At 68.5% G+C, this 54,924-nt stretch carries 52 protein-coding genes; 29 read left to right on the forward strand and 23 right to left on the reverse strand.

Annotated elements, in window-relative coordinates:
* The first annotated feature begins 616 nt into the window (after positions 1–616).
* From J8I35_RS16845 to J8I35_RS16860, 4 genes are read left to right on the forward strand one after another with little or no spacing between them, the layout of a single operon-like run.
* The gene (locus J8I35_RS16845; protein ID WP_209926256.1) at positions 617–1,294 is read left to right on the forward strand and encodes a PAAR domain-containing protein; all 678 of its coding nucleotides are present in this window, start codon (positions 617–619) and stop codon (positions 1,292–1,294) included.
* The gene (locus tag J8I35_RS16850; protein ID WP_124557327.1) at positions 1,291–1,845 is read left to right on the forward strand and encodes a hypothetical protein; all 555 of its coding nucleotides are present in this window, start codon (positions 1,291–1,293) and stop codon (positions 1,843–1,845) included. The genes J8I35_RS16845 and J8I35_RS16850 overlap by 4 nt, the downstream gene beginning before the upstream one ends.
* Positions 1,842–2,495, forward strand: coding sequence for a M35 family metallo-endopeptidase (locus J8I35_RS16855; RefSeq protein WP_209926259.1), 654 nt, complete (start codon positions 1,842–1,844; stop codon positions 2,493–2,495). Before J8I35_RS16850 ends, J8I35_RS16855 begins: the two co-directional genes overlap by 4 nt.
* Before the next feature lie 25 nt (positions 2,496–2,520).
* Positions 2,521–2,961 (forward strand): hypothetical protein, encoded by a 441-nt coding sequence (locus J8I35_RS16860; RefSeq protein WP_209926262.1) that lies wholly within the window; start codon positions 2,521–2,523, stop codon positions 2,959–2,961.
* Between the two features lie 247 nt (positions 2,962–3,208).
* Here the strand turns inward: J8I35_RS16860 and J8I35_RS16865 are convergent, their stop codons facing one another.
* A complete protein-coding gene (locus J8I35_RS16865) occupies positions 3,209–4,585 on the reverse strand; it encodes a nucleobase:cation symporter-2 family protein (RefSeq protein ID WP_050016976.1) in 1,377 nt (458 codons plus the stop codon).
* 439 nt (positions 4,586–5,024) lie between these two features.
* On the opposite strand from J8I35_RS16865, the gene J8I35_RS16870 reads away from it, so the two are divergent.
* From J8I35_RS16870 to J8I35_RS16890, 5 genes are all read left to right on the forward strand, one after another.
* On the forward strand, positions 5,025–6,506 hold the full coding sequence (locus J8I35_RS16870) for an FGGY family carbohydrate kinase (RefSeq protein WP_209926270.1): 1,482 nt from the start codon (positions 5,025–5,027) through the stop codon (positions 6,504–6,506).
* A gap of 215 nt (positions 6,507–6,721) precedes the next feature.
* A complete protein-coding gene (locus J8I35_RS16875; protein ID WP_006483756.1) occupies positions 6,722–7,828 on the forward strand; it encodes an S-(hydroxymethyl)glutathione dehydrogenase/class III alcohol dehydrogenase in 1,107 nt (368 codons plus the stop codon).
* A 16-nt stretch (positions 7,829–7,844) separates the two neighbouring features.
* Positions 7,845–8,693, forward strand: a complete 849-nt coding sequence (fghA, locus tag J8I35_RS16880; RefSeq protein WP_209926272.1) for an S-formylglutathione hydrolase — start codon at positions 7,845–7,847, stop codon at positions 8,691–8,693.
* A 204-nt stretch (positions 8,694–8,897) separates the two neighbouring features.
* Entirely contained in the window at positions 8,898–9,557 is a 660-nt protein-coding gene (locus J8I35_RS16885; protein WP_209926274.1) for a hypothetical protein, read from the forward strand.
* A 16-nt stretch (positions 9,558–9,573) separates the two neighbouring features.
* Complete coding sequence (locus tag J8I35_RS16890; RefSeq protein ID WP_209926275.1) at positions 9,574–9,870, forward strand: hypothetical protein; 297 nt, start codon at positions 9,574–9,576, stop codon at positions 9,868–9,870.
* Positions 9,871–9,894: 24 nt separating this feature from the next.
* Here the strand turns inward: J8I35_RS16890 and J8I35_RS16895 are convergent, their stop codons facing one another.
* Genes J8I35_RS16895 through J8I35_RS16910 form a run of 4 tightly spaced genes read right to left on the reverse strand, consistent with a single transcriptional unit; the run spans position 9,895 to position 13,001 of the window.
* Positions 9,895–10,677: a metal ABC transporter permease gene (locus J8I35_RS16895; protein ID WP_089435841.1), complete on the reverse strand. Its 783-nt coding sequence runs from the start codon at positions 10,675–10,677 to the stop codon at positions 9,895–9,897.
* Positions 10,670–11,560: an ABC transporter ATP-binding protein gene (locus tag J8I35_RS16900; RefSeq protein WP_209926277.1), complete on the reverse strand. Its 891-nt coding sequence runs from the start codon at positions 11,558–11,560 to the stop codon at positions 10,670–10,672. Before J8I35_RS16900 ends, J8I35_RS16895 begins: the two co-directional genes overlap by 8 nt.
* A gap of 21 nt (positions 11,561–11,581) precedes the next feature.
* Positions 11,582–12,493: a metal ABC transporter solute-binding protein gene (locus tag J8I35_RS16905; RefSeq protein WP_209926279.1), complete on the reverse strand. Its 912-nt coding sequence runs from the start codon at positions 12,491–12,493 to the stop codon at positions 11,582–11,584.
* 46 nt (positions 12,494–12,539) lie between these two features.
* Positions 12,540–13,001: a Fur family transcriptional regulator gene (locus J8I35_RS16910; protein ID WP_209926281.1), complete on the reverse strand. Its 462-nt coding sequence runs from the start codon at positions 12,999–13,001 to the stop codon at positions 12,540–12,542.
* A gap of 330 nt (positions 13,002–13,331) precedes the next feature.
* Here J8I35_RS16910 and J8I35_RS16915 point away from each other — a divergent pair, with 330 nt between their 5' ends.
* The 8 genes from J8I35_RS16915 to ugpC all read left to right on the forward strand — a co-directional run bounded on the left by J8I35_RS16915 (position 13,332) and on the right by ugpC (position 21,705).
* Entirely contained in the window at positions 13,332–14,108 is a 777-nt protein-coding gene (locus J8I35_RS16915) for an L-iditol 2-dehydrogenase (RefSeq protein WP_050016989.1), read from the forward strand.
* A 79-nt stretch (positions 14,109–14,187) separates the two neighbouring features.
* Positions 14,188–15,144, forward strand: coding sequence for a sugar kinase (locus J8I35_RS16920; protein ID WP_050016991.1), 957 nt, complete (start codon positions 14,188–14,190; stop codon positions 15,142–15,144).
* The gene (locus J8I35_RS16925) at positions 15,132–16,496 is read left to right on the forward strand and encodes a D-tagatose-bisphosphate aldolase, class II, non-catalytic subunit (protein WP_209926288.1); all 1,365 of its coding nucleotides are present in this window, start codon (positions 15,132–15,134) and stop codon (positions 16,494–16,496) included. The genes J8I35_RS16920 and J8I35_RS16925 overlap by 13 nt, the downstream gene beginning before the upstream one ends.
* A gap of 71 nt (positions 16,497–16,567) precedes the next feature.
* Positions 16,568–17,893 carry a sugar ABC transporter substrate-binding protein gene (locus J8I35_RS16930; protein ID WP_006477974.1) on the forward strand — a complete coding sequence of 442 codons (1,326 nt, stop codon included), beginning with the start codon at positions 16,568–16,570 and terminating at the stop codon, positions 17,891–17,893.
* A gap of 113 nt (positions 17,894–18,006) precedes the next feature.
* Positions 18,007–18,960, forward strand: a complete 954-nt coding sequence (locus J8I35_RS16935; RefSeq protein ID WP_209926289.1) for a sugar ABC transporter permease — start codon at positions 18,007–18,009, stop codon at positions 18,958–18,960.
* Entirely contained in the window at positions 18,957–19,808 is an 852-nt protein-coding gene (locus J8I35_RS16940) for a carbohydrate ABC transporter permease (protein WP_050016995.1), read from the forward strand. The genes J8I35_RS16935 and J8I35_RS16940 overlap by 4 nt, the downstream gene beginning before the upstream one ends.
* Complete coding sequence (locus tag J8I35_RS16945; protein WP_124595545.1) at positions 19,805–20,533, forward strand: HAD family phosphatase; 729 nt, start codon at positions 19,805–19,807, stop codon at positions 20,531–20,533. Before J8I35_RS16940 ends, J8I35_RS16945 begins: the two co-directional genes overlap by 4 nt.
* Positions 20,534–20,595: 62 nt before the next feature.
* Positions 20,596–21,705, forward strand: a complete 1,110-nt coding sequence (gene ugpC, locus J8I35_RS16950) for a sn-glycerol-3-phosphate ABC transporter ATP-binding protein UgpC (protein ID WP_124557316.1) — start codon at positions 20,596–20,598, stop codon at positions 21,703–21,705.
* A gap of 100 nt (positions 21,706–21,805) precedes the next feature.
* On the opposite strand, the gene J8I35_RS16955 is transcribed toward ugpC, so the two are convergent.
* The 4 genes from J8I35_RS16955 to J8I35_RS16970 all read right to left on the reverse strand — a co-directional run bounded on the left by J8I35_RS16955 (position 21,806) and on the right by J8I35_RS16970 (position 26,949).
* The gene (locus J8I35_RS16955; RefSeq protein ID WP_011546075.1) at positions 21,806–22,819 is read right to left on the reverse strand and encodes a sugar-binding transcriptional regulator; all 1,014 of its coding nucleotides are present in this window, start codon (positions 22,817–22,819) and stop codon (positions 21,806–21,808) included.
* 63 nt (positions 22,820–22,882) lie between these two features.
* Positions 22,883–24,364, reverse strand: a complete 1,482-nt coding sequence (gene xylB, locus J8I35_RS16960; RefSeq protein WP_175977455.1) for a xylulokinase — start codon at positions 24,362–24,364, stop codon at positions 22,883–22,885.
* A 105-nt stretch (positions 24,365–24,469) separates the two neighbouring features.
* Complete coding sequence (gene dalD, locus J8I35_RS16965) at positions 24,470–25,864, reverse strand: D-arabinitol 4-dehydrogenase (RefSeq protein ID WP_209926290.1); 1,395 nt, start codon at positions 25,862–25,864, stop codon at positions 24,470–24,472.
* A gap of 173 nt (positions 25,865–26,037) precedes the next feature.
* Positions 26,038–26,949: a LysR family transcriptional regulator gene (locus J8I35_RS16970; protein WP_050017005.1), complete on the reverse strand. Its 912-nt coding sequence runs from the start codon at positions 26,947–26,949 to the stop codon at positions 26,038–26,040.
* A 99-nt stretch (positions 26,950–27,048) separates the two neighbouring features.
* On the opposite strand from J8I35_RS16970, the gene mdlC reads away from it, so the two are divergent.
* From mdlC to J8I35_RS16990, 4 genes are all read left to right on the forward strand, one after another.
* Positions 27,049–28,656 carry a benzoylformate decarboxylase gene (gene mdlC / locus J8I35_RS16975; RefSeq protein ID WP_209926291.1) on the forward strand — a complete coding sequence of 536 codons (1,608 nt, stop codon included), beginning with the start codon at positions 27,049–27,051 and terminating at the stop codon, positions 28,654–28,656.
* A gap of 29 nt (positions 28,657–28,685) precedes the next feature.
* Positions 28,686–30,137, forward strand: coding sequence for an aldehyde dehydrogenase family protein (locus tag J8I35_RS16980; protein ID WP_050017009.1), 1,452 nt, complete (start codon positions 28,686–28,688; stop codon positions 30,135–30,137).
* A 14-nt stretch (positions 30,138–30,151) separates the two neighbouring features.
* Positions 30,152–31,096, forward strand: coding sequence for a 2-dehydropantoate 2-reductase (locus tag J8I35_RS16985; RefSeq protein ID WP_124595539.1), 945 nt, complete (start codon positions 30,152–30,154; stop codon positions 31,094–31,096).
* 263 nt (positions 31,097–31,359) lie between these two features.
* Positions 31,360–32,766 carry an MFS transporter gene (locus tag J8I35_RS16990; protein WP_209926292.1) on the forward strand — a complete coding sequence of 469 codons (1,407 nt, stop codon included), beginning with the start codon at positions 31,360–31,362 and terminating at the stop codon, positions 32,764–32,766.
* Positions 32,767–32,787: 21 nt separating this feature from the next.
* On the opposite strand, the gene kynA is transcribed toward J8I35_RS16990, so the two are convergent.
* The 3 genes from kynA to kynB form a co-directional block, all read right to left on the reverse strand.
* Positions 32,788–33,723 (reverse strand): tryptophan 2,3-dioxygenase, encoded by a 936-nt coding sequence (kynA, locus tag J8I35_RS16995; RefSeq protein ID WP_209926443.1) that lies wholly within the window; start codon positions 33,721–33,723, stop codon positions 32,788–32,790.
* Between the two features lie 90 nt (positions 33,724–33,813).
* Positions 33,814–35,064, reverse strand: a complete 1,251-nt coding sequence (gene kynU, locus J8I35_RS17000; protein ID WP_124557329.1) for a kynureninase — start codon at positions 35,062–35,064, stop codon at positions 33,814–33,816.
* 30 nt (positions 35,065–35,094) lie between these two features.
* Positions 35,095–35,736, reverse strand: coding sequence for an arylformamidase (gene kynB, locus J8I35_RS17005; RefSeq protein WP_050017019.1), 642 nt, complete (start codon positions 35,734–35,736; stop codon positions 35,095–35,097).
* Between the two features lie 129 nt (positions 35,737–35,865).
* On the opposite strand from kynB, the gene J8I35_RS17010 reads away from it, so the two are divergent.
* The gene (locus J8I35_RS17010; protein ID WP_006477992.1) at positions 35,866–36,366 is read left to right on the forward strand and encodes an Lrp/AsnC family transcriptional regulator; all 501 of its coding nucleotides are present in this window, start codon (positions 35,866–35,868) and stop codon (positions 36,364–36,366) included.
* Here the strand turns inward: J8I35_RS17010 and J8I35_RS17015 are convergent.
* The 3 genes from J8I35_RS17015 to J8I35_RS17025 all read right to left on the reverse strand — a co-directional run bounded on the left by J8I35_RS17015 (position 36,353) and on the right by J8I35_RS17025 (position 39,210).
* Positions 36,353–36,862, reverse strand: coding sequence for a flavin reductase family protein (locus J8I35_RS17015; RefSeq protein ID WP_050017021.1), 510 nt, complete (start codon positions 36,860–36,862; stop codon positions 36,353–36,355). The genes J8I35_RS17010 and J8I35_RS17015 overlap by 14 nt on opposite strands.
* Positions 36,863–37,141: 279 nt before the next feature.
* Entirely contained in the window at positions 37,142–37,807 is a 666-nt protein-coding gene (locus tag J8I35_RS17020) for a hypothetical protein (RefSeq protein WP_209926294.1), read from the reverse strand.
* Positions 37,804–39,210: a selenium-binding family protein gene (locus J8I35_RS17025; RefSeq protein WP_209926295.1), complete on the reverse strand. Its 1,407-nt coding sequence runs from the start codon at positions 39,208–39,210 to the stop codon at positions 37,804–37,806. Before J8I35_RS17025 ends, J8I35_RS17020 begins: the two co-directional genes overlap by 4 nt.
* A 591-nt stretch (positions 39,211–39,801) precedes the next feature.
* Here J8I35_RS17025 and msrA point away from each other — a divergent pair.
* Positions 39,802–40,362, forward strand: a complete 561-nt coding sequence (gene msrA / locus J8I35_RS17030; RefSeq protein ID WP_050017027.1) for a peptide-methionine (S)-S-oxide reductase MsrA — start codon at positions 39,802–39,804, stop codon at positions 40,360–40,362.
* Between the two features lie 31 nt (positions 40,363–40,393).
* On the opposite strand, the gene J8I35_RS17035 is transcribed toward msrA, so the two are convergent.
* From J8I35_RS17035 to pdxH, 3 genes are all read right to left on the reverse strand, one after another.
* Positions 40,394–41,695 carry a DUF72 domain-containing protein gene (locus J8I35_RS17035; RefSeq protein ID WP_050017029.1) on the reverse strand — a complete coding sequence of 434 codons (1,302 nt, stop codon included), beginning with the start codon at positions 41,693–41,695 and terminating at the stop codon, positions 40,394–40,396.
* Positions 41,696–41,718: 23 nt separating this feature from the next.
* On the reverse strand, positions 41,719–42,939 hold the full coding sequence (locus tag J8I35_RS17040; protein WP_050017030.1) for a cyclopropane-fatty-acyl-phospholipid synthase family protein: 1,221 nt from the start codon (positions 42,937–42,939) through the stop codon (positions 41,719–41,721).
* 121 nt (positions 42,940–43,060) lie between these two features.
* Positions 43,061–43,705: a pyridoxamine 5'-phosphate oxidase gene (gene pdxH, locus J8I35_RS17045; protein WP_209926297.1), complete on the reverse strand. Its 645-nt coding sequence runs from the start codon at positions 43,703–43,705 to the stop codon at positions 43,061–43,063.
* A gap of 128 nt (positions 43,706–43,833) precedes the next feature.
* Between pdxH and J8I35_RS17050 the strand changes: the two genes are divergently transcribed.
* Positions 43,834–44,691 carry a tRNA threonylcarbamoyladenosine dehydratase gene (locus tag J8I35_RS17050; protein ID WP_050017033.1) on the forward strand — a complete coding sequence of 286 codons (858 nt, stop codon included), beginning with the start codon at positions 43,834–43,836 and terminating at the stop codon, positions 44,689–44,691.
* A 108-nt stretch (positions 44,692–44,799) separates the two neighbouring features.
* On the opposite strand, the gene trxA is transcribed toward J8I35_RS17050, so the two are convergent.
* Together trxA and J8I35_RS17060 are read right to left on the reverse strand one after the other, a co-directional pair.
* Positions 44,800–45,648: a thioredoxin gene (gene trxA / locus J8I35_RS17055; protein ID WP_050017034.1), complete on the reverse strand. Its 849-nt coding sequence runs from the start codon at positions 45,646–45,648 to the stop codon at positions 44,800–44,802.
* A 52-nt stretch (positions 45,649–45,700) separates the two neighbouring features.
* Complete coding sequence (locus tag J8I35_RS17060; RefSeq protein WP_050017036.1) at positions 45,701–46,582, reverse strand: pirin family protein; 882 nt, start codon at positions 46,580–46,582, stop codon at positions 45,701–45,703.
* 217 nt (positions 46,583–46,799) lie between these two features.
* Between J8I35_RS17060 and J8I35_RS17065 the strand changes: the two genes are divergently transcribed.
* Positions 46,800–47,678, forward strand: a complete 879-nt coding sequence (locus J8I35_RS17065) for an EamA family transporter (RefSeq protein ID WP_185625052.1) — start codon at positions 46,800–46,802, stop codon at positions 47,676–47,678.
* Between the two features lie 45 nt (positions 47,679–47,723).
* On the opposite strand, the gene J8I35_RS17070 is transcribed toward J8I35_RS17065, so the two are convergent.
* Both J8I35_RS17070 and tsaE read right to left on the reverse strand, forming a co-directional pair.
* Complete coding sequence (locus tag J8I35_RS17070) at positions 47,724–49,256, reverse strand: N-acetylmuramoyl-L-alanine amidase (protein WP_050017039.1); 1,533 nt, start codon at positions 49,254–49,256, stop codon at positions 47,724–47,726.
* Positions 49,238–49,789 carry a tRNA (adenosine(37)-N6)-threonylcarbamoyltransferase complex ATPase subunit type 1 TsaE gene (gene tsaE, locus J8I35_RS17075; RefSeq protein WP_050017041.1) on the reverse strand — a complete coding sequence of 184 codons (552 nt, stop codon included), beginning with the start codon at positions 49,787–49,789 and terminating at the stop codon, positions 49,238–49,240. The genes J8I35_RS17070 and tsaE overlap by 19 nt, the downstream gene beginning before the upstream one ends.
* A 17-nt stretch (positions 49,790–49,806) precedes the next feature.
* Here tsaE and queG point away from each other — a divergent pair, with 17 nt between their 5' ends.
* From queG to xerD, 3 genes are all read left to right on the forward strand, one after another.
* Positions 49,807–51,042, forward strand: coding sequence for a tRNA epoxyqueuosine(34) reductase QueG (queG, locus tag J8I35_RS17080; protein ID WP_209926299.1), 1,236 nt, complete (start codon positions 49,807–49,809; stop codon positions 51,040–51,042).
* A 64-nt stretch (positions 51,043–51,106) separates the two neighbouring features.
* Positions 51,107–51,577 carry a methylated-DNA--[protein]-cysteine S-methyltransferase gene (locus J8I35_RS17085; protein WP_126363037.1) on the forward strand — a complete coding sequence of 157 codons (471 nt, stop codon included), beginning with the start codon at positions 51,107–51,109 and terminating at the stop codon, positions 51,575–51,577.
* Entirely contained in the window at positions 51,574–52,536 is a 963-nt protein-coding gene (xerD, locus tag J8I35_RS17090) for a site-specific tyrosine recombinase XerD (RefSeq protein ID WP_124595623.1), read from the forward strand. Before J8I35_RS17085 ends, xerD begins: the two co-directional genes overlap by 4 nt.
* A 69-nt stretch (positions 52,537–52,605) precedes the next feature.
* Here xerD and J8I35_RS17095 read toward each other — a convergent pair whose 3' ends face one another.
* On the reverse strand, positions 52,606–54,168 hold the full coding sequence (locus J8I35_RS17095; protein WP_209926301.1) for an AMP-binding protein: 1,563 nt from the start codon (positions 54,166–54,168) through the stop codon (positions 52,606–52,608).
* 234 nt (positions 54,169–54,402) lie between these two features.
* Here J8I35_RS17095 and ybaK point away from each other — a divergent pair, with 234 nt between their 5' ends.
* A complete protein-coding gene (gene ybaK / locus J8I35_RS17100) occupies positions 54,403–54,894 on the forward strand; it encodes a Cys-tRNA(Pro) deacylase (protein WP_209926303.1) in 492 nt (163 codons plus the stop codon).
* The last annotated feature ends 30 nt before the right edge of the window (positions 54,895–54,924 follow it).

A 54,924-nucleotide genomic window follows, 5' to 3' on the forward strand; every position in this document is an offset into this window, starting at 1 on the left:
CTGGTCGATCTGTACCGCGCACTGGGCGGCGGGTGGATCCAGCGTGCAGGCGAAGCGCCGCGCGCGCCGGATGCGCCGGTCGACTACGACAAGGCGGTCGCGCCGGCGCCTGCGTCGGCGACGAACGGGTAACATGCGGTAATCCTGCCTGCGTGTGGTCGCTTCGCGCGCAGGCAGGACGTTGTTAGTCCTGTCGCAAGCCGGCCGTTACGAACGATGCGAAGCGTAACGAAGGAAACGTAAGGCTCGTCCATGATTGTTGGTCCGTAAGTGCGCGGTAACCTCGCGTGGGAATGCTGCGGCGGTCCACGCGGGACACGCGTCTACATCTGCAGCGGGCGCGAAATCCAGGGGCCGGGCGCCGTCGAGCACGACGCGTACGGACTAACCGTGCAGATTCTCGTTTCGCCCAATCGATGATCATCCCTCTCCGGTAGCCTGTCGCCCGGCCGCCAAATCCCCGCTCATTTCGCCCAACTCAGGCTCATTTGCTGTTGGACGGTCTTTGTAACGATTAGTTATACGAAATTCGAACTCGTCTGATTGGTTCTTTTTTCTCGTCCGTGCAAATTGTGCATGCAGCATTTCTCACCCATTGTCGAGAAAGGAAATCCGGATGAAGAGCGAGCAGACTGCACCGACCCGTCTTTTTGCCACCATCGGCGCGCTCACTGAGCGCGGTGGGCGGGTAACCGAGGCTACGAGCGGCCTCACAGTCGCCGGGCTTGTCGTTGCCCGTGTTGGCGATGTCGTCACTTACGAGGATGGCAGCGAGGCCGTCATCGTGGATGGTGCAGGCGAATATGCGATTTGCAGCGACAAGCCGTTTGCGCTGGTGGGTAGCAGGTTGAGCAACGGCGATCGTATCGTCGAAACGCTTCAGCGGTTGTCGGGAATTCACGTACCGGTTGGCGAAACGGCCGGAGGGTTGTTTAACGAGGATTATGCGCCGCCGCCTGCACTGCCGCGATACAGGTTGGCTGTACGAGGAGCCACGACCGCGCGAGGCGGTGCATTGCGCGAAGCTACCGGCACGTGGGACACCGGCGTTGGGCTTGGCAAGGCTGGCGTCGTGGGTGATCAAATTCACTACGCAGACGGTTCGACCGCGCGAATCATAAGCGGTCTTGGGCTGGTGGATAACGGACACTTCCAGTCGCTGGCTTTCGTCGGTAGCGAACTGGATAACGGCGACGTCATTACCGATAGCCCTGAGCGTGATGGTCTGGTATCCGCTAACGCCTTCACCGTGGCGAAGCGTCCAACCGTTGTGCATCGAGGCGAGACCTCATGATTCGTTATTTCCTTGCCAAAGGGGATCAGGGCGGCAGCGCCACGATTACAGAAGGATTGGAGGACGTAACCTGTTCCAATCCACCGCCGCGCGTGCAAATCGCAACGCTGTACATGAAGACGTACTGCACGGCATGCAAGCAGGAAGGGTTTGTCGCCCCGGTGGGTCCACGCTGGCCGGGCACAGGGCCAAACGGCAAGCCGTGGGCGTTGAGTGGTGATATCAACGTCTGCGATTGCAAGCCGCCACCGGTTTTCTATGCCGAGCGCGGCATGAAGATGACCTTTGCCGCAGACGAGGTGGCGCGGTTGACGGGCAAGCATGGCTTAGGCGTCGCCCCGGTAAGAAGAGGCACGGCAGTCCACGATCAGCAGTTCGTTATTCGCAACAAGAAGTCCAGGAAACCTGTTGTGGGCGTGCGGTATTGGATCACAGATTGCCGTGGCGGCGTGCTGGCTTCAGGGATTACCGATGAGCAGGGGCATACCGTGCGAGTGATCACGCCGGAGGCCGAATCGGTAAAGCTCGAGGTCATCGGAGAAACAGAATGAGTGACGGCGATCGTGTGGAGATTGCAGAGGCGATGACGGACACGAAAGAAGGTTCGTTGATCGAGGCATTGATATCGAACGGGCCACCCATCTGCCCAAACATGACTGATGCGGAATTTCGCCGTATGGTTCTAACGTTACGCGATAGAGCCGTACAAATGATTGATGTACGGCTCGTAGACTTGCGCAAGTGGGGGGCGGTCGAACGTCAGCGCGTCGCAACGTGGTTTGGCTCAAGCGATGAAACGATTCGGCAACGTCTGACAGTCGGCCTCGCACGAGTAAGTCGGGTGATGCGCGATCTCAAGCCTGGAAATTTTGTTCGCCAATCAGAGGAGCTTGATCGATATCTTGGTTGTACGCCGAATAACAAGGACCCTGATGGTGCCGTCGCGCATGTTTGCGCCCCGGACACCGCTACACATACTATTTGTATCCACGAGAATTTTTGTGGGATGCGCCCCACATCCAGTGCAAAGGACTCGATGTTGTCGACACTGATTCATGAGTGCACTCACTTCTCCGACACTTTTGGCGCTCAGGATCATCAATATTCCATGCGCAAGTGCTTGGTCTTGGCTCGGACGCGCCCCGATCTCGCAATCGATAATGCGGATAGCATTGCCGGGTATCTTATCTATGAGGATTAGAGGCGGTGTGGCGGCGCGATCCTGGTTGAATCTGATTGGGTCCGACGGAAAATTGATATGGGCATGTATCGCACTCGCATTTTTCTCGGCAGGGACATTCGCCTGCTCCCCAGTCCATACGCTTGATGTTTCGTTTGAAAGAGATTCTGCCAAGGTGTCCGGCGATGAGCTCACAAGGGTGGCCAATTGGGCGATAGACCTTCAACTCAAATATCCCAATCTCGATCGTACGTCTGTCGGTGGCCTTGCCGAAGCTGACGAAAGACAGCCGCACGTGCTGGCTCAACAACGCGCGGAAAGTATCAAGGGGCTTCTAGTCACATTGGGGCTTGGTCGAGCACCTATCGACGTCGACGCCAGGCTTTATAAGTCGCATCATTTGAGCGGTGTGCCGGATAATGGCCGACGAGTAGAAATCGACTTCCTTCCCGGTTGCCCGCATGAATGTCCTTGCCAAGTGAAATGAGGCCTTGGCCGCGAGCCGCCGCGCAGTGCTGCACATTTTGATGGTGTGCAGCAACCCCTTGCGCACCATGCGGTAAGCGCCGGCCGCCACAAGCCGACGCGTGCTTGGTGTCCGTCATCGCACACCGCACTTCGCACGATCGCTCCGTGCGTCCCCGCCTTTCGCCGCCCCCGCAAAGCAAAACGCCACGGCATGCCGTGGCGTTTTTCGTTATCGATTCTCCGCGCGGACGCTCGCCGCGAGGCGATCAGTGATGCACGTCAGCGGGCCGCCCGTCGAAATCGTGCCCCGCGCGCCGAATCTCGCAGCGCGCATCCTTTTCGCCTTTCACGCCGTTGAACACGATGTTCAGGATCACGGCGCTGGCCGACGCCAGCAGGATGCCGCTGTGCAGGATCGGCGCGAGCGCGGGCGGCAGCTTCGAGAAGAAGTGCGGCGACACGACCGGAACGAGGCCCATGCCGACGCTCACGGCGACGATGAACAGGTTGTGCGAGTTGTTCACGAAGTCGACCTTCGACAGCACCTTGATGCCGTTCGCGGCGACCATCCCGAACATCACGATGCCCGCGCCGCCGAGCACGAACGGCGGCACCGACGCGACGACCTGCGCCATCTTCGGGAACAGCCCGAGCAGCACGAGGATCACACCGCCAGTCGCGCACACGAAGCGGCTCTTCACGCCCGTCACGCCGATCAGGCCGACGTTCTGCGAGAACGACGTATGCGGAAACGAGTTGAAGATGCCGCCGATCAGCGTGCCGAGGCCGTCGACGCGCAGGCCGCGCACGAGGCGCTCCTGGTTGACCGGGCGATCGACCATGTCGCCGACCGCGAGGAACATGCCGGTCGATTCGATGAACGTGACGAACATCACCGTGACCATCGTCACGATCGACAGCGGGTCGAAGTGCGGCCAGCCGAAGTGGAACGGCATCACGAAGCCGACCCACGGTGCTAGCGACACGCCTTCCGTGTTCACGCGGCCGATCGCGAACGCGATCACGAAGCCGGCGACGATGCCGAGCAGCACCGAGATGTTCGCGATGAAGCCGCGGCCGAACTTGTTGATCAGCAGGATCAGCGTGAGCACGAGCAACGACAGGCCGAGATAGACGGGGCTGCCGTACTCGGGGTTGCCGACGCCGCCGGCCGCCCAGTTGATGCCGACTTCCATCAGCGACAGCCCGATCACCGCGATCACCGTGCCGACCACCACGGGCGGGAAGAACCGCAACAGCTTGCCGATCGTCGGCGCGAGCACGATGCCGATGATGCCGGCCGCGATGGTCGAACCGAAGATGTCGAGAATGCCGAGGCCCGGGTTCGTGCCGATCGCGATCATCGGACCGACGGCCGCGAACGTGCAGCCCATGATGACCGGCAGGCGGATCCCGAAGATCCACAGGCCGAGCGTCTGGATCAGCGTGGCGATGCCGCACGAAAACAGATCGGCGCTGATCAGGAACGCGATCTGGTCTTTCGGCAGCTTGAGCGCCGCGCCGACGATAAGCGGCACGGCGACGGCGCCGGCGTACATGACGAGGACGTGTTGCAGGCCAAGCGTTACCAGCTTGCCGGTCGGCAGCACCTCATCGCACGGATGGACCGTGTTCGATTGCATCTGTCTCACTCCATGATCTTGTTTTCGGGGTGATACGAAGTTATTCGGAATGAATCCATGCAACAAGAGCACTGGGTTCTATTCCGTTCTTTGCTGGTTCGATATGCCATTTCGGTATGGAACAGGGGGACGATCATCGGGAAACTGCCGCGGGAGTGAGGTGTGCCGGTTTTATAGCGCTTCAAAATAGCGCCGGCCCCCCTGTCAAATATGGGGTGCTTTATGGTGTGTATCGGGCGGGCAGCATAGTGGCAAAAAGCGGTGTTCGGAAATCGTGCCGGGTTAACCCGCGAACGGCCGCTTTTGCGTGCAAGGTGCAGCCCGGTGGAACGCGCCGGCCCGACCCCACGGTCGATGCGTCGACGCGGCGGCAAAAAGCGCGGTGCGCATCGCGATCCCGTTATCATCGACATCCGTTCATTCGAATCCCTCTTAGCTCATGCGCCTGCTCGGAATCGACCTCGGCACCGGCTCCGTCAAACTCGTCACGCTCGATGCCGACGGCGTCGAGCGGGCCGTCGCGAGCGAACCTTACGGGTTGTCGTCGCCGCAGCCCGGCTGGGCGGAAATCGCGCCCGACGCGTGGTGGCAGGCGCTCGTGCGCGCGGCCGCGCGGCTGCCGGGCGACGAGCGTGCGCAGGTCGCGGCGATCGGCTTTTCGGGCCAGATGCATGGCGTCGTGCTGATCGACGCGGCCGGCCAGCCGGTGCGGCCCGCGCTGCTGTGGCCCGACACACGCGCGGTGCGCGAGGCGGACGCGGCCGACTGGCCTGCCGCCGGATGGCCCGTCGCCGGATTACCCGTCGCCGGATTACCCGTCGTCCCGAACCCCGTCGCGCCCGGCATGGCCGGCCCGCTGTTGCGCTGGCTGGCGGCGCACGAACCCGACGCGCTACGCGCCGCGCGCTGGGCCGTGCAGCCGAAGGACTGGCTGCGCATCGCGCTCGGTGGCGACGTGGCGGCCGATCCGAGCGACGCGTGCGCAACGGCGCTCGCGACGCCCGACGGCGCGTGGGACACTGCATTGATCGACACGCTCGGCCTGCCGGCCGACCGCTTCGCGCCGGTTCGCGCGTCCACCGCGCGCTGCGGCATGCTCGGCGCGCAGGCCGCCGCCGCGCTCGGCCTGCCGGCAGGCGTGCCGCTCGCGACGGGCGCGGCCGACACCGCATGCGCGGCGCTCGGCAGCGGGCTGGCCGCGGCAGGCGATGCGTTGCTGACGACCGGCAGCGGCGGGCAGATCGTCGTGCTCGCGGATGCGTTGCCGCCCGCGCGGCGCGGCTTGCATCGCTATCGTGCGGCGACGGGCGGCGGCTATTACACGATGGCGGCGATGCAGAACGTCGGGCTCGCGCTCGAAGCCGTGCGCGGCTGGCTCGGCTACGCGCAATGGGCCGATGCGTATGACGACGCGTTCGCGCAGCCGGCGTCCGAGCGGCTGTGCTTCCTGCCGTACCTGACCGGCGAGCGTTCGCCGTGGATGAACCCCGATGCGCGCGGCGGCTGGCTCGGCCTCGGGCTCGGCGACACGCGCGGCGCGATGATGCGCGCCGCGTTCGAGGGCGTCGCGTTCGCGTTGCGCGCGGGGCTCGATGCGATCCGCGATGCCGATCGCCGTGACGCGGTGACGACGCTGCGTCTCGCGGGCGGCGGCTCGGTCGATCCGCGCTGGCGCCAGTTGCTCGCCGATGCGCTCGGCGCGTCGCTGCACGCGATCGATTGCCCGAACGCCGCGACGCGCGGCGCCGCCTTGCTCGCGGGCGTCGCGATCGGGCATTGGCGTGAAGACGCGTTGCGCGCGCTGGCGCCGGCTGCTGCGCCGGTCGCGGCACCGCACGACGACCGCCTGCTGGCCGTACGCCACGCGCGCTTCGTCGATCTGTATGCCCGCACGGATGCATGGTTCACGACGGGCGTTTAAACTCGACCACTTGTTCTTTTGCGCCAGCGATGACGCATCCTGGCAAGCCGGCGACCGTTTCGCGCACGCGATGCGCGGCGGGAGCGGCCATCATGGCGAGCACGATATTCTTGCGCCGTGCCGCGCGGCACGGCTTCGACCGCCTTGCATGAAACCCGGGCTGGCGCCGCACGCCGGCCCGGGCCGATCTCACCGACACACAGAGGAGTGACACGATGAAAACGAAAGCCGCGATTGCATGGAAGGCCGGTGCGCCGCTGACGATCGAGGAAGTCGATCTCGAAGGGCCGCGCGCCGGCGAAGTGCTGATCGAAGTGAAGGCGACGGGCATCTGCCATACCGACTACTACACGCTGTCGGGCGCCGATCCGGAAGGGATCTTCCCGGCGATCCTCGGCCATGAAGGCGCGGGCGTGGTGGTCGACGTCGGCCCCGGCGTCGGCACCGTGAGAAAGGGCGACCACGTGATTCCGCTCTACACGCCCGAATGCCGCGAGTGCAAGTTCTGCCTGTCGCGCAAGACCAACCTGTGCCAGAAGATCCGCGCGACGCAGGGCAAGGGCCTGATGCCGGACGCGACGTCGCGCTTCTCGCTCGACGGCAAGCCGCTGTTCCACTACATGGGCACGTCGACGTTCTCGAACTACATCGTCGTGCCGGAGATCGCGGTCGCGAAGGTGCGCGAGGACGCGCCGTTCGACAAGATCTGCTACATCGGCTGCGGCGTGACGACGGGCGTCGGCGCGGTCGTGTACTCGGCGAAGGTCGAGGCCGGCGCGAACGTGGTCGTATTCGGCCTCGGCGGGATCGGCCTGAACGTGATCCAGGGCGCGAAGATGGTCGGCGCGGACAAGATCATCGGCGTGGACATCAACCCGAAGCGCGTCGAGCTCGCGAAGAAGTTCGGGATGACGCACTTCATCAACCCGAACGAAGTCGAGAACGTCGTCGACCACATCGTGCAGCTGACCGACGGCGGCGCCGACTATTCGTTCGAATGCGTCGGCAACGTGAAGCTGATGCGCCAGGCGCTCGAATGCACGCACAAGGGCTGGGGCCAGTCGTTCATCATCGGCGTCGCGGCAGCGGGCGAGGAAATCAGCACGCGTCCGTTCCAGCTGGTGACGGGCCGCGAATGGAAGGGCTCGGCGTTCGGCGGCGCGCGCGGGCGCACCGACGTGCCGAAGATCGTCGACTGGTACATGGAAGGCAAGATCAACATCGACGACCTGATCACGCATACGCTGCCGCTCGAGCGGATCAACGAAGGCTTCGACCTGATGAAGGCCGGCGAGTCGATCCGCTCGGTCGTGCTGTACTGACCGGGAGCGCATCGCCATGCTCGAACTCGTTTCCTCGCATGCGTGCCACGGCGGCGAGCAGCGTTTCTACCGTCACGATTCGGCGGCCATCGGCCTGCCGATGAAGTTCTCGGTGTACGTGCCGCCGCAGGCCGCGCAGGGGCGCCTGCCGGCGCTGTTCTATCTCGCGGGGCTCACGTGCACCGACGAGACGTTCGCGATCAAGGCCGGCGCGCAGCAATACGCGGCGCAGCACGGCATCGCGCTCGTGATGCCCGATACGAGCCCGCGCGGCGCGGGCGTGCCGGGCGAGACCGATGCGTGGGACTTCGGCGTTGGCGCGGGTTTCTACGTCGATGCGACCGAAGCGCCGTGGTCCACGCATTACCGGATGGAGTCGTACGTGACGGGTGAGCTGCGCGAACTCGTCACGGCCGAGCTGCCGATCGACGGCGCACGGCTCGGCATCTTCGGGCACTCGATGGGCGGGCACGGTGCGCTGACGCTCGCGTTGCGTCATCCGGGCCTGTATCGGTCGGTGTCGGCGTTCGCGCCGATCGCCGCGCCGACGCGCTGCCCGTGGGGCGAGAAGGCGTTCTCCGGTTATCTCGGCGCCGATCGCGACGCGTGGAAGGCGCACGACGCGAGCGAGCTGGTCGCGCGCGCCGATGCGCCGAAGTTCGCGGAAGGCATTCTCATCGACCAGGGGCTGGCCGATCAATTCCTCGCGAACCAGCTGAACCCCGACGTGTTCGAGGCCGCGTGCGCGAAGGCCGGCCAGCCGCTGACGCTGCGCCGCCATCCGGGCTACGACCACGGTTACTACTTCATCTCGACGTTCATCGCCGATCACGTCGCGCATCATGCGCGTGTGCTTGCGAGGTGAGCAGCCTCTGACGCCACGTCGTTGCGCTTCAGCGGGCGACGTGGCTGTCATCCTTCGTTACGCTTCCAACGGGGGGCGGCCGCCCGAAAAAATCACACGCTGCCGCAAATTCGTACTCGTTCTATAGGATATCAAATCGATTCGCCGAATAATGATCGACGATTTAATCGTGGTGAAGTTTATTCGAGCGAGGCTTTGACCTGAATGGATGACATGGTTTGCGAGGTGTCAAACAACTCCCCTAGCTGGGGGCTAATTAATCTGTTTGCGTGGAAACTCGTGCCCGAGCGATGGAATGGCGGCATCAAATACATCCAGGCGTTCAAGGATGCATGGGTCATGCACAACAAGTCGCATATCCGGGCAGCAGCGGGGCGAAACTTTCTGCCGCCGGAAATGCTCGCGGGCGTATGTTGGATCGAGGTGGGCGGGGACCCAGAATTCATCGATCGCATGGCATTCGAAGTGCGCACGTTCGACTGGAGCGGTCCGCTATTCGTCGACAAGCATCTGACGCTTACGCGCCATCCGGCAATGACGTCGTTCGGTCCGGTCAGCATGCAGCTTCGCACGGCAGCGCAAACGCTGGGAATGGACCCTTCGGCAATGTCGGCGTCGCAATTCCGGAGTTTGGCGCACTGCCTTCAACGCGATGTCTTCAATATCGACGTCGTTGCACGACATCTCCGCCAATTGGCGTTGCGCGATGGATTCCAGTATCCGTTTTCGATGGATCAGATTCGCATCATCGGCGCCCGCTACAATCGAGGAAGCGGATTATCTCTCGATCAGATCAAGCAAAATACCAGTTACGGTAATTTCATCGCTACGCATTGGTCGCGTTTCACCCGGCTCGTGCAGTAATATTCAGGGCGCGAATATGACTCGTCTCTTCCGCTTTGCCATTCACGTCGCATGCGTAATCGGCTTGCTCGTCGTTGTCGCGATCGCCGGAAACAAGTACGCATGGATGCACGAAGTCGACCCATCCGTCACGATCGGAGCGATTCGGGACGAAGCGGGCGACCGGGCGCTTGTCGCCTATGTACTGCTGATCGCCGTCGCGGCTGCTCAGGTTGTGCTGCTCGCGAGATCCGCAGCCGCAGGTGCCAAACCGTGGATCGGGCTGTTGATGCTCGCGGCAACGGGCATATGTGCGTGGCACGCCATCACATGACGCCGTCTGTCGACATGTCCGTCGTCATGCCCTGCGCAGCAGGCTCGCCCCATATACGAGCGCCGACAGCGCCGTAATCCAGAAACTCGTCGGCCAGTCGGTGTGATACGCGAGCACGATGCCGGCCCACGCTTCGAATAGCGCGAACAGCGCGGCGAGCAGCACGCCCGTCGACAGCCGCGTCGACACGTTCTGCGCGGCCGCGGCCGGCCCGACCAGCAGCGTGAACACGAGCAGCACGCCGACGATCTGCGTCGCCGCGGCCACTGCGAGCGCGCACACCGCGAGGAACAGCATCGACACCGTGCGCAGCGACACGCCCTTCGCTTCGGCGAGTTCGGGCTGCAGCGACGCGAACAGCAGCGGCCGCGCGATCAGCGCGAGCGCGGCGAGGCTCACGGCCCCGATGCCCGCGAGCACCGCGAGCGTGTCGTGACTGACCGCGAGCACGTTGCCGAACAGCAGCGCGGTGACCTGCGTCGCGAACGACGTGTAGAAGTGCAGGAACAGCAGGCCGAAGCCGAGCGCGCCGGACAGGATCACGCCGATCGCGACGTCGCGGCCCGCGAGCTTTTCGCCGAGCGCGCCCATGCCGATCCCGGCCGCGAGCGTGAAGCCGACCATCCCCCAGATCGGCGAGATGCCGAGCAGTACCGCGCCCGTCGCGCCGGTGAAGCCGACGTGCGACAGCGCATGGCCGGCGAAGGTCTGCCCGCGCAGCACCAGGAAATAGCCGACGATGCCCGCGAGCACCGCGACGATCCCCGACGCGGCGAACGCGTTGATCATGAAGTCGTATTCAAACATCGTGCGAATGCCCGGGATGAGCGTGTCCGTGGTGGTGATGGCCGTGGCCGCCGCCACCGCCGTGCGAATGGCCGTCGTCGTCCTCGTGTTCGTGATCGTGCTTTTCGATTTCGACGTCGCCGGACATCACGAAGATCTTGCCGTTCACGCGCATCACGTCGATCGGCGATCCGTAGAGCCGCGACAGCACGGGCTTCGTGATCACCTCGTCGACGGTGCCGAGCGCCGCGACGCCGTTGCCGAGATACAGCACGCGGTCGAGCGCGTTCAGCAGCGGATTCAGTTCGTGCGCGGAGAACAGCACGGTGATGCCGAGCTCGCGCTGCACGTTGCGCACGAGCTCGACGACGCCGCGCTGGTGGTTCGGGTCGAGGCTGATCAGCGGCTCGTCGAGCAGCAGCAGCTTCGGGTTGCCGAGCAGGCATTGCGCGAGCAGCAGCCGTTGGCGCTCGCCACCCGACAGTTCGGACAGCGGCCGGCGCGCGAGCGACGGGCCGCCGACGAGATCGAGCACGCGATCGACGTCGCGGCGCGTGGCCGCGTTCGGGTGCGGCAAGCCCCAGCGATGGCCGTCGGCGGCCATCGCGACGAAATCGTAGCCGCGCATCCGGCGGTTCGCGAGGCCGCTTCTGATCTGCGGCATGTAGCCGATCGACGCGTTGCCGCGCACGACCGGCACGCCGCCGACCGACAGCGTGCCGGCCGACACGGGGACGAGGCCGAGCACCGCGCGCATCAGCGTCGTCTTGCCCGCGCCGTTCGGCCCGAGCACGCCGACGAATTCGCCGGGCTCGATCGAGAAGCTGACGTCGCGCAGGATCGTGCGGCCGCCCAGTTCGAGCGTGACGCGATCGAGGGCGAGGGCGTGGGGAGTGGCGGTCATGTCGTGACGGTCGTCTATTACTTACTTGCCGGATGAAAGCGCGCTGCCGAGCGCGTCGAGCTGGCCGATCATCCATTGCTGGAAGGTCTTGCCGGCCGGCTGCGTTTCGGTGACGCTGACGGTCGGCACGCCGCCGTCGCGTGCGATCTTCAGCATGCGCTTGGTCATCGGCTCTTCGGCCTGGCTGTTGTAGATCAGTGCGCGCACCTGCTTCTTGCGCAGGTCGCCCTCGAACGCGGCGACGTCCTGCGCGCTCGCCTCGGTGTCGTTCATCGTCGCGAGCTGGAAGCGCTGGTTGCGCATGTCGAGGCCGATCGCGTCCGACATGTAGCCGAACACGGGCTCGGTGGCCGTCACCGGCACGCCCTTGTACTTCGCGCGCAGCGCGGCGACCTTGTCGTCGACGGGCTTCAGCGACGCGACGAACTTTTGCAGGTTCGCCTCGTACTCGGCCTGGTTCGCCGGGTCGGCGCGGCCGAGTTCGGCCGCGATCGCGCGTGCGGCGGCCGGCATCGTCGCCGGGTCGTACCACAGGTGCGGGTTGTCGCCGGCCTTCTTGCCGACGAGATCGGCGACGACGATCGTCGCGCGCTTCGCCTGCTTCGATGCGCCGAGCAGCTTGCCCATCCACGGATCGTAGTCGGCGCCGTTGTAGATCACGACCTGCGCGTGCTGCAGCGCGCGGGCCGTCTTCGGGCTCGCTTCGAACAGGTGCGGATCCTGGTCCGGATTGCTGAGGATGCTCGTCACCGCGACATGGCTGCCGCCGATCTGCGACGCGACGTCGCCGTAGAAATTCTCGGCGGCCACGACGTTGACGGTCGCGGCCTGCGCGAACGCAGGCGCCGCGAGCGACAGGGCGGCGGCAGCGGCGGTGAGCCAGCGGACAGGCGACAGGGCGCGCCGCGGCGCGCGCTTCAGGGCAATGGACATGAAACTCCTCGATGGAAGGCGCGGCACGGGCGCCGCGCGATGCGCGTCAGCGTTGTGCGGGCTTGCGCTTGCAGTGCCCGCACAGGCCGCTCAGCTCGACGACCTGGTGGTGGACTTCGAAACCGTGCGCGGGCTCGCTCGCGGACAACTGCTTCGCGAGGTCGCCGCCGGGAATCTCGACGGTGTCGCCGCACGAATCGCAGATCAGGAACTGGCCTTCGTGCGGCACGCCGATCTCGCAGCACGCGAGGAACGCGTTCTTCGATTCGATCCGGTGGATGAAGCCGTGCTCGACGAGAAAATCCAGCGCGCGATAGACGGTCGTGGGCGGCACGCGGCCGCGCTGCGGCTCGAGTTCGGCGAGCAGGTCGTACGCGCCGATCGGGCGCTGCGCAGCCAGCACGCGTTCGTAGACCTGGCGGCGCAGCGGCGTCCACGCGAGCCCGTGCTCGGCGGCGAATGCGTCGGCCCGGGACAGCCGGGCGTCGATGGGCGATGAGGTAGCCATGGCGTGAAGCAGGGCGATGAAACACAGTATCGCGATGATATAACGTATCGCTGCGCCGTGCAGTGCCAATTCCGTTTTCCGTCCTTCCTCCATCCCCGTCAGCATCGATGCCACTGCGCCGCACCGTGCGCTTCTTGCCTTGCAGCGCGGGCGCGGCGGGATGCAGCCGTGCGCCGTCGTGCCGCAGCGCGTCATAGAAAGCCGTCGCGTCGTCTTGACAGCGCGTATCGCGTATCCGATCATTCGATCACTAACAGAGCAATTGATCGGTCGGAGAGCGTTCGCTCACCTCGCGACCGTCGTGCAGCAAGAACGAACCGGAGACAGCCAGTGAGACTGGAACACAAGGTCGCGATCCTGACGGGCGCCGCAAGCGGCATCGGCGAAGCGGTCGCGCAACGCTATCTGGACGAGGGCGCGCGCTGCGTGCTCGTCGACGTGAAGCCGGCAGGCGGTTCGCTCGCGCGGCTGATCGAGTCCAACCCCGGCCGCGCGGTGGCCGTCACGGCCGACGTCACGCGCCGCGACGACATCGAGCGGATCGTCGCGACGGCGGTCGAGCGCTTCGGCGGCGTCGACATCCTGTTCAACAACGCGGCGCTGTTCGACATGCGCCCGCTCCTCGACGAATCGTGGGACGTGTTCGACCGGTTGTTCTCGGTCAACGTGAAAGGGCTGTTCTTCCTGATGCAGGCCGTCGCGCAGCGGATGGTCGAGCAGGGGCGCGGCGGCAAGATCGTCAACATGTCGTCGCAGGCCGGCCGTCGCGGCGAGGCGCTCGTTTCGCACTACTGCGCGACCAAGGCCGCGGTGATCAGCTATACGCAGTCGGCCGCGCTGGCGCTCGCGCCACACCGGATCAACGTGAACGGCATCGCGCCTGGCGTGGTCGACACGCCGATGTGGGAGCAGGTCGATGCGCTGTTCGCACGCTACGAGAACCGGCCGCTCGGCGAGAAGAAGCGGCTCGTCGGCGAAGCGGTGCCGCTCGGGCGCATGGGCGTGCCGGGCGACCTGACGGGCGCCGCGCTGTTCCTCGCGTCGGCCGACGCCGACTACATCACCGCCCAGACGCTGAACGTCGACGGCGGCAACTGGATGAGCTGAAAATGTTGCCGCTCGCACGCGCCACCTGCCGGCCGGCCCGCGACGCGGCGGCCGCCGTCGACCGAGGAGGGCTCGCCTGATGGCCGAGATCGTCGTCGCCGGCGAACTGCTGGCGGAATTCGTCGCCGCCGAGCGCGGCCAGGGTTTCGATACGCCCGGCCTGTTCGAAGGACCGTTCCCGAGCGGCGCGCCGGCGATCTTCGCCGATCAGGCCGCGCGGCTCGGCGCGCGCGTCGCATATGCGGGCTGTGTCGGCCGCGACGCGTTCGGCGATGCGATCGTCGCGCGGCTCGCCCGCGACGGCGTCGACGTCGCGCGCATTCGCCGCGTCGCGCGCCCGACCGGCACCGCATTCGTCGCGTATCGCGACGACGGTTCGCGCAGTTTCGTGTTCACGCTTTCGACCAGTGCGGCCGCGTGCGTCGATGCGTCCGACGTCGACACCGCGATGTTCGACGGCTGCCGCTATTTCCACGTGATGGGCTCGTCGCTGACGAGCGAATCGGCGATCGCGGCCGTGCAGCGCGGCGTGATCGAGGCCGCGCGCGCGGGCGCCAAGGTGTCGTTCGATCCGAACGTGCGGCCCGAAATGCTGAGCTTCCGCCCGATGCGCGCGGCGCTCGACGAGATGCTCGCCGCGTGTCACCTGTTCCTGCCGAGCGAAGCCGACCTGCCGTTCTTCTGCGGGCCGCAGCCGGCCGAGCGCGCGATCGCGGGCCTGCTCGCGACGCATCCGCTGCTCGAGCGCGTCGTGCTCAAGCGCGGCGCGCAAGGCAGCGTCGCGTTCGATCGCGCGAACCGGGCCGAAGCGCCGGCCTTTCCGGTCGACGAAGTCGATCCGACCGGCGCCGGCGACTGCTTCGGCGGCACGCTGGTCGCGAGCCTCGTCGCGGGCCTGGCCGTCGACGTCGCGCTGCGCCGCGCGAACGCGGCCGGTGCGATCGCGGTCACGCGGCGCGGCCCGATGGAAGGCAACAGCAGCGCGGCCGAGATCGACCGTTTCCTGACCGAACGAGGTATCGCATGTCCGGCCTGACGACCGTTGCCGAGCGCACGCGCACCGCGCACGCGGACACCGTGCTGCGGATGATCTTCGACGCGAACCGCGCGGACGCGCAGCGCGGCATCTATTCGATCTGCAGCGCGCACCGGCTCGTGCTGGAGGCCGCGTGCGAAGCCGCGCGAGCCGACGGCTCGCCGCTGCTGATCGAGGCGACCTGCAATCAGGTGAACCATCTCGGCGGCTATACGGGCATGACGCCCGCCGATTTTCGTCGCGACGTCGATGAGATCGCCGCACGCTGCGGGCTCGCGCCGTCGGCGCTCGTGCTTGGCGGCGACCATCTCGGCCCGAACCCGTGGAGGCACCGCCGCGCGGCCGACGCGATGCGTGAAGCGGCCACGATGATCGCGGCCTACGTCGAAGCCGGTTTCGAAAAGATCCATCTCGATGCGAGCATGGCGTGCGCGGACGATCCGGCGCGGCTCGACGATCGCACGATCGCCGCGCGCGCGGCCGAGCTGTGCCGCGTCGCGGAAGACGCGGCGGCGCGCGCCGGGATCGCGCCCGTCTACGTGATCGGCACGGAGGTGCCGACGCCGGGCGGCGAAGTGAGCGGCGAGGCTGGTAACGACGCGAGCGGCGACGCGATTGCGCAGATCGCGGTCACGCGCAGCGACAGCATCGCGGCGACGCTCGACGCGCACCGCCGCGCGTTCGCGGCGGCCGGGCTCGACGATGCGTGGACGCGCGTCGTCGCGATCGTCGCGCAGCCGGGCGTCGACTTCGACGATCGCCACGTGCTCGACTACGACAGCGCGAAGGCGGCGTCGCTCGGCGCGAGTATCCTGCAGACACCGCGCCTCGTATTCGAAGCGCATTCGACCGATTATCAGACCGAAGCCGCGCTCGCCGCGCTCGTGCGCGACCACTTCGCGGTGCTGAAGGTCGGCCCCGCGCTGACGTTCGCGCTGCGCGAGGCGCTGTTCGCGCTGACGTACATCGAGGACGCGCTGATCGACGACGTCGCGCAGCGCTCGCGGTTGCGCGACGTCGTCGACGCGGCGATGCGCGCGCAGCCCGAGCACTGGGCGCCGTACTACCGCGGCGACGAGACCGCGCAGCGGCTCGCGCGCCAGTTCAGCTACAGCGACCGCATCCGCTATTACTGGCTGCAGCCGGCCGTCGCGGCCGCGGTCGAGCAACTGTTCGACAACCTCGCGCGGCAGCCGGTGCCGGAGACGCTCGTCGCGCAGTGGCTGCCGGACGTCTACGCGGCGTGCCGCGCGGGCGGCCTCGCGAAGGAGCCGCGCGCATGGGTGCGCCACCGGATACGCGACGTGATCGCGCACTATGCGCGCGCGTGCGGGATGCAGCGGCCGGCATGACGGACCGCGAAGGAAGCGACGCAACACCACGCAAGACCGACGACATTTCGAACAATCACAGGAGACATGCCATGCAACGAAAGATGCTCGACGCCGCCGCACGCTGTTTCGCCGGAGCCGCGCTCGCGACGGCGGCCTGCGCGGCGTCCGCCGGCACGCTGACGATCGCGACGCTGAACAATCCCGACATGATCGAGTTGAAGAAGCTGTCGCCGGCGTTCGAGAAGGCGAACCCCGACATCAAGCTGAACTGGGTGATCCTCGAGGAGAACGTGCTGCGCCAGCGCGCGACGACCGACATCACGACCGGCAGCGGCCAGTTCGACGTGATGGCGATCGGCACCTACGAAACGCCGCAGTGGGGCAAGCGCGGCTGGCTCGCGCCGATCACGGGCCTGCCCGCCGACTACGACCTGAACGACATCGTGAAGACCGCGCGCGACAGCCTGTCGTACAACGGCCAGCTGTACGCGCTGCCGTTCTACGTCGAAAGCTCGATGACGTTCTACCGCAAGGACCTGTTCGCGGCGAAGGGGCTGAAGATGCCCGACCAGCCGACCTACGACCAGATCGCCGAATTCGCGGACAAGCTGACCGACAAGTCGAAGGGCACCTACGGGATCTGCCTGCGCGGCAAGGCCGGCTGGGGCGAGAACATGGCGTACGTGTCGACGGTCGTGAACACGTTCGGCGGGCGGTGGTTCGACGAGAACTGGAATGCGCAGCTCACGTCGCCCGAATGGAAGAAGGCGATCAATTTCTACGTGAACCTGCTGAAGAAGAACGGCCCGCCGGGCGCGAGCTCGAACGGCTTCAACGAGAACCTGACGCTGACCGCGTCCGGCAAGTGCGCGATGTGGATCGACGCGACGGTCGCGGCCGGGATGCTCTACAACAAGCAGCAGTCGCAGGTGGCCGACAAGATCGGCTTCGCGGCGGCGCCGGTCGCCGCGACGCCGAAGGGCTCGCACTGGCTGTGGGCGTGGGCGCTGGCCGTGCCGAAGACGTCGAAGCAGCAGGACGCCGCGCGCAAGTTCATCGCGTGGGCGACGTCGAAGCAGTACATCGAGATGGTCGGCAAGGACGAGGGCTGGGCGTCGGTGCCGCCGGGCACGCGCACGTCGACGTATCAGCGCGCCGAGTACAAGGCCGCCGCGCCGTTCTCGGACTTCGTGCTGAAGGCGATCGAGACGGCCGACCCGAACGATCCGTCGCTGAAGAAGGTGCCGTACACGGGCGTGCAGTACGTCGGGATTCCTGAATTCCAGTCGTTCGGCACGGTGGTCGGCCAGTCGATCGCGGGCGCGGTCGCGGGCCAGATGTCGGTCGACCAGGCGCTCGCCGCGGGCCAGGCCGCCGCCGACCGCGCAGTGCGGCAGGCAGGCTACAAGAAGTAACGCGCAAGCCGTCGCGCGGCCCGCGTCGTGCGCCATCGCACACGGCGCGGGCCGGCGAGGCCGACAGGCGGGCAGGCCGTTCGCGCCCGCGCATCAACCGGAGGGACTCCGTCATGCGTCACCTGCGTCTTCCCCTGAGCCATGCTCACGCGCCGTCGGTCGGCGACGCGTCGTCGCCGCCCGGCGCGCCGCGCCGCGCGCGCGGCGGCGCGAGCTGGCTCGTGTCGCCGTCCGTCGCGGTGCTGCTGCTGTGGATGTCGATTCCGCTCGCGATGACGATCTGGTATTCGTTCTCGCGCTACAACCTGCTGAACCCGGACGTGAAGGGCTTCGCCGGGTTCGACAACTACCGCTTCCTCGCGACCGATCCGTCGTTCCTGCCGGCGATCTGGCACACGCTCGTGCTGATCGGTGCGGTGCTCGCGATCACCGTGATCGGCGGCGTGCTGATGGCCGTGCTGTTCGACCGCAAGTTCTACGGGCAGGGCGTCGCGCGCCTGCTCGCGATCGCGCCGTTCTTCGTGATGCCGACGGTTTCCGCGCTGATCTGGAAGAACATGATCCTGCATCCGGTGTACGGGCTCGTCGCGAACGCGATGCGCGCGCTCGGGATGACGCCGATCGACTGGTTCGCCGACTACCCGTTGACCGCGGTGATCTTCATCGTTGCATGGCAGTGGCTGCCGTTCGCGTTCCTGATCCTGTTCACCGCGATCCAGTCGCTCGACCAGGAGCAGAAGGAAGCCGCGCGCATCGACGGCGCCGGCCCGATCGCGATGTTCTTCTACATCACGCTGCCGCACCTGAAGCGCGCGATCGCCGTGGTCGTGATGATGGAGACGATCTTCCTGCTGTCGATCTTCGCGGAAATCTACACGACGACCGGCGGCGGCCCCGGCGACGCGACGACCAACCTGTCGTACCTGATCTATGCGCTCGGCCTGCAGCAGTTCGACGTCGGCCTCGCGTCCGCGGGCGGCATCATCGCCGTCGTGGTCGCGAACGTCGTGTCGTTCTTCCTGGTGCGGATGCTCGCGCGCAACCTGAAGGGGGAGTACGAAAAATGAGCGACCTGACCTTGGCGGGCCGGCGCACGCCGGCCGTGTTCGACCTCGTGCGGCGTGCGCTGCCCGGCACGCTCGCGTGGCTGATCGCGCTGTTGCTGTTCTTCCCGATCTTCTGGATGGCGATCACCGCGTTCAAGACCGAGCAGCAGGCGTACGCGTCGTCGCTGTTCTTCATCCCGACGCTCGACAGCTTTCGCGAGGTGTTCGCGCGCAGCAACTACTTCGGGTTCGCGTGGAATTCGATCCTGATCTCGGCCGGCGTCACCGTGATCTCGCTGCTGTTCGCGGTGCCGGCCGCGTACGCGATGGCGTTCTTCCCGAACCATCGCACGCAGAAGGTGCTGCTGTGGATGCTGTCGACGAAGATGATGCCGTCGGTCGGCGTGCTGGTGCCGATCTACCTGCTGTGGAAGAACGCGGGGCTGCTCGACACGGTATCGGGCCTCGTGATCGTCTACACGCTGATCAACCTGCCGATCGCGGTGTGGATGACCTTCACGTACTTCAACGAAATCCCGAAGGACATCCTGGAGGCCGGGCGGATCGATGGCGCATCGACGTGGCAGGAGATCGTCTACCTGCTGATGCCGATGGCGCTGCCGGGGCTCGCGTCCACCGCGCTGCTGCTCGTGATCCTGTCGTGGAACGAGGCGTTCTGGAGCATCAACCTGTCGAGCTCGAACGCCGCGCCGCTGACCGTATTCATCGCGTCGTACTCGAGCCCCGAAGGCTTGTTCTGGGCGAAGCTGTCCGCGGCGTCGCTGCTCGCGGTCGCGCCGATCCTGATCGTCGGCTGGCTGTCGCAGAAGCAGCTCGTGCGCGGGCTCACGTTCGGGGCGGTTAAATGAGCGATGCAAGCAAAGGTGCCGCTGGCAAACGTACGACCGGCCACGGCGTGAACGTGCTGATCTGCGATTGCGACGGCGTGCTGATCGACAGCGAGGCCGTGGCCGCCGACGTGATCGTGCGCGAACTCGATGCACGCTGGCCAGGGGTCGACGCACGGCCGGCCGTGATGCCGCTGCTCGGGCTGCGCATCGAGCGCGTACTGGCCGGCGCGAGCGACGCCGTGGGCCGCACGCTATCGGCCGGCGACGTCGACGCGATCCGCTGCGCGGTCGAGGCGGCGGCCGTGAATGCGCCGATGGTCGAAGGCATCGACGCGGCGCTGGCCGCGATCGACCTGACGACGGCCTGCGCGAGCAACAGCTACCGTACGTACGTCGAAGCGGCGCTCGCGCGCACGGGCCTCGCGCGCTTCTTCGGCGACCGGCTGTTCTGCGCGGATGCGGTCGCGCGGCCGAAGCCGGCGCCGGACGTGTATCTGGCAGCCGCACGCACGCTCGGCGCGGTGCCCGCGCAATGCCTCGTCGTCGAGGACAGCGTGACCGGCATCACCGCCGCGGCCGCGGCCGGCATGACGGTGCTCGGCTTCATCGGCGGCGGGCACGCATCGGCGGCCCAGATCGACGCGCTGCGCGGCATCGGCGCGCGTCACGTATTCGACGACATGCACGAGCTGCCCGGCTACGTCGCGCGCTGGCAGGCGACGGGCGAGGTGCTGCCGAACTAGCAATCAGGAACGAAGGCGCGCCGCTTTCAACGCGGCGCATCACGAACGAACGGAGACAGATCATGGCAAGCGTGCTCCTGCGCAACATCGCGAAGCGCTACGACGACACCGAAGTGCTGCGCAACGTGAACCTCGACATCGCCGACGGCGAATTCGTCGTGTTCGTCGGCCCGAGCGGCTGCGGCAAATCCACGCTGATGCGGATGATTGCCGGCCTCGAAGACATTTCGAACGGCGACCTGCTGATCGACGGCGCGAAGGTCAACGACGTGCCGAGCGCGAAGCGCGGCATCGCGATGGTGTTCCAGTCGTATGCGCTGTACCCGCACATGACGCTGTACGACAACATGGCGTTCGGCTTGAAGCTCGCCGGCGCGAAGAAGCCCGAGATCGACCAGGCGGTGAAGCAGGCCGCGAAAATCCTGCACATCGATCATCTGCTCGACCGCAAGCCGAAGCAGCTGTCGGGTGGCCAGCGGCAGCGCGTCGCGATCGGTCGCGCGATCACGCGCAAGCCGAAGGTGTTCCTGTTCGACGAGCCGCTGTCGAACCTCGACGCCGCGCTGCGCGTGAAGATGCGGCTGGAATTCGCGCGACTGCACGACGAGCTGAAGACGACGATGATCTACGTGACGCACGACCAGGTCGAGGCGATGACGCTCGCCGACAAGATCGTCGTGCTGTCGGGCGGCGCGGTGCAGCAGGTCGGCACGCCGAACGCGCTCTATCACGCGCCGGCGAACCAGTTCGTCGCGGGCTTCATCGGCTCGCCGAAGATGAACTTCCTGAAGGGCACGGTCGAATCGGCCGATGCGGGCGGCGTGCTCGTGCGCTTCGACAGCGGCGAGACGCAGCGTGTCGCGGTGGACGCGGCGGGGCTGCAACGTGGCGCGGCGGTGACCGTGGGCGTGCGGCCCGAGCATCTGCTGGTCGATGCGGCCGCCGCGGGCGTTGCCGCGCGCACGATGGCGGTCGAGTCGCTCGGTGATGCCGCATATCTGTATGCGGAATCGGCCGTCGCGCCGGACGGGCTGATCGCGCGGATTCCGCCGCTCGACACGTACCGCACCGGCGACGCGTTGCGCGTGCATGCGCAGGCGGAGCACTGTCACCTGTTCGACGAAAACGGGCAGGCGTTCCGGCGGCTGAGCGTGCACGCGAAGGCGGCGTGACGCGTCGGTGTTCGGCGGTTTGCGCGTCGATCGTGCGTCCCCCGCGGTAGCGCGAAGCAATGCCGGTACGGCCGAGCGCCGCGCAGGATCTATGGCAGCGTCAGGCCGCCTTCGCCGCGAGCGCGGCGCGCGCGCACGCTTCGTCGGTGACGAGCCCCGACAGCCAGCCGCCGCGCAGTGCGGCAATCACCGCGTCGTGTTTCTTCGGGCCGCCGGCGAACGCGATCGTCGGCAGCTTCGGCGGCGTGGCGAGCGCGACGCTGGTCACGCGCGCGCTCGTCGACACGGTGATCTGCGTGCCCTGCGCGTCGATCGGCACGCCGAGCAGCTCGGCCACCGCGCCGAGCGCGGTCATCTCGTCGCGCTCCTGTTCGGTGATGAAGCCGTCTTCGTAGAGCGGGCAGTGCGGGCCGATGTTGCCGATCCCGACGAACGCGACGTCGGCCTCGCCGGACAGCGCCTCGACGATCCGGTACAGCCGGTGGTTGCACCACTGCGCGCGTTCGGCGTCGCTGTCGGCGAACAGCGGCGCGGGCAGCAGGAAATGCTTGCTGCCGGTTTTCTCGGAGATGTACTGCGCGACGTCGTAGCGGTTCGACGAACCGTCGGCCGCGATCGCGCCGACCATCGACACGAGCCGGTGCTGCGGGCGGTCGATCTGCGCGATCTGCGCGACCGCGGCCTTCAGCGTCCGGCCGCTGCTGACCGCGATCACCATCGGTCGCGTCTCGTTCAGGTAGCGCTCCATCACCTGCGCGCCGGCGACCGCGAGCTTGCGGTCGATCGCGTCGGGCGCATCGGCGTCGACGGGCACGACTTCGCACATCGCGAGGCCGTAGCGTTTCGACAGCTGCGCGCCGAGGTCGAGGCAGTCGGCGAGCCGATGGTCGACGCGCACGCGGATCAGGTTCTTCTCGACCGCGAACGCGACGAGACGCTGCGCGACGGGGCGCGACACCTGCAGCTTTTCGGCGATTTCGTTCTGCGTGTCGCCCGCGACGTAATAGAGCCACGCGGCGCGCGTGGCGAGATCGAGTTTTTCTGAGGACTTGGACACGATAGCGATTCGGTTCGGATCGGGGGGCCGCCCCGCGGGCCGGCCGGCGGGCCGCATGACGGCATCCACTGTAACGCATGTCGCGCGGCTGGCCTGCGGCCGGCCGTGCGACATGCGCGCCTACGCGAGCCGCGCGCGCGACGGCTCGTACAGCGGCCGCACGTGACGGTACAGCGTGCGGAACGCATCGAGGCGTTCGCGCAGCCGCGCATGGCGAGCGGCATCCGGTGCGTATTCGGCGCGTACCGGCGGCTTGGTCAGCACCGTATGCGCGTCGCCGCCGACGGCCAGCCAACCGAGCCGCGCCGCGCCGAGCGCCGCGCCCGTTTCGCCGCCGCCGATCTGCTGCGTGCGCACGTTCAGCGCGTCCGCGATCAGTTGCGCCCAGAACGCGCTGCGCGCACCGCCGCCGATCAGCGACAGCTGGTCGGTTTCGACGCCGGCCGCGTGCAGCGCGTCGAGGCCGTCGGCGAGGCCGAGCGTCACGCCTTCGAGCACCGCGTAGCCCAAGTGCGCGCGCTCGGTCGCATGCGTCATCCCGAAGAACACGCCCTGCGCGTATGGATCGTTGTGCGGCGTGCGTTCGCCGGACAGGTAGGGCAGGAACAGCGGCGCCGCCGCGAGCGCGTCGGGATCGAGCGCCTCGACTTCGGCGAGCAGCGCGGGCTCGTCGGTGCCGGTCAGCTTGCAGACCCAGCGCAGGCAACTCGCGGCCGACAGCACGACGCTCATCAGTTGCCAGCGATCGGGAATCGCATGGCAGAACGCATGCACGGCCGACGCGGGATTCGGCATGAAGCGATCGCCGACCACGCTCAGCACGCCCGACGTGCCGAGCGACACGAAGCCGTCGCCCGCGTGGATCGCGCCGATGCCGAGCGCGCTCGTCGCGTTGTCGCCGCCGCCGCCCGCGACCAACACGGCCTCCGACAGCCCGAGCTCGCGTGCGACGTCCGCGCGCAGCGTGCCGGACGGCGCGTTGCCTTCGACGATGCGCGGCATCTGCTCGCGCGTCATCCCGCACGCGGCGAGCAGCGCATCGGACCAGTCGCGGCGCGCGACGTCGAGCCACAGCGTGCCGGCCGCGTCGGACGGATCGGACACTTTCGCGCCGGTCAGCCGGAACCGCAGGTAATCCTTCGGCATCAGCACGCACGCGGTGGCCGCGAACACGTCGGGTTCGTGCTTCGCGACCCACAGCAGCTTCGGCGCGGTGAAGCCGGGCATCGCGAGGTTGCCGGCCAGCGCGTGGAGGTCGGGCGCACGTTCGGTGAGCAGCGCGCATTCGTCGGCGCTGCGCATGTCGTTCCACAGGATCGCGGGGCGCAGCACGCGGTCGTCGCGGCCGAGCAGCACCGCGCCGTGCATCTGGCCCGACAGGCCGATGCCGCGCACCTGCGCGAACGCGTGGGGATGCCGTTCACGCAGCGCCGCGAGCGCGGCGAGCGTGCCTTGCCACCAGTCGTCCGGATGCTGTTCCGCCCAGCGCGGGTGCGGGCGCGACACGGTGAACGGCGAGCCCGCGGTGCCGACCACCGTGCCGTCCGGGGCCAGCAGCAGCACCTTCACTTCCGAGGTGCCGAGGTCGATGCCGAGATACATGAGCGATCCGTTCGGTCGGTGAGGAGCCGCTACTTTAGCCGTGCCGCACGGCCTGTGCCAAGCGGGTTCGCCCGGCTGCGCGGCCGGGCGCCGGCGCGCGCGTCGTCAACGCGCGGCGAGCCAGGCGTCGACGCGCGCGAGCCCGGCGCGCAACGCATCGAACAGCGCCGCGTTGCCGGCGAGCGAGCCCCACAGCGCGCGGTTGGCGCACAGCGCGACGACGGGGTCGTCGGCTTCGACGATCGCGCGTGCGCTGCTGTCGTCCATCACGCCGTCCTGGTACGCATAGGGCAGCGTGCCGCGCGCCCAGCGTTCGAGAAAGCGCAGGAACAGCGCGGGCAGCACGGCGGTGGCGACCGGCGCGGCGCCGCGCGCGAACGATTCGACGAGCGTCGGCGCGATGAAGCCGGGAATCTTCGAGAAGCCGTCGGCCGCGACGCGCTGGTTCGTGTCGAGCACGTACGGGTTGCCGAAGCGCTCCAGCACGACGTCGCGATAGCGCGCGAGATCGAGCGGGCTCGGCGTGAGGCACGGGATCACGTCCTGCGTCACGTAGCCGTGCGCGAAGCGGCGGATTGCCGCGTCGTGCGTGCCTTCATGGATGTAGGTGTAGCCCGCGAGCGTGCCGGCCCACGCGATGCAGCTGTGCGTCGCGTTAAGGATGCGGATCTTCGCTTCCTCGTACGGATGCACGTCGTCGACGAGTTCCGCGCCGGCCAGTTCCCAGCGCGGCCGGCCGGCCGCGAAGCGGTCCTCGATCACCCACTGGATGAACGATTCGCCCATCACCGGGCACGCGTCGTCGATGCCGGTGGCCGCCCGCACGCGCTCGCGCACGTCGGCGGTCGGGCGCGGCGTGATGCGGTCGACCATCGCGCTCGGCGTCGCGACGTGCGCATCGAACCACGCGAGCAGGCCGCCTTCGCCGCGCCGTTCGAGGAATTCGCGCATCCCCGCGCGAAAGCGTGCGCCGTTGTTGCGCAGGTTGTCGCAGCTCTGCAGCGTGAGTGGGCCCGCGCCGCGCTTCACACGTTCGGCGAGCAGCGCCGCGAGCGCGCCGTACAGCGTCGTGCGCGCGCCCTGCAGGTCGGCGGCGAGATCGGCGTTCGCGACGTCGAGCCGGTTGTGTTCGTCGAGGTAGTAACCGCCTTCGGTGACGGTGAACGACACGATCCGGCAGGCTGGATCGGCGCCCGCGTCGATCAGCGCGGCGAGGTCGATCGACCACGGCAGCACGCGCGTGATCGCACGGATCGTCTCGTACGCGCGCTCGCCTTGCGGCGTGACGGTTTCGAGCGTGTACGCGCCGTGCTGGGCGGCCAGCGCGTCCATCGTCGCGCGCATGTCGTCGCGGATGTTGCCGATGGTCAGCGACCAGCGTTCGTCGGCCGGCACGGCCGCGTTCACGCGATGCAGATACCACGCCTGGTGCGCGCGGTGAAACGAGCCCGCGCCGATGTGCAGCAGCACGGGCGCGTGGGCGGAGGACGATTCGCTCATCCGTGTCTCCTGTTCCTGGCTGTCTATCCTGTCGAATACGATCATTTGCTCTTTGTGTGAGCGAATGATCGTATTCGGGCGAGCGAAAGTCAAGGCGCGGACACGGCATTTCGATGGTGCGCTGCGGTGGCGTACGGGGCAGGGCGAGTGGGGCGGCGCCGGCGGAAAAGGCGTCAGCGCCCTTCGCGCGTGAGGGCGACGAGTTCGTCGAGCAGCTTGCCGGCCGGCCCCGGCAGGATCCCGTGGCGGCGCCGGAACGCGGTGAGCGTGCGCACCGCGACGACTTCGCGTACCGGCAGCGTGTCGATCGTGCCGGCGCGCCGTTCGGCGCCGACCATCGGCTCGGCCATCCAGCTGAGGAAGCCCGCATGCGCGACCAGGCTTTTCAGCGTGATGACCGAGCGCGTCTCGACCGCGATGTCGGGCAACGGCAGCCCGTGCGCGTCGAAGGTCGCGCGCATGTGGTCGAACGGCGCGGTGCCGCGCGGCGGAATCGCCCAGCGCGCGTGCAGCGTATCGGCGAGCGTCGGTGCGCGGCCGAGCGCGCGCAGCGGATGGTGCGGCGCCGCAACGATATGGCTGCGATCTTCCCAGCGGCATTCGGGAATCGCGACGATCTCGTCGGTATCGGGCCCGTGCGCGGACAGCGCGAGGTCGATCTCGTGCTTGATCAGCCCTTCCGCGAGCCGGTCCCACACGCCCTCGATGATTTCGACGCGCAGGTTCGGCCAGCGGTCGAGCACGCGGCCGACCGCGACCGGCAGCACGAGGCTCGCGATGCTGCCCACCGTGCCGACCTTGATCGTGCCCTTCGCGAACCCGCGCATCGCGTCCAGTTCCTCGCGCGCATGCTCGGCCTCGTGCTGCAGCAGCGTCGCGTGCGGCAGCAACGCTTCGCCGAACGCGGTGAGTTGCACGCCCTTCGAATGGCGTTCGAACAGCGGCGCGCCGACCTGCTCCTCGAGCCGCTTCAGGATCCGGCTCAGCGCCGGCTGCGTGACATGCAGCGCGTCGGCCGCACGGCCGAGGCTGCCGCACGCGACGATCGTCGTAAACGCGCGCAATTGTCGGAGATCGAAAGTCATGCGGGGACGTAATGGCTTTTCGCAGAAAATACAGTATCCGTGAATGGCTTGCGCTTCGATACTGTGGAAACCGCCAAGCCATCGAGGAGACGCCCGAGCATGTCCGGCACCCCGTCCCATTCCGCCGCATCGATCACCGTGCGCGACGCCGTGATCGATTTGCTCCGCCAGTTCGGCATCGACCGCGTGTTCGGCAATCCCGGCTCGACCGAGCTGCCGATGTTCCGCGACTTCCCCGACGATTTCCGCTACGTGCTCGGCCTGCACGAAGCCGTCGTGGTCGGCATGGCCGACGGCCATGCACAGGCCACCGGCAACGCGGCGGTCGTCAACCTGCATTCGGCGGCGGGCGTCGGCAACGCGATGGGCAATCTGTTCACAGCGTTCAAGAACCGCACGCCGCTGATCGTCACCGCGGGCCAGCAGGCGCGCGCGATTCTGCCGTTCGATCCGTTCCTTGGCGCGACGCAGGCCGCCGAGCTGCCGAAGCCGTACGTGAAATGGAGCATCGAGCCGGCGCGCGCGCAGGACGTGCCGGCCGCGATCGCGCGTGCGTACCGGATCGCGATGCAGGAGCCGCGCGGCCCCGTGTTCGTGTCGATCCCAGTCGACGACTGGGACCAGCCGGCCGAGTGGCTGCCGCGCCGTGACGTCAGCAGCGTCGTCCGGCCCGATCCGGACGCGCTCGCCCGGCTCGGCGACGCGCTCGACGCCGCGCGGCGCCCCGCGTTCGTGGTCGGCGCGGCCGTCGATCGCGCGGGCGCGTGGGACGACGTCGTGCGGCTCGCCGAGCGGCACCGTGCGCGCGTGTACGTCGCGCCGATGTCCGGGCGCTGCAGCTTTCCGGAGGACCATCCGCTGTTCGCCGGCTTCCTGAGCGCGATCCGCGAGAAGATCGTCGCGCGGCTCGACGGGCACGATCTCGTGTTCGCGTTCGGCGCGCCCGCGTTCACCTATCACATCGAGGGCTTCGGCCCGCACGTGCCGCCGGGCGCGACGCTCGTGCAGCTCGTCGACGATCCGGGCGTCGCCGCGTGGACGCCGTCGGGCGATGCGGTCGTCGGCAATTTGCGGCTCGCCGCGCGCGATCTGCTGGCGCGGCCCGCGCCGCCCGAGCGGCCGATGCCCGAGGCGCGCGCGCCGCGGGTGCGCGTCGATGCGCCCGCCGCCGGCGAGCGGATGTCGGTCGCGTTCGCGCTGCAGACGCTCGCCGACGTGCGCGACGCGCAGGACATCGTCGTCGAGGAGGCGCCGAGCGCGCGGCCGGTGATGCAGGAGCATCTGCCGTTCACGCGCAGCGGCACGTTCTACACGATGGACAGCGGCGGGCTCGGCTACGGGATGCCGGCCGCCGTCGGCGTCGCGCTCGCGCAGCCGGGCCGGCGCGTGATCGGGCTGATCGGCGACGGCTCGAGCCTGTATTCGATCCAGGCGCTGTGGAGCGCCGCGCAACTGAAACTGCCGATTACGTTCGTGATCCTGAACAACCGGCGTTACGCGGCGCTGCAGGATTTTGCGCCCGTGTTCGGCTTCGGCCCGAGCGACCCGGTGCAGGGCACCGATCTGCCCGACCTGGATTTCGTCGCGCTCGCGCAAGGGATGGGCTGCCGCGGCGTGCGCGTGACCGATGCCGCACGCCTGCGCGACACGCTGACCGACGCGTTGCGTGCGGCGACGCCGGTCGTCGTCGAAGTCGAGATTGCCTGACGCGCCGTGCGCGTCTTTCCGGAGATTCCATGCAAACCGTAGCGATGCTGATCGGCGGGGAACGCCGCCACTCGTCCAGCGGCGCGACCTTCGTGCGCCGCAACCCGCTCGACGGCGACATCGCGTCGGCCGCGCCCGCAGGCACCGTCGACGATGCGCGCGCGGCGGCCGATGCGGCTGCCCGTGCGTTTCCCGGCTGGGCCTCGCGCGGCCCCGGCGCGCGGCGCGCCTTGCTGCTGAAGGCGGCCGCCGCGCTCGAAGCGAAGCAAGAGCAGTTCGTCGCCGCGATGGCGGCTGAAACGGGCGCATCCGCGCTGTGGGCCGGCTTCAACGTGCAGCTCGCGGCGAGCGGGCTCGTCGAGGCCGCGTCGCTGACCACGCAGGTCGGCGGCGAGCTGATCCCGTCCGACGTGCCGGGCTCGCTTGCGATGGGCGTGCGGCAGCCGGCCGGCGTCGTGCTCGGCATCGCGCCGTGGAATGCGCCGGTGATTCTCGCGACGCGCGCGCTCGCGCTGCCGCTCGCCTGCGGCAACACGATCGTGCTGAAAGGCTCGGAGCTGTGCCCCGTCACGCACGGGCTGGTCGTCGAGGCGCTGCAGGAGGCCGGGCTGCCGCCGGGCGTCGTCAACTTCGTGACGAACGCGCCCGACGATGCGGGCGCCGTCGTCGACGCGCTGATCGCGCACCCGGCCGTGCGCCGCGTGAATTTCACCGGCTCGACGCGGGTCGGGCGGATCGTCGCCGAAGCGTGCGCGCGCCACCTGAAGCCGGCGGTGCTGGAGCTCGGCGGCAAGGCGCCGTTCGTCGTGCTCGACGATGCCGACCTCGACGCGGCGGTCGCCGCGGCCGCATTCGGCGCGTTCGCGAATTCCGGGCAGATCTGCATGTCGACCGAGCGCATCGTCGTCGACGCGTCGATCGCCGATGCGTTCGTCGCGAAGCTCGCCGCCAAGGCCGCGTCGCTGCCGCTCGGCGACCCGCGCCACGGGCCGGTCGTCCTTGGTTCGCTGATCGACACCAAGGCGGTCGAGCGCTGCAACGCGCTGATCGACGATGCGCTCGCGCACGGCGCGACGCTGCGGTGCGGCGGCAAGGCGGACAGCACGCTGTTTCCGGCGACGCTGCTCGACCACGTGACGCCGGCGATGCGCGTCTATGCGGAAGAATCGTTCGGCCCGGTGAAGGGCATCGTGCGCGTCGACGGCGAGGAGGCCGCGATCCGCTGCGCGAACGACAACGCGTTCGGGCTGGCGTCGGCCGTGTTCAGCCGCGACGTCGCGCGGGCGCTGCGCGTCGCGGCGCGCATCGAATCGGGCCTCTGTCACGTGAACGGCCCGACCGTGCACGACGAGGCGCAGATGCCGTTCGGCGGCGTGAAGGACAGCGGCTTCGGCCACTTCGGCGGCAACGCCGGCATCGCGGCGTTCACCGACCTGCGCTGGATCACCGTACAGACGGCCCCGCGCCACTACCCATTCTGACGAGGCGGCCGACGATGAGAATCGCGATTCTGGGAGCGGGCGCGATGGGCTCGCTGTTCGGCGGGCGGCTCGCCGAAAGCGGCGAAGCCGTCACGCTGATCGACGTGAACGATGCGCATCTCGATGCAATCCGTCGCGACGGGCTGCGCATCGACGACGATCGCGGCGAACGGCGCATTCGCACGCTGCAGGCCGTGCGACCGGAAGCCGCGAATGCGGCCGCGGCCGGCGCGCCCGACACACCGTTCGACCTGCTGATCGTTTTCACGAAATCGCTGCACACGCGCGCGGCGCTCGATGGCGTGCGCGCGCTGCTGACGTCGGACACGTTCGTGCTGACGCTGCAGAACGGGCTCGGCAACGTCGAGACGCTGAATGCGTTCGTGCCGCTGGAGCGCATCCTGGTCGGCGTGACGACGTGGCCGGCCGATGCGGCCGGGCCCGCGCACGTGCGCTCGCACGGCGCCGGCACGATCCGCATGATGACGGCCGACGGCGCGGCGCGCCCGTTCGCGGCGGCGGTGGCCGACGCGCTGTCGCGCGCGGGGCTCGCGTGCACGCTCGACGCCGACGTATGGGCCGCGATCTGGGAGAAGGTCGCGTTCAACGCGGCGCTCAACACGCTGTGCGCGGCGACGGGCTGCACCGTCGACCAGCTCGGCCATCATCACGACGGGCCGCGGCTCGCGCTCGCGATCGCGGCGGAGACGGCCGCCGTCGCGCGCGCGAAGGGCATCGCGGTCGATGGCGAGCGCATCGCGCGCAACGTCGAGCATGCGATCCGCGACCATCTCGGCCATCGCCCGTCGATGCTGCAGGACGTGCTTGCGGGGCGCCGCACCGAAATCGATGCGATCAGCGGCAAGGTCGTCGCGGCCGCACGCGAAACCGGCGTCGCGGTGCCGCATGCGGAGACGCTGCTCGCGCTGGTCCGGTTGATCGACGCGCGGACGAACTGAGCAACAGGCCGGCGGCCGGCCGGCGCCGCATGACGATACGGATGCCGTGCGCGCGAAGCAACGGCGCTGGATCTTGAAGGATGGGACGAGACACCGGTGCCGATCGATGAGCGCCGGTCGACTGCTGCACAGCATGAGATCCGGGCACGCGTGCGCGCGCCAGCCCGGACAACAGGAGACGCCATGAAAACCATCGAATACCGTTGTCTTGCCGCGCGCCGTTCGCGCCTCTTGCCGCCGACGCACGGTGCATCGGAGGCCGCATGAGCACGCCCGACGCACTGAATGAACGGCGGCCGCCCTCGGTCGACATCGGCACGACGCTCGACGACGGGCCGTTCACGCCGATGCAGCGCGGCGTGGTGCTGCTCGCCGCGCTCGCGATCGTGCTCGACGGTTTCGACGGCCAGTTGATCGGTTTCGCGATTCCGGTGCTGATCCGCGAATGGGGCGTCACGCGCGGCGCGTTCGCGCCGGCCGTCGCGGCGGGGCTGGTCGGGATGGGGATCGGCAGCGCGTGCGCGGGGATCGTCGCGGACCGCTTCGGCCGCCGCCAGGCCGTGATCGGCAGCGTGTTCCTGTTCGGCATCGCGACCTGCGCGATCGGGTTCGCGCCCGACGTCGCGACGATCGCGATCCTGCGCTTTTGCGCGGGGCTCGGGATCGGCGGCGCGCTGCCGACCGCCACGACGATGACCGCCGAATACACGCCCGCGCGGCGCCGCACGATGATGGTGACCGCGACGATCGTCTGCGTGCCGCTCGGCGGGATGCTGGCCGGCCTGTTCGCGCACGAGGTGCTGCCGCGCTACGGCTGGCGCGGGCTGTTCTTCGCGGGCGGCGCGTTGCCGCTCGTGCTCGGCTTCGTGCTCGTGCGCGCGTTGCCCGAATCGCCGCGCTATCTGGCGCGGCGCCCCGCGCGCTGGCCGGAACTCGGCGCGCTGCTCGCGCGGATGCAGCGGCCGGTCGCGCCGGGCACCGTGTTCACCGATGCGAAGGACGCCCGCGCGCCGGGCGGCCGCGGCGGCTTCGGCGCGCTGTTCGCGAGCGGGCAGGCGCGCGACACGGTCGCGCTGTGGTGCGCGTTCTTCATGTGTCTGCTCGCCGTGTATGCGGCATTCAGCTGGCTGCCGACGATGCTCGCGGCGAGCGGGTTGAGCGTGTCGGTTGCGGGCTCGGGACTCACCGCGTACAACCTCGGCGGCGTGATCGGCGCGCTGTTGTGCGCGTGGGCGATCGCGCACGCGGGGTCGCGCTGGCCGCTCGCGCTGTGCAGCATCGGGGGCGCCGCGAGCGCGGTGTGGCTGATGGGCGTCGACGCGAGCCGCCACACGAACTGGCTGATCGTCGGGCTCGGCCTGCACGGGCTGTTCGTCAATGCGGTGCAGTCGACGATGTATGCGCTGTGCGCGTACATCTACCCGACGGCCGTGCGCGCGACGGGGACCGCGAGCGCGCTCGCGTTCGGCCGGCTCGGCGCGATCCTCAGCGCGTTCGCGGGCGCGCTCGTGATCACGGCGGGCGGCGCGGGCGCGTACCTGACGATGCTGGCCGTTGCGATGGGCGTGGTGTGCGTCGCGCTGCTCGCGGTGCGGCGGCACATTCCGCGGCTGTCGCGCGCGCAAACGCAGCCGCGCGAAGGGGACGAACTCGCCCGCACGTCGTCGTGACGTGCGGACGCATCGCGTGCGTTACAGCGTGGTGCGCACGTGCCAGAGCTCGGGGAACAGCACGACGTCGAGCATCTTGCGCAGATACGGCGCGCCGCTCGTGCCGCCGGTGCCCTGCTTGAAGCCGATGATGCGTTCGACCGTCGTCACGTGACGGAAGCGCCACTGGCGGAACGCATCCTCGAGATCGACGAGTTCCTCGGCCATCTCGTACAGTTCCCAGTGCTGCTGCGGATGACGGTAGACCTCGAGCCACGCGGCCTCGACCGTCTCGTTGTGCCGCATCGGCTGGGTCCAGTCGCGCTCGAGCCGCTCGGGCGCGATCGGGAACCCGCGCCGCGCGAGCAGGCGCACGACCTCGTCGTAGAACGACGGCGCTTCGAGCGTCGCGCGCACCTGTTCGAGGATGTCGGCCCGGTGCGCATGCGGCTGCAGCATCTGCGCGTTCTTGTTGCCGAGCAGGAATTCGAGCTGCCGATACTGGTACGACTGGAAGCCCGACGACTGGCCGAGATACGGCCGCATCGCCGAATACTCGGACGGCGTCATCGTCGACAGCACGTTCCACGCCTGGACCAGTTGCTCGAGGATGCGCGACACGCGCGCGAGCATCTTGAACGCGGGCGGCAGCGCGTCGGTGCGCACCGCGTCGAGCGCGCCGCGCAGCTCGAACAGCGCGAGCTTCATCCACAGTTCGCTCGTCTGATGCTGGATGATGAACAGCATCTCGTTGTGATCGGGCGACAGCGGATGCTGCGCGTCGAGGATCGAATTCAGCGACAGGTAGTCGCCATAGCTCATCGACTTCGAGAAATCGAGCTGCGCGTCGTGCCAGCCGGCTTGAGCGTTGGCCTCGCCCGGCACGTGCGGGGCCTCGTGCGCGGCTTGCGCCGGTTGTGCGGCGCGTGTGCCCGAGAACGGGCAGCCTGCCGGCGCGTCGCCGCCGGGCGGCTGCATGTGACCAGAATTCACGACTTTCTCCAGATTTGAATGACGAACGCGTGGCGCGCGCTGCGCATGCGGCGGCGGCGCGCCACGCAATACCGCTCAGGTCACCGCGCCGCGTTCGGCGAACTCGGGCGCCTTCCACGCGTCGGTGGCGAGGATGTCGCGCAGCGTCTCGACCGCATCCCATACGTCGGCGAAGCGCGTATAGAGCGGCGTGAAGCCGAAGCGCAGCACGTACGGCTCGCGGTAGTCGCCGATCACGCCGCGCGCGATCAGCGCCTGCATCACTTCGTAGCCGTGCGGATGCTCGAAGCTCGCCTGCGAGCCGCGCTGGTGATGCGCGCGCGGCGTGACGAGCTTCAGCGACAGGCCCGCGCAGCGTTCCTCGACGAGCGCGATGAACGCGTCGGTCAGCGCGAGCGACTTGCGGCGGATCGTCTGCATGTCGGTCTGCAGGAACACGTCGAGCCCGCATTCGACCATCGACATCGACACGATCGGCTGCGTGCCGCACAGGAAGCGCGCGATGCCCGGGTCGGGCGCGAAGCCCGGCTGCATCGCGAACGGCGCGCGGTGGCCCCACCAGCCCGACAGCGGCTGCGAGAAATGCGCGAGGTGACGCTGCGGCACCCACACGAATGCGGGCGAGCCGGGGCCGCCGTTCAGGTACTTGTACGTGCAGCCGACCGCGCCGTCCGCGCGCGCGCCGTTCAGATCGACCGGCACCGCGCCGGCCGAGTGCGCGAGATCCCACAGCATCAGCGCGCCCGCATCGTGCACCAGTTGCGTGACGGCCGGCATGTCGTGCATGTAGCCGGTGCGGTAGTTCACGTGCGTGATCATCGCGACGGCCGTGTCCGCGCCGAGCGCGCCGGGCAGGTCGGCCGGATCGTCGATCAGACGCAGTTCGTAGTTGCCGCCGAGTTGCTCGATCAATCCTTGCGCGATATACAGGTCGGTCGGGAAGTTCGAGCGCTCCGACACGATCACGCGACGCTCGGGCGCGCGCTCGGCCTGGTGGCGCAGCATCGCGGACAGCAGCTTGAACAGGTTGATCGAGATGGTGTCGGTGACGACCGTTTCGCCGGGCGCGCCGCCGATCAGCGTCGCGAGCTTGTCGCCGAGGCGGCGCGGCAGCGCGAACCAGCCGGCCGTGTTCCAGCTGCGGATCAGGCCTTCGCCCCATTCGGCGCCGATCACCTGCTGCGCGCGGGCGGCCGACGCGCGCGGCTGCGCGCCGAGCGAGTTGCCGTCGAGGTAGATCACGCCGTCGGGCAGCGAGAACTGGTCGCGCAGCGGGGCCAGCGGGTCGTCGCGGTCGAGCGCGAGCGCATCTTCACGGGTCTTGATCATCATGATGTGAGGTCGTAGGTCGGGTAGTCAGGAAGCCTGCGCGGGCAGCGCGCGCAGCACCGCGCGCACGGGGCTCGCGTCGAGCGTCGCGAATTTCAGCGGCAGCGCGATCAGTTCGTAGTCGCCGGTCGGCACGTCGTCGAGCACGATCCCTTCGAGGATCGCCATCCGGTGCGCGCGTACGCGGTGATGCGCATCCATCGTCTTCGATTCCTGGGGATCGAGCGACGGCGTATCGATGCCGATCAGCTTCACGCCGTGCGCGGCGAGCAGGTCGACGGTGTCGGGCGCGACCGCGCAGAAGTTGCTGTCCCACTGCTCGACCGCGGCGCGCGCATAAGTGCGCAACAGCACGCGCGGCGGCACGCCGTCGAGCGCGGCTTCCACATCGGCCGGCCGCACGACGGGCGATGCGCCGATGCAATGGATCACGCGGCACGGGCCGAGATAGGTGTCGAGCGGCACCGCGCCGATCGGCGCGCCGTCGGCGTCGTAGTGCAGCGGCGCGTCGCAGTGCGCGCCCGTGTGCGGCGACAGCGTCAGCCGCGCGACGTTGACCGGCGAACCGGCCTCCATCCGCCACACGCGTTCGACGGAAACCGGCGTATCGCCCGGCCACACGGGCGTGGCGGGGCTGACCGGCGGCGAAATGTCCCAGAGTGTGTCCATGGCATGACGAAGCGTGAATCGATGCTTCGAATGATAGGTGGACGCTCGCAGAAAGTGCTTGCGAAATAAACATGGACAATCCGCCGGATTGGCAGATAATTCGACTCAGAGGGAAAACGGGGACCAAAAATGCACGCGATCACGCTCGATGCCACCGACTGCCGGATTCTGGCGGTATTGCAGGAGGAGGGCAGAATCAGCAATCTCGACCTGGCCGAACGCATCTCGCTTTCGCCATCCGCCTGCCTGCGCCGCATGCGCCTGCTCGAGGAGCAGGGCGTGATCGAGCACTATCGCGCGTGCCTGAGCCGCGAGAAGCTCGGCTTCGAGCTCGAGGCGTTCGTGCAGGTGTCGATGCGCAACGAAGAAAATCAATGGCACGAGCGCTTCGCGGAAGCGCTGCGCGAATGGCCGGAGGTGGTCGGCGCGTTCGTCGTGACGGGCGAGAGCCACTATCTGCTGCGCGTGCTCGCGCATAACCTCAAGCACTATTCGGATTTCGTGCTGAACCGCCTGTACAAGGCGCCGGGCGTGATGGACATCCGTTCGAACATCGTGCTGCAGACGCTGAAGGACGAAGCGGGCGCGCCGGTCGGGCTGGCGCGCACGGGGGCGATCAAAGCGGTGTGAGGCCGTGGAAGCCGCCGCCGTGGAACACGAGCGGCGGCGCCGTGTCCGATACCGCGCGCACGCCGCAGCGTTCCACTTCGCCGACGAAGATCACGTGGTCGCCTTCGTCGTAGCGGCTGCGGTTGTGGCATTCGAACCACGCGAGCGCGCCGTCGAGCACGGGCATCCCGGAGTTGCCGGCCGCATGCGCGATCCCTTCGAAGCGGTCGCCCTTGTAGGTCGAAAAGCGCTTGCACAGGTCGAGCTGCGACGCCGCGAGCACGTTCACCACGTAGTGGCTGTTGCCGCGGAACACGGGCGTCGACGCCGATTTGTGCGCGAGGCTCCACAGCACGAGCGGCGGATCGAGCGAAACGGAATTGAACGAACTGGCGGTGATGCCGATCAGTTGGCCGGACGGCGCGCGCGTCGTGATCACCGTCACGCCCGTCGCGAACTGGCCGAGCGCTTGCCGGAACGCGGCCGCGTCGAAATCCGGCGGATTGGCCTGGCTCATCGGGCAGCCATCCGGAACGGGACGGGCGGGCGCGCCACGACACGGGCGTGACGGGTGCGGCGGACGAAAGACGACAAGGCGGTCGATTGGGAAGGGGTGCGCATGGCCCGATTTTAGCGGAATCGGGGCCGGCGGGCCCGGTCGGGCGGCGCATCGCGACGGCAGGGTGACGTAGCGAACACTGCGGCGCGCGACCGGCAGCGCGGTTCTGTCCCGTTTTTAACGCCGCGGCCATGCCGCGCGGCATGCCGTTGCGCCAGCGAGCGATCGCTACCCGCGCTATCGCGCCGCCGCCAGCCCGAGCGACAACGCCCCCGTGACGATCAGGCTCGACGCCCACACCGTATCGAGATTGAACCAGCTGCGCGACACGAACTTCAGCCCGAGATAGCGGTACACGAGCCACGCGAGCCCGCCGCCGGTGGCGATCATCGCGGCCGCATGCACGGCCGCGACGACGAGCGCCATCCCGAGATGCGCATCGACGAGCGTTGCCGCCGCGCGGTGGCCGGCATCGCGATCCAGCCCGCACAGACCGAGGTAGATCGGCACGAGCATCAGCCCCGCGCCGTGCGCGAGCGCGACCGCGAACGACCACAGGCCGAGCCGCGCCGGCGGAATCCGCGCGAGCGCCCGCGGATGCCGGCGCCGGATCAGCAGCACCGCGCCGAAGCCGATCACCAGCGCGCTCGCGCCGATCCGGATCGCCGACTGCCACGCGAGCAGCGCCGCGAGCAGCCCGAACGGCAGCATCACCGCGAAGACGGCCAGCGCATGACCGACCGCGAGATAGCCGAGCGCCGCGACGAGGGCGCGACCGCGGCGCGTCATCAGCGCGTTCGACACCGCGAGCGGCCAGCCCATCGCCGGGTTGAGCCCGTGATAGACGCCGCTCGCGAGCACGGCCGCCCACAGCGCGAACGGCGCGGGAAGGCCGGCGCTCAACGCTTGACCGACGGATAGCAGAACGAGTCGGTCGAGCAGTCGCCGCCTTCGAGCCGGATCTGGTGCGCGCGATAGCCGTCGGGGAATTCGACCCAGTAGTCGTCGGCGAGCGTCAGCCCGCCGTCCGGCCCCGCATGCGCGAGCACCTGCGCGGCCGGCACGCCGTCCGGATAGAACTGATCGTCCCACGTCGAATAGAGCGAGTTGGTCCAGTACACGCGCCGGCCGTCGCGGCTGATCTCGACCATCTGCGGGCCGCCCGCGAACGCGCGGCCGTTCGAGTGCGGCGCACGGCGCGCGATGCCGCCGATGCGCACCGACCCGGCGAGCACCGGGTTGTGCGGGTCCGACACGTCGTACTGGCGCATCTCGCCGGTGCCCCAGCACGACACGTACAGGAAGCGGTCGTCGAGCGACAGGTCGATGTCGGTCACGAGCGGGGGCACCGCGCCGAATCCTTGCAGCAGCGGCGGCAGCTCGTCGGCCGTGGCCGGCTCGGCCGGGATCGTCGCGGTCTTCTTCACATGGAACTTGCCGTCTTCGCGCCACCAGGTCCAGATCGAGCCTTCGAGATTGGTCGTGTCGACCACGACGCCGACGAATCCGTATTCGCGCACCGGGTCGTGCGCGGGCCGCACCTCGAGCGCCATCTGGTGCTGCGCGCCGAGATCGATCGTCTGCACGTTGCGCCGCGCGCGCAGGTCCCAGAAATGCAGCCGGTGCCCGTACTTGTTCGCGAGCAGTTCCTCGGGGACGATCCCGTGCTCGAATTGCGGCGGCAGCGCCCATTCGCTCGACACCATGTAGTCGCGCGGCAGGTTCCACCAGAAGTCGTAATGCTTGTCCTGCGGGCCGCGGTCGATCTCCCAGCGGCCGAGCACGTCGAAGGTCTCGCAATCCATGATGAAGATGCCGGGCGCGCCGTCGGTGCCGTCCTTGCCCGCGCCGCCGAGCGTGCTCACGTAGATGCCCTCGGGCCCGCAATGCACGGTGTGCGGCCGCGAATAGCCGGTTTTCGCGAAGATCTCGTCGGGTTCGATGATCTTGTGGATGCGCGCCTGCGTCGGATGCGGCTTCGTGTCGATCACGTAGATGCGCGACGAGCGCAGGCCGGGGATGATCAGGAAGCGGCGCTCGAGGAACGCATGGCCGGTGAGCGGCGACAGCGACGACGAGCACGCATTCCAGCCGAAATGGTGAAACTCGTCGCCGGTATTCGGCATCGTCACCGTATGGACGATCTTGCCGTACGTCGGCGAACCGGGCTTCACGTCGATCACGGCGAGCGCGTCGGGTCTGGAAAAATCGGGGCTCAGCAACAACGTATAGGCAAACGCTTCCGCCGGCGCCTGCATCGCAAGCTCGGGCGAAGCGTGAAACGTCGGGTCGGGCCGCATGCTCATGGTGATGCCTCCTCGATGGGTTGGGATCGTGAACGCACGGCCGTTCGTTGCGGGCGTGCGGATCGGGATGGCCGCGCGGGGTGCATCGTGCCGGCGGGTGCGATCGACGCACGGACGCACGTGTCGGTGCCACGCGCGGCGCCGTGCATCAGATCGTGAAAGCGGGGAAAGCGGGTGACGGCGACAGGCCGGATCGCCGCACCGGCGGCGGGGCGGACGGGCGGCAACGTGATGAAGCAGCCGAAGCGGCGCCTCGCGACGCGGCAGCGGCCGGGCGGGTGATGCGGGTGAATTCTGTTAAGGCATGCATAGCGATGTTCCGGCAGATGATGTTTGCATCAGGGTCGGGCATGCATCGAACGCTGCGCGCGTGGCGGCGGGTTTGCCGCCGTGCTAGCGCGTGCCTAAGTGTAGACGAGAATCGTGCAGGCGAGTCGGGCGCGGCACCTGGGTGATCTGCCAGTTTCGCGCGCGAGTGAGATACTTGCCGGAGTGCCGCTGCGTGCCGCACCGCGGGCGGGCGGCGGCGACGCGAAACGATGGCGCCGGTACTGGCGTGCCGGCTGCCTTCATCCACGAGGGACTGATTTCATGGGGAACGAGATGCTTGAAACCGCGACGCTCGGAGGCGGGTGTTTCTGGTGCACGGAGGCCGTGTTTCTCGACGTCGATGGCGTGACGGCCGTCCAGTCGGGTTACGCGGGCGGCCATACGCGCAACCCGGGCTATCGCGACATCTGCGAAGGCGACACCGGCCACGCGGAAGTCGTCAACGTGACGTTCGATCCGGCGCGCATCGGCTATCGCGAGATCCTCGAGATCTTCTTCGCGACGCACGATCCGACCACGCTGAACCGGCAGGGCAACGACGTCGGCACGCAGTACCGGTCGGTTGTGTTCACGCATTCGGATGCGCAGCGCGACACGGCGCTCGACGTGATCCGCGAGCTCGAACGCGAGCAGGTGTTCGGCCAGCCGATCGTCACACAGGTCGTGCCGCTCGACGGCAACTACTGGCCGGCCGAGGACTATCACCAGAACTATTACGCGCGGAACCCGGGGCAGGGCTATTGCTCGGTCGTGATCGGGCCGAAGCTCGCGAAATTCCGGCAGAAGTTCTCGCACCGGCTGAAGTCGCTGCGCGGCGCCTGAGCGTCGGCGGCGCAAGCCGGCGAAACCAGCGTCAAGCCGCCTCGTTGCGCCACTGCGCGCACGCGGCGGCGATTTCGCGGGCGAGCGCGATGCACGACAGCGGCGCGGAGCCTTCCGCCTTGTTGTTGATCGTGATGATCACCGGCTGCCCGGCCAGCGCATAGCGCGCGGCCAGTTCGGCGAGCGCCGAGCGCGTGGCCGGATCCTCGTCGACGAGCTTGTCGAACGGCTCGTATTTCGCTTTCGCCTGCTCGTACTTGAAGCCGCCGTGCAGGCTCCAGCGCACGATCAGCGGGCCCGGCGCATCGCCGTCGAGCAGTGCGAGCGCGGCGGCCTGGCGCAGCGGGTCGGGCATCCGCGCGTGCAGGCCGACGCAGTAGCGCACGCCGAGCGCGGCCAGCGCGCGGATGAAGCGCGGCGTGAGCAGGCTCGCGTCTCGGATCTCGATCGCGTAGCGCGTGCCGTCGGCGTCCGGCGGCAGCGGCGGCAGCGCCGCGAAGAACGCGGCGAGCCGGTCGATCAGCGCGGCCGGCTCCGCGAGCAGCTGATCGGGCAGTGGCGAGAACTGGAACACGAGCACGCCGGCTTTCCGGCCGAGCCCGTCGAGACACGGCTGGACGAATTCGCGGGTCGCGAGCTGGGCATCGAGGAAGGTCGGGTTCGGCCCGGACGGCTCGCCGCGCCGGCCGCGGATCACCGCGTCGGTCACCGCGGCCGGCGCCTTCACGACGAAGCGGAAATCGTCGGGCACCTGCTGCGCGTAGCGCAGGTAGTCGGCCACCGACAGCGGCCCGTAGAACGACCGGTCGAGGCTCACGCTCTTCAGCAGCGGATGCGCGCCGTACGCTTCGAGCCCTTCGCGCGACAGCTTCGTCTGCGCGAAATCGCCGTCGTAGACGATGCCGTTCCAGCCGGGGAAATACCACGACGACGTGCCGAGCCGCACGTTCGGCGGCAGGCCTGCCGCGGCGTCGGCCACGTCCGCCGAGATCGGCGCGGGCAGTACGCCGCGCTTGCGGCGGCCTTTCTTCGGCTCGGCGGCCGGCGGGGGCGGTTCGTCCCACAGCAGGCCGGACGACGGGGCAGGCTCGTCGTCATCGGCGGCGGGGCGGGAGGTCTGTCGGGCAAGCCGCGTCGGTCGCGCGTCCTCCTGCGCGTCCGGCGTCACGTGCTCATCGGCGCTGGCGGGGCGATCGTCGTCCGGCGGCGACGCGCGTGCGGCATCCGTCGGCACGCCGAACAGATCGAACTGTCCGTCGGCGTGCGACTCGTTGGCGTCGTCGCGCGGCTGTCGTTGCGGCGGCGCGTTGCGCCGCGTCCTGCCGTCACCCATGCATGCCCTGCGTGATGCGCCGCCTAGCGCGGCAGCGCGTGTTCGTACATGTAGCGCCGCGACCACGGCAGCGTTTTCGCGCTGCGTCCGGCCTTGCGGCACACGATCTGGAAGATCGACACGTCGTCGTGCTCGAACGCATACGCGCAGCCGGCGAGATACACGCGCCAGATGCGGAATTTTTCGTCGTCGACGAGCTTTCTCGCTTCCTCGGCTTTCGCTTCGAAGTTTTCCGTCCAGATATCGAGCGTGCGCGCATAGTGCCGGCGTAGGCTTTCGACGTCAACCGCCTCGAGGCCGCCGCGCTGCGCCGCTTCGAGCGCGAGGCTGATGTGCGGCAGCTCGCCGTCCGGGAACACGTAGCGATCGATGAATTCGCCGCCGCCGAGCGCCGTTTCGCCGCTTTCCGCGTCGGTCGACGTGATCCCGTGATTCATTGCGATGCCGTCGTCGGTGAGCAGCTCGCGCACGCGCGAGAAGTAGAGCGGCAGGTTCTTGCGGCCGACGTGCTCGAACATCCCGACGCTCGTGATCCGGTCGAACTGGCCGTCGATCTCGCGGTAATCCTGCAGACGAATCTCGATCTTGTCCTCGAGCCCCGCGGCCTTCACGCGCGCGGTCGCGAGGTCGAACTGGTTCTGCGACAGCGTCACGCCGAGACACGTCGCGCCGAACTTCTGCGCGGCGCGCAGCACGAGCGCGCCCCAGCCGCAGCCGATGTCGAGCAGGCGCTGGCCGGGCTCGAGCTGGATCTTCGTCAGGATGTGGTCGATCTTCTTGATCTGCGCGGTGGCGAGATCCTCGTCGCCGTTCTCGAAGTACGCGCACGAGTACACCATGTTCTCGTCGAGCCACAGCTGGTAGAACGCGTTCGACACGTCGTAGTGGTACTGGATCGCCTTCTTGTCGGTGCTCTTCGTGTGATTGAAGTAGCGTTTCACGCGGGCCAGCTTGCTCGCGCTCGTCACGGTGCTGCGCGCGAGCGAGTAGCCGATGTTGATGATGTCCGACAGCTTGCCTTCGATGTCGATCTTGCCCTTCACGTACGCCTCGCCGAGATTGTCGAGGCTCGGTTCGAGCAGCAGCGGCAACGCCGATGCGCTGTTCACCTTCAGCGTGACCTGCGGCGCGCTGAAGGTGCCGAAATCGAGTTGATCGCCGTTCCACAGCACGAGTCGCGCCGGTATGTTCGCTTTTGCCCGTACTTCATCCGCCCACTGTGCCAGCTTCTTTTCCCAGAACATTTGGATTCTCCGTTTGTTCGTTGAATCGAATACAGCCAAGTATCTTGACCGGCGCCCACCGCTTGCGGCGCAGGCACCCGGATGCAACACGAGACACGACCGGCGCACGCCGGCGCCGCGCTTACGGCGACAGGCGCGAGATCGTCCAGCCCGGCGCCGCCGCGGCGTCGCGCGTATAGAGCAGGCGGTCGTGCAGCCGCGACGGGCGCCCCTGCCAGAATTCGATCGCGTCGGGCACGAGGCGGTAGCCGCCCCAGTGCGGCGGGCGCGGCGGGTTGTCGCCGTAGCGTTCGCTGACGGCCTGTTCGCGCGCTTCGAGCGTCGCGCGGCTGTCGATCACGGTGCTCTGGTCCGACGCCCATGCGCCGATGCGCGAGCCGAGCGGGCGCGATGCGAAATAGCGGTCGCTTTCTTCCGCGCTGGTTTTCTCGATCCGGCCCTCGATGCGCACCTGGCGCTCGAGCTCGATCCAGTAGAACAGCAGCGCGGCTTGCGGATGCACGGCGAGATCGTGGCCCTTGCGGCTGTCGTAATTGGTGAAGAAGACGAACCCGCGTTCGTCGACGCCCTTGATGAGCCGTATTCGGGCCTCCGGCGGGCGGTGGGCGCCGACGGTCGCGAGCGTCATCGTGTTCGGCTCGGGCAGCTTGGCGGCGAGCGCCTCCTTGAACCAGCGATCGAACTGGGCGAACGGGTCGGGGGCGGCATCGGCTTCGTCGAGCGAAGCACGCGAATAGTTGATGCGAAGATCGGCGAGAGTCGTCATGTTATGCAAACGCTTCAATCTGGGGCCAGTATAGCTAACGCGCGAGAATCGTGCGTGCACAGTGGGGCGGGGGAGCGGGGAGTTCAGGCAAAATAGAGGGCTGCACGACTTACGTTTTCCTTGCTGCCATGTCCTCCGCCGACGCTGCCCCGCCCCGTTCTTCCGATCTTACCCCGACCCCGGAAATCCAGCTTGACGTGGATCGCGCCCGGCGTTTCGGCGGCGTCGCGCGCCTGTACGGCGCGCCGGCGGCCGCCGCATTCGAGCGGGCGCACGTCGCGGTGATCGGGATCGGCGGCGTCGGGTCGTGGGTGGCCGAGGCGCTCGCGCGCAACGCGGTCGGCACGCTGACGCTGATCGATCTCGACAACGTCGCGGAAAGCAACACGAACCGGCAGGTCCATGCGCTCGACGGGAATTACGGCAAGCCGAAGGTCGACGCGATGGCCGAGCGGATCGCGCTGATCGACCCCGCGTGCCGCGTGAACCGGATCGAGGATTTCGTCGAGCCCGACAACTTCGACGCGCTGCTCGGCGGCGGCTTCGACTACGTGATCGATGCGATCGACAGCGTGCGCACGAAGGTCGCGCTGATCGCATGGTGCGTCGCGAAACGGCAGCCATTGATCGTCGTCGGCGGCGCGGGCGGACAGCTCGACCCGACGCGCATCCGCATCGACGATCTCGCGCTGACGATCCAGGATCCGCTGTTGTCGAAGGTGCGCGCGCAATTGCGCAAGCAGCACGGTTTTCCGCGCGGGCCGAAGGCGCGCTTCAAGGTCAGCGCCGTGTATTCGGACGAGCCGCTGATCTATCCGGAAGCGGCGGCCTGCGACATCGAGGACGGCGCGGAGCCGTCTGCTGCCGCGCACGTCGCGGGGCTCAACTGCGCGGGCTTCGGTTCGAGCGTGTGCGTGACCGCGAGCTTCGGTTTCGCGGCGGCCGCGCATGCGCTGCGGGCGATCGCGGCACAGGCGGCCGGCTGAGCGCGCGGCGCGCGGGCAGGGAAGGATGACGCTGCGGCGCGGGGAGCGCGCCGCGGGCGAGACGGCGATGCAGCCGGGCCGTTGCGGTCCGGCCAGTCGCGCGTCAGGTCAGTTGAGCGCCATGCTCAGCTTGCGTCGCCATGCGGCGACGAGGTCGGGGCGATCGCCGGCCAGTTCGAACACCGAGATCATCGTGCGGCGGCCGAGGTCGTCGCCGTATGCGCGATCGCGCGTCACGATTTCCAGCAACTGCTCCAGCGCCCCTTCGTACGCGCGCCGCGCGATCAGGCTCTGCGCGAGGTCGAAGCGCGCGTCGAGATCGGCCGGGTTCGCCGCGATGCGTGCCTCGAGCGCGTCGGTCGGCGGCAGGTCGGCCGTGGCGTCGAGCGCGTCGAAACGGGTCTTGATCGCCTGGTAGCGCGGGTCGCCGTTCTGCACGGTCTGCGGCGACAGGCGCTCGGTCTCCGCGCGCGCGGCGTCGACTTCGTTGCGCGCGAGCAGCAGCTCGATCAGGTCGAGGCGCGCGTCGTCGTAGCCGGGGTTCAGCGCGAGCGCCGCTTCGAGGTGCGTGAGCGCATCGTCGAAGCGCTGTTCGGCCATCGCGTACTGCGCGGCGCGGCGCTCGGCTTCCTCGGCCGCCGGCAGCAGCCGGTCGAGGAACGCGCGCAACTGCCCTTCGGGCAGCACGCCGACGAACTGGTCGACCGGCCGCCCGTCGGCGAACGCGATCACGTGCGGGATGCTGCGCGTCTGGAAGTGCGCGGCGAGTTCCTGGTTCTCGTCGACGTTGACCTTCACGAGCTTCCAGCGGCCGGCGTAATCGGCTTCGAGTTTTTCCAGCAGCGGGCCGAGCGTCTTGCACGGGCCGCACCACGGCGCCCAGAAGTCGACCAGCACGGGCGTGTCCAGCGACGCCTCGATGACGTCTTTCTCGAATGTGGCAAGCGTGGTGTCCATGTCGTTCTCTTCCGTTCGAATATCGTCAGGATGGGGGCGGCGCGCCGCTTTTTCAACGCGGCTTCGATTCGGGCAGCGGAATCCACTCGGTCTCGCCGGGCACCTTGCCCATTTCCTGGCGCGTCCATGCCGCTTTCGCGTGCTCGATCGCGTCGCGGCTGCTCGCGACGAAATTCCATTCGATGAAGCGTTCGCCGTCGATCCGGTCGCCGCCGAGCAGCATTGCGCGCGCACCGCTGCCGCTCGTCAGCGCGACCGTCGCGCCCGGCGCGAGCACGGCCATCCGTTCGGCCGGCACCGGCGTACCGTCGATCGCGAGATCGCCATCGACCACGTAGACCGCGCGCTCCTCGTGCGACGCATCGAGTTCGAGCCGGCCGCCGACCGCGAATTCGGCCGCGACGTACAGCGTGCGCGAGAACGTCGTCACGGGCGAATGCAGCCCGAACGCGTCGCCGGCGATCACCGTCAGCGCGACGCCGTTTTCATCGCGCTTGGGCAGCGTGTCGGCCGCGTGGTGCTCGAACGACGGCTCGGTCGTCTCGTGCGTTTTCGGCAGTGCGACCCAGGTCTGGATCCCGTGCACGGTGTGGCCGTTCGCGCGCTGGGCGTCGGGCGTACGCTCGGAGTGGACGATCCCGCGGCCGGCCGTCATCCAGTTCACGTCGCCCGGCACGATTTCCTGCAGCGAGCCGAGGCTGTCGCGATGCAGGATCGCGCCGTCGAACAGGTAGGTGACCGTCGCGAGCCCGATGTGCGGATGCGGGCGCACGTCGAGCCCCGTGCCGGCCGGCAGTGCGGCGGGCCCCATGTGATCGAAGAAGATGAACGGGCCGACGAGGCGTGCGGCGAGCGCGGGCAGCGTGCGGCGCACCTGCAGGTTGCCGATGTCGCGCACGTGCGGCTTCAGCAGGGCTTTGATCGAGTCGGTCATGGCGGGCCTCGTGGGGAGCGGCTGGGTTGGCGGTCATTGTACTGGCGGCGCGAGGCGGCCGCGGCAGGCACGCGTCGTGCTGCGTCCGCCGCGCGGCACAAGCCACCGCGTCCGCCGCCGATTCCATATGCGCCGCGCGGGTATCGGGCGCGGCGGCGAAACCCGGTAGACTGACCGGCTTCACAACGACAATTCGACAATCGAGGAGACGCCGATGATGGCCCCGAAGGACTTGCTGCTCGCGCTGGTCGTGATCCTGGCGTGGGGCGTGAACTTCGTCGTGATCAAGGTCGGCCTGCACGGCATGCCGCCGATGCTGCTCGGCGCGCTGCGCTTCACGCTCGCGGCCGTGCCGGCGGTGTTCTTCGTGCGGCGGCCGCAGATTTCGTGGCGGCTGCTGGTGCTGTACGGCGCGACGATCCAGCTCGGCCAGTTCGTGTTCCTGTTCACCGGCATGTACGTCGGGATGCCGGCCGGCCTCGCGTCGCTCGTGCTGCAATCGCAGGCGTTCTTCACGCTGGTGTTCGCGATGCTGTTCCTCGGCGAGCGGCTGCGCGTGCAGAACCTGGTCGGGCTCGCGATCGCCGCGGCCGGGCTCGTCGTGATCGCCGCGCAGGGCGGCCGCGCGATGACGCTCGCGGGCTTCCTGCTGACGATCTGCTCGGCCGCGATGTGGGCCGTCGGCAACATCGTCACGAAGAAGGTCGGGAAGGCCAACCTCGTGTCGCTCGTCGTGTGGGCGAGCCTCGTGCCGCCCGTGCCGTTCTTCCTGCTGTCGCTGTGGTTCGAGGGGCCGCGGCGGATCGCGACCGCGCTCGCCGGGCTCGACGGCGCGTCGATCTTCGCGGTCGTCTATCTCGCGTTCGTCGCGACGCTGCTCGGCTACGGGCTGTGGAGCCGCCTGCTGTCGCGCTACCCGGCCGCGCAGGTCGCGCAGTTCTCGCTGCTGGTGCCGATCGTCGGGCTCGCGTCGTCGGCGCTGCTGCTCGACGAGCATCTGACGCAATCGCAGCTGATCGGCGCCGCGCTCGTGATGGGCGGGCTCGCGGTGAACGTGTTCGGCGGGAAACTGCTGAGCCGCTTCGCGGCATCGTGACGCGCCGGCACGCGCGGCGTGCCGGCGGCAGGGAACGGGTGACGCTCAGGCCATCCGGTTCTTCGCGAGCGGCGGATTCGCGGCGAAATAACGCTTGATGCCGCGGAAGATCGCGTCGGCCATCTCGTCGCGATAGCTGTCGTCGTTGAGGCGGCGCTCTTCGTCCGGGTTGCTGATGAACGCGGTCTCGACGAGGATCGACGGAATGTCGGGCGCCTTCAGCACCGCGAACCCGGCCTGCTCGACCGAGCCCTTGTGCAGCTTGTTGATGCCGCCCACTTCCTTCAGCACGTAGTTGCCGTAGCGCAGCGAGTCGCGGATCTGCGCGGTCGTCGACATGTCGAACAGCGCGCGGTTCACGGCCGCGTCCGCCGTCTTGATGTTGATGCCGCCGATCAGGTCCGACGAATTCTCCTTGTTCGCCATCCAGCGCGCCGCGGCACTCGTCGCGCCGTGGTCGGACAGCGCGAACACCGACGAGCCGCGCGCGGACGGCGTCGTGAACGCATCCGCGTGGATCGACACGAACAGGTCGGCGCCGACGCGGCGCGCTTTCTGCACGCGCACGTTCAGCGGCACGAAGAAGTCGGCGTCGCGCGTCATCATCGCGCGCATGTTCGGGGCGGCGTCGATCTTCGCGCGCAGCTTCTTCGCGATGTCGAGCGCGATGTGCTTCTCGTACGTGCCGCCGCCGCCGATCGCGCCCGGATCCTCGCCGCCGTGGCCCGGGTCGATCGCGACCGTCAGCAGGCGTACCGTGCCGCCCTTGCCGGATTTTGGCGCGGTGAACTTGTAGGTGTCCCCGTCGTCGTCGTTGTCGTCGCGGCGCGCGATGACGGGCGGCGGCTTGACGGCCGGCTTCGCGGGCGTCGACGGCGTGCCGGCGGCCGGCGGCGTATGCGGCGCGGCCGGCGTGTTCTGCGCGAAACGCTGGAAGAATGCGTCGCTGTTGTCGCCCGCGCCCGCGCCGGGCGGCGGGGTGCCCGGGCCGGCCAGCGTGGACGGCGGCTGCATCTGCTGCGCGCGCGCGGTGTCGTTGAGCGCCTGTTCCTTGCGTTCCGTCTGCGCGATCAGGTCGGACAGCGGATCGGGCGCGACGGCCGGATACAGGTCGAACACGAGCCGGTACTTGTACGTGCCGACGGGCGGCAGCGTGAACACCTGCGGCTTCACCGAGCCTTTCAGGTCGAACACCATCCGCACGACGTGCGGCTGATACTGGCCGACGCGCACCGACTGGATCTGCGGATCGTTCGGCGCGATCTTCGATACGAGATCGCGCAGCGCCTGGTCGAGGTCGAGGCCGTTCAGATCGACGACCAGGCGGTCGGGACCCTGCAGCAACTGTTGGCTATTCTGCAGCGGCTGGTCGGATTCGATCGTGACGCGCGTGTAATCGCGTGCGGGCCACACGCGCACGCCGAGCACCGACGACGCGTGCGCGAGCCGCGGCGCGACGAGACCGAGCACCAGCGTCGACGCCCCCGCGCGCAGGATCTGACGGCGCCGCCAGTTGTGCGTCGCGGTGGCCGCCGATTCGATCGAGCGGAACGGTTTGATCAACATCTTTCGAGACATGCCTTTCCTGAAGCGCTGTACGCCCGGACGGTGAGGGCACGGCCGTCGCCATCCACGTCGAGCGAGAAAACCAGATCGGGCACGCCGAGCAGCGCACCCGCCTGTTGCGGCCATTCGACGAGGCAGATCGCGCTGGAATTGAAATATTCGCGAAAGCCTGCATCGGACCATTCGGCCGGATCGTTGAATCGATACAGATCGAAGTGATAGACCTCGAGTTCCCCGTCGCTGCGCTCGAGCGCGTACGGCTCGACGAGCGTATAGGTCGGGCTGCGCACGCGCCCCGGGTGGCCGAGGCCGCGCAGGATCGCGCGCACGAGGGTCGTCTTGCCCGCGCCGAGATCGCCGACCAGCTGGATCTGCAGCCCGTCGAACGCATGGGCGCGGCCGAGCTCGATGCGCGCCGCGTCGAGCGCGTGCGCGAAGCGGGTGCCGAAGGCCTCGGTTGCCGCTTCGTCGGCGAGCGCGATCACGCGCTCCGCGAGCGGGGCGGGCAACATGGCATGAGGCGGTTGGCTGGACGTGGCTGGCATTCTCGTAAAATAGTGCGATGAACCGACTACCGGAACGCGCCGCATCCGACAGGCCTTCGACTCATGGCGAAGGCGCGGCGCCGTGCGCGCTCGACGATGCGGCGTTGACTGCGCTCGCCGCTCGCATCAGGGCGTGGGGGCGCGAATTGGGTTTCGGGGCGATCGGCATCAGCGACACCGATCTCTCGGATGCCGAAGCGGGCCTCGCCGCCTGGCTGGAAGCCGGATACCACGGCGAAATGGATTATATGGCCAAACATGGGATGAAACGCGCGCGGCCGGCCGAACTTGTGGCCGGTACGCGACGCGTGATTTCCGTGCGGCTCGCCTATATGCCGGCCGAAACGCTCGCGGCCGACACGCCCGACGACGAGCCCGGCGCGCTCGCGCCGCACGACTGGCGCGCGCGCGAACGGGCGCGGCTCGACGATCCGCAGGCGGCCGTCGTGTCGATCTATGCGCGCGGCCGCGACTATCACAAGGTGCTGCGCAACCGGTTGCAGACGCTCGCGGAGCGCATCGAGCACGAGATCGGCGGGTTCGGCTACCGCGTGTTCACCGATTCGGCGCCCGTGCTCGAAGTCGAGCTCGCGCAGAAGGCCGGGGTCGGCTGGCGCGGCAAGCACACGCTGCTGCTGCAGCGCGATGCCGGCTCGCTGTTCTTTCTCGGCGAGATCTACGTCGACCTGCCGCTACCGACCGACGCGCACACGTCGCCCGACAGCGCGCCCGAGGCGCCCGGCGCGCACTGCGGCAGCTGCACGCGCTGCATCGACGCGTGCCCGACCGGCGCGATCGTCGAGCCGTACCGCGTCGACGCGCGCCGCTGCATCTCGTATCTGACGATCGAACTGAAAGGCAGCATCCCCGAGCCGCTGCGGCCGATGATCGGCAATCGCGTGTACGGTTGCGACGACTGCCAGCTCGTGTGCCCATGGAACAAATTCGCGCAGGCCGCGCCCGTCGCCGACTTCGACGTGCGGCACGGCCTCGACCGCGCGACGCTCGTCGAGCTGTTCGCGTGGGACGGCGAGACGTTCGATGCGCGGATGCAGGGCAGCGCGATCCGGCGCATCGGCTACGAAAGCTGGCTGCGCAATCTCGCGGTCGGGCTCGGCAATGCGCTGCGCACCGGCGCGGACCGGCTCGCGCCGCCGGCGCGCGACGCGATCGTCGCCGCGCTGCGCGCCCGCGCCGACGATCCGTCGCCGATCGTGCGCGAGCATGTCGAATGGGCGCTGCGAGCCGCGTGAAGGCGGCGTAAAGTGTCGTCGGCGCGCGGGCAGGGCCGCGCGCATTCCCGGTCAGGAGAAGTCCATGTTCAACGCAGTCATCGACGCGCCGTTCGGCAAGGTCGGCATCCGCACGGATGCCGCGGTGGTGCGCGAGATCGTCTATCTGCCCGAATCGATGAAGTCGGTCGATCCGGACTCGGCGCTCGCGAAGCGCGCGGTCGAGCAGATCGAACGTTATTTCGAGCGCGCATCGGCGCGCTTCGACCTGCCGCTCGCCGACGTCGGCAGTGCATTCCAGCACCGCGTATGGGACGTGATCAGCGACATCCCGCCCGGTACGGTGCTGACCTACGGCCAGGTCGCGAAGCGGATCGGCAGCGCGCCGCGCGCGGTCGGCCAGGCGTGTGGCGCGAACTACTTCCCGCTCGTGATTCCGTGCCATCGCGTCGTCGCGGCGGGCGGCCTCGGCGGATTCGCGAACCACGACGACAACGGCTATTACCAGCAAGTGAAGCGCTGGCTGCTGGCGCACGAGGGCGTGCCGTACCAATGAGCGAACCGATGATTTCCCCCCGCGCCGACAACGACAGCGAGATCGACGCCGTCGCGGCATCGCCCGCGCTGCTCGCGAGCCGCGCGTCGATCGACGTGTTCTGCGATGCGCTGTGGCTCGAGCACGGGCTCGCGCGCAACACGCTCGATGCGTACCGGCGCGACCTGGCGCTGTTTTCCCACTGGCTGGCCGCGACGCACGGCGCGCCGCTCGACTCGGCCGACGAGGCGATGGTGACCGGCTACATCGCCGCGCGCAGCGACGGCAAGGCGACGTCGTCGAACCGGCGGCTGTCCGTGTTCCGCCGCTATTACGGCTGGGCCGTGCGCGAGCATCGCGCGAGCGCCGACCCGACGCTGCGGATCACGTCCGCGAAACAGGCGGCCCGATTCCCGTCGACGCTGTCCGAGGCGCAGGTCGAGGCGCTGCTCGGCGCGCCCGACATCGGCACGCCGCTCGGCCTGCGCGATCGCACGATGCTCGAGCTGATGTACGCGAGCGGGCTGCGCGTGAGCGAACTCGTGACGCTGAAGACGGTCGAGGTCGGCCTCAACGAAGGCGTCGTGCGCGTGATGGGCAAGGGGTCGAAGGAGCGGCTCGTGCCGTTCGGCGAAGTCGCGCACGGCTGGATCGAACGCTACCTGCGCGATGCGCGGCCGGCGCTGCTCGGCGCACGCGCGGCCGATGCGCTGTTCGTGACCGCGCGCGGGGACGGGATGACGCGCCAGCAGTTCTGGAACATCATCAAGCGTCACGCGCAGCAGGCCGACGTGCGCGCGCACCTGTCGCCGCACACGCTGCGGCACGCGTTCGCGACGCACCTGCTGAACCACGGCGCCGACCTGCGCGTCGTGCAGCTGCTGCTCGGCCACAGCGACATCTCGACCACGCAGATCTATACGCACGTCGCGCGCGAGCGGCTCAGGACGCTGCACGCGCAGCATCACCCGCGCGGCTGACACGCGCCGCGCGTGCATTCGCGCGGCGCGGACTGCAATGCGGACTCGCGCAGCGCGCCGGCGGCGGCGTCAGACCAGTTCGCGCAGCCGGTGCTTGAGCACCTTGCCGGTCGACGCGGCCGGCAGCGCATCGAGCACGCGGATATGCGCAGGGCGCTTGTAAGCGGTGAGCCGATCCGCGCACCACGCGTGCAATGCCGCCTCGTTCGCCGCCGCGCCGGGCACCAGCTCGACGAACGCGAGCACTTCCTCGTTGCCGTCGATCGCGCGGCCGATCACGGCCGCCTGCACGACGTCCGGATGCGCGTTCAGCACCTGTTCGACTTCGACCGGATACACGTTGAAGCCCGAGCGGATGATCAGCTCCTTGCTGCGGCCCACGATCGTCACCGCGCCGTCCGCGTCCTGCCGCGCGAGGTCTCCGGTGCTCAGCCAGCCGTCCGGCGACACGGCCGCGCGCGTCGCGTCCGTGTCGCGGTAGTAGCCGAGCATCACGTTCGGCCCGCGCACGCGGATTTCGCCGACTTCGCCCGGCGGCACGTCGGTGCCGTCCGGCGCGACGATCCGCATGTCGACGCCCGGGATCGGCACGCCGACCGAACTGTCCGCGCGCGGCGCGTCGAGCGGCGTCTGCGTGATCGTCGGGCTGCTTTCGGTCATCCCGTAGCCGTTGTGCAGCGGCACGCCGTACAGGCGCTCGACGCGGGCCTTCAGGTTCGCATCGAGCGGCGAGCCGCCCGAATACGCGAAGCGCAGCCGCGGCGCGCGCCACGCGTGGCCGTGCGTGTGCAGGTGTTCGAGCAGCTTCGCGTGCATCGCGGGCACGCCCTGGAAGATCGTCACGCCTTCGTCGGCGAGCGCGACACGCACGGCTTCCGGCGAGAAGCGCGGCGCGAGCCGCAGCGTCGCGCCTGCGTAGAGGCTGCCGACGCATACCGACGCGAGCCCGTACACGTGCGACACGGGCAGCACCGTGTAGACGACGTCGTCAGGAGACACGCGGCGCAGCGTGCTCGATATCGCCGCGATGAACAGCAGGTTGCGGTGCGACAGCATCACGCCTTTCGGCGTACCGGTCGTGCCAGTCGTGTAGATCAGCGCCGCGCATTGCCCGGCGCCGTCGGCGGCCACCGGTTCGGCGGGGGCGCTTGGATCGACGCGATACGACCACGCGCCGATGTCGACCGGCAGCGCGCCGGCGGGCGTCGCGCCGAGCCGCTCGGCGTGGGTGCGCGCGTCGGCCGATGCGTCGGTCGTGAACGCGATCAGCTTCGGACGCGCATGCGCGGCGATCGCGTCGAGCTCGGCGGCCGACAGCCGCGCGTTCGACACGAGCGCCCAGGCGTCGAGGCGCGCGGCCGCGAACAGCAGCACGATCTGCGCGACGCAGTTTTCCGCGACGATCATCACGCGGTCGCCGCCTTGCACGCCGAGGCCCGCGAGCCGCGCGGCCGCCGCGTCGACGGCCTGCGCCAGCTCGCCGTACGACAGCCGGCGAGCATCCTCGATCAGCGCCGGATGCGCGGGCGACTGCGCGGCCCGGTGCGCGGGCACGTCGGCGATGCGGCGCGGCAGCGCGGCGAGCAGCGCATCGACGTCGAGCGATTCGGATGAACGGATGGGCGAGGACATGGCGTCTCCAGATGAGGGGCCGGCGGCGCCGGCGATATTTGCGAACGATCGTGCCATGAGGGCGCGCGCGCCACAATCAGCCAAACGGGCAATAGCGCTTCGCGATGTTCGCAACGATGATGGGCACACTTGCGACGGCGATGCGGCGGGCCGGCGGAAAACGGGCCGCGAGTATACCGCCGGCGCGGGCACGCCATCGCGCGCTCGCCGATCGTTCGCCATTAAAATGCCGCCATGAGCAAATCCAGACACGTGTCCGAAACCCCCGCGACCCAGTTGCTGCGCCGCCATGGCGTCGCGTTCGGCGAGCATCCGTACGAATACGTCGAGCACGGCGGCACCGGCGAATCGGCGCGCCAGCTCGGCGTCGACGAGCACAGCGTCGTGAAGACGCTCGTGATGGAAGACGAGCACGCGAAGCCGCTGATCGTGCTGATGCACGGCGACCGCACCGTGTCGACGAAGAATCTCGCGCGGCAGATCGGCGCGAAGCGCGTCGAGCCGTGCAAGCCCGACGTCGCGAACCGCCATTCGGGCTATCTCGTCGGCGGCACGTCGCCGTTCGGCACGCGCAAGACGATGCCCGTCTACGTCGAGGCGACGATCCTCGACCTGCCGACGATCTACCTGAACGGCGGCCGGCGCGGCTACCTCGTCAGCCTCGCGCCGGCGGTGCTCACGTCGCTGCTCGGCGCGCAGCCGGTGCAGTGTGCGAGCGTCGACTGAGGGTTTCACCTTCGTGGCACCCCGCGCCCG

The sequence above is a fragment of the Burkholderia sp. CpTa8-5 genome (assembly GCF_017815045.1).
Lineage (GTDB): Bacteria > Pseudomonadota > Gammaproteobacteria > Burkholderiales > Burkholderiaceae > Burkholderia > Burkholderia sola.

Excerpts from the sequence above, each read along its gene's own strand:
- J8I35_RS16955 (WP_011546075.1), bottom strand. The coding sequence starts at position 22,819 with ATGCGGCCCGCCGGCCGGCCCGCGGGGCGGCCCCCCGATCCGAACCGA.
- J8I35_RS16900 (WP_209926277.1), bottom strand. The coding sequence starts at position 11,560 with ATGACCGCCACTCCCCACGCCCTCGCCCTCGATCGCGTCACGCTCGAA.
- J8I35_RS16850 (WP_124557327.1), top strand. The coding sequence starts at position 1,291 with ATGATTCGTTATTTCCTTGCCAAAGGGGATCAGGGCGGCAGCGCCACG.
- J8I35_RS16980 (WP_050017009.1), top strand. The coding sequence starts at position 28,686 with ATGCAAACCGTAGCGATGCTGATCGGCGGGGAACGCCGCCACTCGTCC.
- J8I35_RS16875 (WP_006483756.1), top strand. The coding sequence starts at position 6,722 with ATGAAAACGAAAGCCGCGATTGCATGGAAGGCCGGTGCGCCGCTGACG.
- J8I35_RS16855 (WP_209926259.1), top strand. The coding sequence starts at position 1,842 with ATGAGTGACGGCGATCGTGTGGAGATTGCAGAGGCGATGACGGACACG.
- J8I35_RS16935 (WP_209926289.1), top strand. The coding sequence starts at position 18,007 with ATGCGTCACCTGCGTCTTCCCCTGAGCCATGCTCACGCGCCGTCGGTC.
- J8I35_RS16910 (WP_209926281.1), bottom strand. The coding sequence starts at position 13,001 with ATGGCTACCTCATCGCCCATCGACGCCCGGCTGTCCCGGGCCGACGCA.
- J8I35_RS17085 (WP_126363037.1), top strand. The coding sequence starts at position 51,107 with ATGTTCAACGCAGTCATCGACGCGCCGTTCGGCAAGGTCGGCATCCGC.
- ugpC (WP_124557316.1), top strand. The coding sequence starts at position 20,596 with ATGGCAAGCGTGCTCCTGCGCAACATCGCGAAGCGCTACGACGACACC.
- J8I35_RS16985 (WP_124595539.1), top strand. The coding sequence starts at position 30,152 with ATGAGAATCGCGATTCTGGGAGCGGGCGCGATGGGCTCGCTGTTCGGC.
- fghA (WP_209926272.1), top strand. The coding sequence starts at position 7,845 with ATGCTCGAACTCGTTTCCTCGCATGCGTGCCACGGCGGCGAGCAGCGT.
- J8I35_RS16905 (WP_209926279.1), bottom strand. The coding sequence starts at position 12,493 with ATGTCCATTGCCCTGAAGCGCGCGCCGCGGCGCGCCCTGTCGCCTGTC.
- J8I35_RS16970 (WP_050017005.1), bottom strand. The coding sequence starts at position 26,949 with ATGACTTTCGATCTCCGACAATTGCGCGCGTTTACGACGATCGTCGCG.
- ybaK (WP_209926303.1), top strand. The coding sequence starts at position 54,403 with ATGAGCAAATCCAGACACGTGTCCGAAACCCCCGCGACCCAGTTGCTG.
- msrA (WP_050017027.1), top strand. The coding sequence starts at position 39,802 with ATGGGGAACGAGATGCTTGAAACCGCGACGCTCGGAGGCGGGTGTTTC.
- J8I35_RS16945 (WP_124595545.1), top strand. The coding sequence starts at position 19,805 with ATGAGCGATGCAAGCAAAGGTGCCGCTGGCAAACGTACGACCGGCCAC.
- xerD (WP_124595623.1), top strand. The coding sequence starts at position 51,574 with ATGAGCGAACCGATGATTTCCCCCCGCGCCGACAACGACAGCGAGATC.
- J8I35_RS16845 (WP_209926256.1), top strand. The coding sequence starts at position 617 with ATGAAGAGCGAGCAGACTGCACCGACCCGTCTTTTTGCCACCATCGGC.
- pdxH (WP_209926297.1), bottom strand. The coding sequence starts at position 43,705 with ATGACGACTCTCGCCGATCTTCGCATCAACTATTCGCGTGCTTCGCTC.
- J8I35_RS17015 (WP_050017021.1), bottom strand. The coding sequence starts at position 36,862 with ATGAGCCAGGCCAATCCGCCGGATTTCGACGCGGCCGCGTTCCGGCAA.
- J8I35_RS17095 (WP_209926301.1), bottom strand. The coding sequence starts at position 54,168 with ATGTCCTCGCCCATCCGTTCATCCGAATCGCTCGACGTCGATGCGCTG.
- J8I35_RS16890 (WP_209926275.1), top strand. The coding sequence starts at position 9,574 with ATGACTCGTCTCTTCCGCTTTGCCATTCACGTCGCATGCGTAATCGGC.
- J8I35_RS17050 (WP_050017033.1), top strand. The coding sequence starts at position 43,834 with ATGTCCTCCGCCGACGCTGCCCCGCCCCGTTCTTCCGATCTTACCCCG.
- J8I35_RS16895 (WP_089435841.1), bottom strand. The coding sequence starts at position 10,677 with ATGTTTGAATACGACTTCATGATCAACGCGTTCGCCGCGTCGGGGATC.
- J8I35_RS17025 (WP_209926295.1), bottom strand. The coding sequence starts at position 39,210 with ATGAGCATGCGGCCCGACCCGACGTTTCACGCTTCGCCCGAGCTTGCG.
- J8I35_RS16990 (WP_209926292.1), top strand. The coding sequence starts at position 31,360 with ATGAGCACGCCCGACGCACTGAATGAACGGCGGCCGCCCTCGGTCGAC.
- mdlC (WP_209926291.1), top strand. The coding sequence starts at position 27,049 with ATGTCCGGCACCCCGTCCCATTCCGCCGCATCGATCACCGTGCGCGAC.
- xylB (WP_175977455.1), bottom strand. The coding sequence starts at position 24,364 with ATGTATCTCGGCATCGACCTCGGCACCTCGGAAGTGAAGGTGCTGCTG.
- kynA (WP_209926443.1), bottom strand. The coding sequence starts at position 33,723 with ATGCAGCCGCCCGGCGGCGACGCGCCGGCAGGCTGCCCGTTCTCGGGC.
- J8I35_RS17040 (WP_050017030.1), bottom strand. The coding sequence starts at position 42,939 with ATGTTCTGGGAAAAGAAGCTGGCACAGTGGGCGGATGAAGTACGGGCA.
- trxA (WP_050017034.1), bottom strand. The coding sequence starts at position 45,648 with ATGGACACCACGCTTGCCACATTCGAGAAAGACGTCATCGAGGCGTCG.
- J8I35_RS16865 (WP_050016976.1), bottom strand. The coding sequence starts at position 4,585 with ATGCAATCGAACACGGTCCATCCGTGCGATGAGGTGCTGCCGACCGGC.
- J8I35_RS17060 (WP_050017036.1), bottom strand. The coding sequence starts at position 46,582 with ATGACCGACTCGATCAAAGCCCTGCTGAAGCCGCACGTGCGCGACATC.
- J8I35_RS16930 (WP_006477974.1), top strand. The coding sequence starts at position 16,568 with ATGCAACGAAAGATGCTCGACGCCGCCGCACGCTGTTTCGCCGGAGCC.
- J8I35_RS17010 (WP_006477992.1), top strand. The coding sequence starts at position 35,866 with ATGCACGCGATCACGCTCGATGCCACCGACTGCCGGATTCTGGCGGTA.
- queG (WP_209926299.1), top strand. The coding sequence starts at position 49,807 with ATGAACCGACTACCGGAACGCGCCGCATCCGACAGGCCTTCGACTCAT.
- tsaE (WP_050017041.1), bottom strand. The coding sequence starts at position 49,789 with ATGCCAGCCACGTCCAGCCAACCGCCTCATGCCATGTTGCCCGCCCCG.
- J8I35_RS16885 (WP_209926274.1), top strand. The coding sequence starts at position 8,898 with ATGGATGACATGGTTTGCGAGGTGTCAAACAACTCCCCTAGCTGGGGG.
- J8I35_RS17035 (WP_050017029.1), bottom strand. The coding sequence starts at position 41,695 with ATGGGTGACGGCAGGACGCGGCGCAACGCGCCGCCGCAACGACAGCCG.
- J8I35_RS17070 (WP_050017039.1), bottom strand. The coding sequence starts at position 49,256 with ATGTCTCGAAAGATGTTGATCAAACCGTTCCGCTCGATCGAATCGGCG.
- J8I35_RS16920 (WP_050016991.1), top strand. The coding sequence starts at position 14,188 with ATGGCCGAGATCGTCGTCGCCGGCGAACTGCTGGCGGAATTCGTCGCC.
- dalD (WP_209926290.1), bottom strand. The coding sequence starts at position 25,864 with ATGAGCGAATCGTCCTCCGCCCACGCGCCCGTGCTGCTGCACATCGGC.
- J8I35_RS16925 (WP_209926288.1), top strand. The coding sequence starts at position 15,132 with ATGTCCGGCCTGACGACCGTTGCCGAGCGCACGCGCACCGCGCACGCG.
- J8I35_RS16870 (WP_209926270.1), top strand. The coding sequence starts at position 5,025 with ATGCGCCTGCTCGGAATCGACCTCGGCACCGGCTCCGTCAAACTCGTC.
- J8I35_RS17065 (WP_185625052.1), top strand. The coding sequence starts at position 46,800 with ATGGCCCCGAAGGACTTGCTGCTCGCGCTGGTCGTGATCCTGGCGTGG.
- kynB (WP_050017019.1), bottom strand. The coding sequence starts at position 35,736 with ATGGACACACTCTGGGACATTTCGCCGCCGGTCAGCCCCGCCACGCCC.
- J8I35_RS16940 (WP_050016995.1), top strand. The coding sequence starts at position 18,957 with ATGAGCGACCTGACCTTGGCGGGCCGGCGCACGCCGGCCGTGTTCGAC.